The organism is Parasutterella excrementihominis YIT 11859 (assembly GCF_000205025.1).
GTDB classification, from domain to species: Bacteria; Pseudomonadota; Gammaproteobacteria; order Burkholderiales; family Burkholderiaceae_F; genus Parasutterella; species Parasutterella excrementihominis.
Genome location: NZ_GL883730.1, coordinates 17,251 through 60,407, shown reverse-complemented (window position 1 = coordinate 60,407; position 43,157 = coordinate 17,251). Strand labels below are relative to the sequence as shown.

The window sequence follows — 43,157 nt, the reverse complement described above, 5'->3', positions numbered from 1 at the left end:
TCGTAACTGCGTCTAATTAAGGCTGGGCCGAAGCGGGTGCTTGAGCCGGGGCAGGCGCAGCAGCCGGAGCCTGATTCTTCAGGCTGTCGATTGCCTGCTGCTGGCGAACCTTGTTCAGGTCGATTTCGGTCTGAACTTTGGAGCGCTTGGCTTCTAAGTCGAGGCGTTTGCTTTCCAAATCCATCTGCATCATCTGATCCTGATAGTTTTGGAGTTTCTGTTTCTGAGCAGCGGCTTCCGCTTCAGCTGCCTGCTGTTTAGCCTGCTGAGCAGCTTTAGCTTCGGCTTTTGCCTTGGCCTGACGAGCCTGAGCAGCAGCACGCTGGCGAGCGGCTTTCTCAGCAGCGCGAGCCTTTTCCAAAGCGACTGCTTGTTCGTTTGCCTGAATCTGACGTTCAGCCTGCTGGACGTTAAGAATCTGTTGGTCCGACGGAGAAAGAGGGACCAGCGGAGTCACGGTCTCGGTGATCTGAGCCGAAGCGGCCGAGCCGATCGCAAATGCGCATACAGCGGCGAGAAGTTTAAGTTTCATATTCGTTGAACCTCACCAAAACACGGGAACAAAGGTTATCGCTTGCAGCCGTACGGGTTGTTCGGCTGAATACGAGTGCTTGTGGGGCCTGTGGATGTCATGATGGCAGGGCCGTACTTGAATTCGCACATCTGACCGACCTGAGCGGAGTTGAAGATTCTGCCGTTCATCTTGAAGGTCAGCTGGACGCCGTCAACCAAAGAATTTTGCGGAGAGGCCGCGCTGGATCCGGCTGCGCCCAAGGCAGCACCGGCGATAGCGCCGATAGCAGTGCCGCTGTCTCTATGATGTGTTACCTGGTTGCCGATCACAGCACCGAGAATACCGCCGAGGGCGGTACCGACCATCTGAGAAACGTTGCGGTCGGACTGATTATTCACGGCAACGCGGGCAGGCTGAATTGCAATAATTTCAACTGTCTGCACCTGCTGGGCCTGGTTGACCTGGTTGCTCCCGTAAACATCGGAACGATACATGTCGCCGTTAGTCTGACATCCGGCAAGAGCGAAAAGAGCAACTGCAGGAACCAGCAATTTTGTTTTGATCATGGCTGACAAACCCCTTTGTCTGTAAAAGTAAATTCTGATCTCTCAATGATAATGAACAATCCTCGGGGTCGGATACTTCCTTTGCGCCTAACTGAGCCATAAGGCCGGCGGAAGGCTAAAAATTGTAAAGATTAGTGTTGGCGTCGGTGGGGAAGGAAAAAATTCACACATGCAAAAAGCTTATCGATTGTGCAAGATTTGGGGATCGGGCCATTTCTTCGTTCGCAACGCTTTTATACTAGGCGCAGTACTTCGAAGCGACACTAAATTGATATGCTGTTCTCTCAGATTCTTTCCCAGGTGAAAGTGCATACCGGCAGGCTGTCCCGTTGGTTAACGAATAACTGTTCGGGAAAATGGAGCTACCGAATTAATATGTTTTGTTTCGGTTTGGCTTGGCTGATCTTTCCGATTGAGAACAGGTTCTATCAAAAGATTGTTAAAAACCGAACCTATTATTTTCCGCAGATCGACTTTCATAATCTGCGGCCGCTTGATCCCATTCGAGGCCTCATTCAGCTCAGCTTTCTGATGTTTGTTGCCGGCAGCAAAGAAGATGCCGCCAAACGTCTGTCGCATTCGACGTATGCCAGCCGCTTCTTTCTGTTCCGCTGGGTCAATCACATTTTCAAGAGGATTAACCGCGGGACACGAATGATCGCTGAGCGAGTTTCTAAAAAACTGGCTTCGGAAGGCAAGGAGAAGACCGGACAGCATAAGCCTCAGCACCAGAAACTGTCGCTTTTTAAGAAGATCTTCGTGGGCTTTTTGCTCGCGATCGGCTTCGTGCTCTACGTGCTCTGTATCACTCAGCCCTTCAGTTTGGAAGAACAAGTCATCTTCCTGCTGATCTTAGGTGTGATCGCGCTTACACTCTTTCAGGCGCAAACCCGCTTTACGCTGCTGATGCTGATCGTGATTTCGGTCATCGTGTCGTCCCGCTACGTTTGGTGGCGTTATTCGGAAACACTGAATCCCAACAGCTACACCTCTGTGATCTTTACATGGCTGCTGATCATCGCTGAAACCTATGCCTTCATCGTGATGCTGCTCGGCTACTTCCAGGTCTGCTGGGTGCTTGACCGTAAACCCGCCTCTTTGCCGAAGGATAAGGAGCGCTGGTCGAGTGTCGATATTTTCATTCCGACTTACAACGAACCGCTGGACGTTGTGAAACCGACGGTGTACGCAGCGCTCACCGTAGACTGGCCCAAAGAAAAACTCAATGTTTATATCTTGGACGACGGCAGTCGTAAGGAATTTAAAGACTTTGCCTGTGAAGTCGGCGCCGGCTATATCGAGCGCGAAGAACACAAGCACGCCAAGGCCGGCAACATTAACCACGCAATGGGCATCACTAAGGGCGACTTCATTGCCATCTTTGACTGCGACCACGTACCGGTAAAAACGTTCCTGCAAAAGACGATGGGCTGGTTCTTAAAGGACGAGAAAATCGCTCTGGTGCAGACGCCTCATCACTTTTACTCGCAGGACCCGTTTGAAAAGAACCTGCATCTCAAAGAGAATGTTCCAAATGAGAACTCGCTCTTTCATGACTTCATTCAGAAGGGCAATGACACATGGAACGCAACGATGTTCTGCGGCTCCTGCGCCATCATGCGCCGTAAAGCATTGGAAGAAGTCGGCGGCATTGCTGTGGAAACGGTGACCGAGGACGCGCATACCTCTTTGAAGCTCAACCGCAGAGGCTGGTCTTCGGCTTTCTTAAGTACGCCCCTTTCTGCCGGTCTGAGTACGGAAACTTTGGCGGCGCATATCGGACAGCGAATCCGCTGGGCCCGAGGCATGGTGCAGATTTTCCGCTTGGATAATCCGCTTTTCGGCAAGGGCCTGACGATTCCGCAGCGCCTGTGCTTCTTAAATGCGATGATCCACTTCCTGCACGGACTGCCGCGGATCATCTTCTTAATCGCTCCGCTACCGTTCCTCTTTGCCAATATCTACGTGATTTACGCCAGTGCGATCGCTATTTTCGTGTACCTGATCCCGCATATGGTTCACTCCACGATGACGACGTACATGATTCACCGCGGCTATCGATTCCCGTTTATCAGCGCGCTCTATGAAACGATTTTATCCTGGTACATCTTCGTGCCGACACTCGTTGCACTTATCGCGCCTCACAAGGGTAAATTCAACGTGACGGCTAAGGGTGGCGTAATTGATAAAGAATATTTGGACTGGGCTGTCGCTCGTCCGTACTTCTATTTGTTGCTCCTAAACCTGGCCGGCTTCTTTATCGGCCTCTACAGAATGGTCGGAGCCAGCGCCTACGAAGTTCTGATGCTTTTGATCAACCTCGGCTGGATTATCTACAACCTGATCATTCTGTTTGCCGCGATGGCCGTGACGGTCGAAAGTGTCCAGAAACGCAAATTCCCGCGTGTGTCCTTCACCGCACCGGTACACCTTCAGGTCGGAGAGACTTCGATTCCGGCCGTTATGTCCGCTTTCTCTCAGAAAGACTGCGTCGTAGACTTGAAAAACGCTTCAGACCTAAGCAAGGTTTCGCTCGAAGAGCCTGTAAAGCTGGTTTTTGGCCCTAAGAAAAAGCCTTCGACAACGTTTGACTGCACAGTGACGGCCGCTTTTGAAAACGGCGTTGTCGAGCTTTTGGTCTCTCAGCCGACGCGTACCAAAGAAATGGAATATGTCGAGTGCACGTTCGGAACGCCGGATATTTGGATCCAGAGACAAGCGAAGGTTAGAGACTATGGCATGTTTGACGGCTTCTTTGCGCTGCTGCACATGGCGCGCATGGGCGCTGAGGCATTTGCGCATTTTTCGAATCCTCAGGCCGGCTGGTTCCTGAAGGCCTCGGTTTGGACATTTAAGTGGGTCATCAGTTTTATTCCTCGAGTCCCGTCACTTAGGCGCGAAAACAAGAATTCTCCTTTTGAGGAAACCCATCCGCTCTACTTGCCTAAAACAATTTGCCTAAAACAATTTCATCGGCTCATAGCGCGTAATAACGAACTAAAATCTTACGCAGTTAGAAATAATACGGATTAATGAGTAATTCGGAAGATCTCGGTCAGATATGTTTAAGAATAAAAGATTCTCTCTTCTTCTATCCGGTACAGTGCTCTGCGCACTGAGTGTAGCTCTTGCGAGCGTTGCGTCCGCCGCCCCTGAACCCGCCACATTTATGCGGGATGTTCAGCCGGCCTTCCGGACAGACGAAATCCCGGTGATCCGCAAAGACAGCCCCTTGTTTAATTACTCCACGGAAGGAGCGATTGAACAGATCAAGATGACAGGCATCTACAACGAAAGATCTTTCCGTTTTTATTCTGCAAAGAACGAGCTGATTTCCAAGGCTTCGGTCACGCTCCGCTACACGCCGTCTCCGGCCCTGATTCCTCAGCAGAGCCAGCTCAATGTTTACTTAAACGGCCAGCTGCAGAAGAGTCTTCCGATTACCAAAGATCAGCTCGGCAATCAGGTTTCCGCCACAGTCGATCTCAATGCGAAGCAGTTTGACAGCTCCAACCGCCTGACGCTGGAGTTTGTCGGTCAGTACACGCAGATTTGCGGCTCTCCCGCAAATCCTGCTTTATGGCTGACGGTCGACTCTTCGAGCTACCTGTCTTTGAATACTCAGAAGCTGCGTTTGGCCAATGATCTTTCGATCCTGCCGGCGCCTTTTGTCAACACCATCAGTCCGTCTGCAACGACGCTGCCGATGGTTTTTGCTTCTACACCTGATAATCGCTTCAAAGAAGCTGCCGCGGTACTTGCTTCATGGGCTGGTGTGCGCTCCGAGTGGCGCGGAATTGAATTCCCGGTCTACTACAACGAACAGCCGGCCGAGCAGAACTATGTCGCTTTTGTCACCAACGACAGCCGTCCCGACTTCCTGAAGTTCCTGCCCAGAGTCGAAGCGCCAACGATTTCGATCGTTAATGCGCCGAACAGCTTATACGCCAAGGTTTTGGTGATTGCCGGGCGCAACGCCGATGATCTGCTGACAGCTGCCCGTTATCTGGCGGCTGCTGACGCAGGAATTGCCGGCGGTATGGTCACGATTGAAAACTTCAAAGGCGAACCGGATCGCAAGGCTTATGACGCGCCGTCTTGGGTCAACACCGATCAAAAGATTCCGTTCGAGAAGCTTTCCAAGTATCGCGGCCAGCTCACCAGCACCGGTCTGCATCCGGCTCCGATCAAGCTCGACGTACGTCTCCCGCCGGACCTTTTCATGGTCAATCGCAGCAATGTGAATCTAGACCTACGCTATCGCTACACGCGTCCGATGGGCGGAGAACCGGCCCAGATGCGTTTCCTGCTGAATGACCAGTTGGTCGAGTCCTATGACCTGAGCCCGACAAAAACGAGCAACTCGTTTATGTCGCAGTTTTCGTTCATTAATGGCTTGGCAAATCTGTGGAACAACACATCGATTCCGAGCCGCCTGCTGTCCGCGGAAAATCAGCTGACGTTTGACTTCCAATACGGTTTGGCGGTTGACGGCGGAACTCAGGCCAACTGCAAGTCCGTGACCTTGATTCCGAACCAGGTGGAAATCGATCCGAACTCCACGATCGACTTCTCCGGTTTCTATCACTTTGCACGCCTGCCGGATCTGAAGCTCTTTACCGTGAGCGGCTATCCGTTTACGAAGTATGCCGACTTGTCTCAGACCTTGGTGCTGATGAAGAAAGATGCGCCGGCTAACGTCATGACGACGATGCTCAATACAATGGGCCGCTTCGGTGCGCAGACGGGTGCTCCCGTCACGAAAGTTACGTTCGACTCTGCCATCCAGAATGATAACGCTCAGCACCGCGACATTCTGGTCTTTGCTGAAAACAGCGCCGATATCGATAATCTCGGCAAACTTGAGCCCGAGATTATTCTTGAAAAAGTTAAAGGCAACTTGAAGTCTAATTTCGAAGCAAAGTCTAAAGACGCTGCTCCTCAGTCCACTGTCACGGAAGACACCGGCATTGCCACGATTGCTCAGTATGAATCTCCGTACGGCAGCGGCCGCTCGGTCGTCGCAATCTTAGGTGACGGTCAGGACGGAAGCTACCTCCTGAACAAACGCCTGATGAACCCTGGAGACCTGAAGATGGTCGGTGGCGGTGTGGCGATATTCAAACCGAATGCTCAGCCTGCGAGCTACATGGTGGGCCCTGACTACTACACAGGATCCCTGCCGTGGCACCAGAGAGTTTGGTATTCGCTCTTAGACCAGCCGCTTCTTCTTGTGCTCTTCACATTGGTGTGCGCACTGCTCTTTGCAGGTGGCATCTACTACCTGATGCATTCTTTAATCCGCTTCCGCAACCGCCGCAACTAAGAGGAAGGAGACCACAACATGAAAAAGAACTTTCTTCTTGCCTGCCTGATCTCTGCCGTGTTCGCAGCTCCTGCGGGTGCCTGGGAACTTTGGGATCAATTTAAAGCAACGAATCTTACGCCCGAAGGCCGCGTCGTTGACTACAGCGAAGCCAAGCTGATTACGACTTCTGAAGGACAGTCCTACGGGATGTTCTTCGCTCTGGTTGCCAATGACAAAAAGGCTTTTGACGAGATGTTTGCCTGGACGGAAAAGAATCTCGGCGAAAATCAGCCTGCTTGGCTTTGGGGTATTCCGGACGGCAAGCCCAATGGAACAGGCAAGATCTTGGATACCAACAACGCCACCGACTCGGACATGTGGATTGCCTACTGCCTGATCGAAGCGGCCCGCATCTGGAATGATCCTTCCTACCTTCCGAAGGCTGACGGTTACCTTGCCAAGCTTAAAGAGCTCGTTCGTGACGTGCCGACCGTCGGCAAGATCATCCTTCCGGGCCGCGTCGGATTTGAAGAGAAGGGCGTGATCACCATCAACCCAAGCTACTATCCGCCGCACATCCTGCGCCGCTTTGCCGATTACGATCCGTATTGGCTCCCGGTGCTGGAAGGTTCCATCAACGCCATGGTGCGCTGCTCTCCGAGCGGTGTGGCGCCGGACTGGGCTAAATTTGACGCTCAGGGACGCCTTGTCGATCCTCAGCAGATGGAAGGCAGCTACAACGCCATCCGAACCTACCTGTGGTCCGGCATTCTGTCGCCTAAAGATCAGAACTATGAAGTGCTGATGCGCCAGTACGAACCGATGATTAATCTCGTCAAGGCAACCAATATTCCGCCTGAAAAAGTCAACATCGGCGACATGACTGTCAACAATCGTCAGGTCAATGCTTTCGGCGCCTGCTTTCTGCCCTATGTGGCTGCAGATAAGGCCGGTGCGGTGATTCGTACGGTGCTCACCTCGACGGAAATGAAGGGCGATAATTATTACCGCAACGTGCTGACTGTTTTCGGTCTGGGCTTTGATAACCGCACCTATGCCTTCGACGAGAAGGGGCGCCTGATTCTGCCTACCGACAACGTGGCCGTTAAAACAATGACACCTAAAAACAACTAATAAAGTTAAGTTCTGAGCATGGCTGCGACTGAAAAAAACAAGCAGACGAAAGTGAAATGGACCGGCCTCGGTCTGTGGAATGTATTTTTTATCGGAGAATTTTTACTCGGAGGGTTCGGATATCTCTCGCTGAACCTTCTGCAGAATGTTCTGCTCTTGGTTTTTGTCCTCTTCCCGATCGGCAACCGCTATCTGCGCTGGTTTCGTACTTTAGTTGCCGTGGTCTGTGCAGCCGCATTGGTTTACTCCGAAAGCTGGCTGCCGGGGTTGGACAGCATTCGAGGCAACTTCCATAACCTTGCGGCGATGGAAAGCGGCTATCTCCTCGACTCAGCTCTGAACTTTTTGAACTTTGAGATGATCGGCGCCGGAATCGCGCTCATCATCATCTATTACGCAATCCGTGACTATATCCGCGTGACGACGTTTACTGTCGGCTATTTGTTTATTCTTCTTTGCGCACCGCTTTGGCAGCCCTTTGTGGCCCAGCTCAGAGCACCGGCGCCGGCAACTGAGGTTGTCGCTTCAGTTGACAACGCCAAGAAACTGGCAGAAGAAGAAAAGAAGAGCGACCTCATTCCTCAGACTGCTGAACCTACCTCAAAGAATCTCGATGAATGGCTGAAGCGTTTCCACGACACGGAAAAAGACCGCAGAGCCGAGTGGCCGGACAAGCTGGCGAAAGATTCAACGCCGTTCGATATTCTTCTGCTGAATATCTGCTCACTTTCCAACGACGACTTGAAGGCCGTGGGTCTGGAAAATCACGAAGTTCTCAAGCAGTTTAATATCCGCTTCGAGAACTTTAACTCCGCGACGTCTTATTCCGGTCCGGCTGCGCTGCGTCTGCTGAAGTCGGTCTGCGGACAGCCTTCTCATGAAGATCTGTACGAAGGCCGCAATCCCGACTGCGAAATCATGAACCGTCTGGCTCGTTTGGGCTACAACCAGCACGTTTTCATGGACCACAGCGGTAAGTACGACAACTTCTATCAAAGTCTGCGTCATCTGGCCGGGCTTTCACCGCAGCTTGCGGAAATGAAGTATCCGAAGCGCTATGACTCTTTTGACGAAGAGCCGATCGGGGACGCCCGCGCCGTCTTTAAGGATTACGAAAACACCATTGCTGCGGACAAGGGCGGCAGAAGTGCAACCTTTATCAACATGATCGCGCTGCATGACGGCAACCGTTTTGCCAACAAGCGCCGTTTAGCTCCGTTCAAACCCAGAGCTCAGGCCATGCTCGATGACTTAGGCAGCCTGATTACCGATCTGGAAAAGAGCGGACGCAAGGTCATGCTGGTTGTTGTGCCGGAGCATGGCGCAGCGGAAAAGGGCGACAAGGTTCAGGTCGCGCACTTGCGTGATATTCCGAGCCCGGCCATTACACATGTGCCTGCTTTGGTGAAATTCATCGGCGTAACGCCCGCAGACAGCCCGGTTACCGTAGATACTAAGACGAGCTATCTTGCCGTGAGCTCTCTGATCGGCCGTGTTCTAGAGACTAACTACTTCGGAAAACCGGAAGGGGAAGTTCCTCTGAAAGACCTTGTGAAAGACCTGCCGCAGACGCATTCTGTTTCTGAGAATGCCAATGCCAAGGTCGTGAACTATAAAGGCAAGGACTACGTCAAGATGGATAACAAAGATTGGCGCGAATACGCTAAGTAAAAATCTAAAAATCATTGCCGTGATCTTGGTTAAACTCGAGATCACGCTTTAAACTCATTTTGTCCATAAATTAAGAGAGTTAACGCGGAGGTTAACGCTCAAGACGCTGATTCGATTGGAGTTGTTCAGTGCAAAAATTAGTTATCACCGGCGGTGTCGCGCTTGAAGGTGAGATCAAAGCTTCCGGAGCTAAGAATGCGGCTCTTCCCCTTTTGGCTTGCGCACTTCTTACAGATGAGCCGATGACTTTTGTGAACGTGCCGGATCTGGCTGACGTTCATACCATGCTTAAGCTTTTAGAGGAACTCGGCTGCAAGGTCACGCAGGAAGGTCATAAAGTGACGATCGATGCCTCGCATATTACTTCAACCGAAGCTCCTTATGATTTAGTTAAAACGATGCGTGCTTCCATTCTGGTGCTCGGCCCGCTGCTCGCACGCTTCGGAAAGGCCCAAGTGTCGCTGCCCGGCGGATGCTCGATCGGAGCTCGTCCTGTAGATCAGCACATCAAAGGTCTCAAAGCACTCGGGGCCGATATTTCTATTGAACACGGCTACGTCACGGCGCATGCTGACAAGCTTATCGGCACCAATATCGTGACCGACATGGTGACTGTGACCGGCACGGAAAATCTGTTAATGGCCGCCGTTCTGGCCGAAGGCACAACCGTGCTCGCCAACGCTGCCCGTGAACCCGAAGTCGCTGACTTGGCGAACTGTCTGGTGAAGATGGGTGCCAAGATCAAGGGCATCGGATCTCCTCAGATGGAAATCGAAGGCGTCAAAAAACTTCACGGAACGACTTACCGCGTGATTTCCGACCGTATCGAAGTCGGAAGCTTCCTGGTTGCCGCCGTGATGACTAAAGGCAAAGTTCGAGTGACAGACTGCGATCCCCATACGCTGACCGCAGTGATCGAGAAGCTCGAAGAAGCCGGCGCCAAAGTAACCGTCGGAGATGATTGGATCGAGGTTGACGGCACAGGGGAACATCAGGCTGTGGATATCCGCACGGCTCCGTATCCCGGATTCCCGACCGACATGCAGGCCCAGTTCATGGCGCTCAATACGACAGCCAAGGGTGCTTCGCACGTTGCCGAAACGATTTTTGAGAACCGCTTTATGCACGTACCCGAACTGCAACGTTTGGGGGCCGATATCACCATTGACGGCAACAATGCCGTGGTGCGCGGCGTCGATCTTCTTTCCGGAGCCCCGTTGATGGCAACCGACCTGCGCGCCAGTGCTGCGCTCGTGATTGCCGCTTTAGCAGCCGACGGCGAATCGACGGTGGATCGTATTTATCACTTGGATCGCGGCTACGAAAAAATGGAGCAGAAACTTTCGTCCCTCGGCGCCAAGATTAAGAGAGTAAAAGCATGATTACGTTGGCATTATCAAAGGGAAGAATCTTTACTGAGACGCTTCCGTTTTTGGCCGCAGCCGGAATTTATCCGTTAGAAGATCCGGAAACTTCCCGCAAGCTCATTATCGGAACCAATAATCCGGATCTGAGAATCGTGGTTGTCCGCGCGAGCGACGTCCCGACCTACGTCCAGTACGGCGCAGCCGACATGGGCGTTGCCGGCAAGGACTCCTTGTACGAACACGGCGGCGCCGGTCTTTATGTACCTTTGGACCTCAATATCGCCAAATGCCGCATGTGCGTAGCCTGTCCCCGCGATTTTGACTACGCCGCCCGCGTCAAACGCGGTGCACGCTTAAGAATCGCGACCAAGTACATGAAGTACTCGAGAGACTACTATGCGCGCGTCGGTGTGCATGTTGATCTCATCAAACTCTACGGCTCGATGGAGTTAGCTCCGATTTCCGGTTTGTCGGACGCCATTGTTGACTTGGTGAGTACCGGAGCAACACTTAAAGCAAACAACTTAGTTGAGGTGGAGACGATTGACTACATCTCCTCCCGCCTCATCGTCGGCAGTACCGCAATGAAGTTGAAGCGCCAGGAACTGCTGCCCTTAATCGAAATTTTTGCAAACACGGTGAAAAAAGAATGAGCATTAGAAGATTGAATACACAGCAGCCCGATTTCGCGGCCAAATTCTCTGAGCTTGTTGCAGTCGACAGCTCTGTTGATCCCGAAATCACACGCCGCGCCGAAGCCATCGTTCAGGATGTCCGCGCCAGAGGGGACGAGGCCGTCCTTGAGTACACCAATCGTTTCGACCATATGGACGCCAAGAGCGTTGCCGAATTCCGTCTGACCGAAGACGACCTGAAAGAAGCTCTTGAAACGCTTCCGAAAGACCAGAAAGACGCCCTGACTCAGGCTGCTCAACGTATCCGCGAGTTCCACGAACACGAACTCGGACAGAGCTGGTCCATTACGGAAGAAGACGGAACAAAGCTCGGCATCCGCTACATTCCGCTCGATTCCGTCGGTCTCTATGTTCCTGGCGGTAAAGCCGCGTACCCGTCTTCCGTTCTGATGAACGCCATGCCTGCTCACGTTGCCGGCTGCAAGAAGATTGTGATGGTTGTTCCGACTCCGGGCGGCAAACCCAATCAGCTCGTTCTTGCCGCGGCCTGCCTGGCCGGCGTTAAAGAGTGCTACACCATCGGCGGCGCGCAAGCCATTGCCGCTTTGGCTTACGGCACGGAAACTATTCCTGCCGTTGACAAGATCGTCGGACCGGGCAACGCCTACGTGGCTGCTGCCAAGCGCTATGTGTTCGGTACCGTCGGCATTGATATGATCGCCGGTCCTTCTGAAATTCTGGTGATTTGCGACGGTAAGACCAATCCTGACTGGATTGCTATGGATCTTTTCAGCCAGGCAGAACATGACGAATTGGCTCAGGCAATTTTGCTGACCGATGACGCCGAATTTGCCGACAAAGTGGCCGAATCCATTGATCGTCAGATCAAAGGCATGTCCCGCAAAGACATCATTTCCGCTTCGCTCAATAACCGCGGTGCCATCATCGTGACGCGTTCCATTGAAGAAGCCTGCAAGGTTGCCGATACGATCGCTCCCGAACACTTGGAACTCTCTGTTCAGGACGCCGACAAATACATTGACCAGATTCACCACGCCGGTGCGCTCTTCGTCGGCCCTTACACTTGCGAAGCTTTAGGCGACTACTGTGCCGGCCCGAACCATGTTCTTCCGACCTCCCGCACCGCCCGCTATTCTTCCCCGCTCGGTGTTTGGGACTTCCAGAAACGCATGAGCGTTTTGAAGGTCAGCAAACACGGCGCAGAAAAACTCGGCCGTATTGCCGACGTGCTTGCCCGCGGCGAATTCCTGACGGCCCACGCTGCCAGCGCCATGTACCGCGTTCACGATCTGGAAAAGAAATAAGGATTTCATCATGACGAGACGAGCCGATGTAAAGCGTCAGACGGCAGAAACATCGATCCTGGTATCGATGGATCTTGACGGCACCGGTAAAGCTGATATTCGTACGGGTATCGGATTCTTCGACCACATGCTGCACCAGATTGCACGCCACGGCCAAATCGATTTAACCGTGATGTGCGACGGTGATCTTCATATCGACGGACACCACTCCGTTGAAGATATTGGAATCGCGATGGGCCAGTGTCTGGCCAAAGCATTAGGAGACAAAGCCGGAATCACACGTTTCGGCTCTGCCTACGTGCCGCTTGATGAAGCGCTCTCACGCACGGTTTTGGATATCTCGGGCCGTCCTTATTTGGTCTGGAATGTCGATTTCACTGCCGCGATGATCGGCGAATTTGATACCCAGTTGCCGAGAGAGTTCTTCCTGGCGCTCGCGGACAATGCCCGCATCACGCTCCACATTGACAATCTGCGCGGCATCAACGCTCATCATCAGTGCGAGTCCGTCTTTAAGTCCTTCGGCCGCGCGCTGCGCATGGCCTGCGAGTACGATCCCCGCGCCCGCAACGTTATCCCGTCCACAAAAGGTGTGTTATGAAAATAGCCATCGTTGACTACGGCTCCGGCAATCTGCGCAGCGTCAGCAAAGCCATTGAAAAAATTGCACCGATCAGCACGCAGGTGCTGGTCACCGGTGACCCCGAAGAGGTTCTGAAAGCAGACCGTGTGGTCTTCCCCGGACAGGGCGCGATGCCCGACTGCATGAAGAATCTTCGCACGACCGGTATGGAAGAAGCGGTGCGTGACGCGATCCGAAACAAACCGTTCTTTGCCGTTTGTGTGGGCGAGCAGATGCTCTTCGAACACAGTGAAGAAGGCGATACGCCGGGCCTGGGCATTTTCCCGGGCGACGTCGTTCGCTTTGCTTCCGACCGTGTGGATCAAACTGGCGCACGCCTCAAAGTTCCTCAGATGGGCTGGAACCAGGTGACGCAGACCCGCGAACATCCCATGTGGAACGGTATCACCAACGGTGCTTGGTTTTATTTTGTTCACAGCTATTACGCCAAACCGACAGAAGCAGACTTGACCGTCGGAACGACGTTCTACGGCGAGGAAGTCACCGTGGCTGTCGCCCGCGACAACGTTTTTGCAACGCAGTTCCATCCTGAAAAAAGCGCTGCAGCCGGTTTAGCTCTCTACCAAAACTTTTTGACTTGGAATCCTTAACGAGTATTTATCATGTTGTTAATTCCCGCTATTGACATTAAAGACGGGCACTGTGTTCGTCTTCGCCAGGGAGATTTAACTTCCAACATTACTGTCTTCAATACCGACCCCGTTGCTCAGGCCCGTCATTGGGTTGAACTCGGCGCCGAACGTCTGCATCTGGTTGACTTGGATGCGGCCAGAAGCGGAAAGCCCGTGAACCTTTCCGTGATCCGCAAGATCTGCAGTGAATTCGCAGAAGACGTTGAAATTGAAGTCGGCGGCGGTATGCGCACGCTGGAACGCGTCGGCGAAGTGCTCGACCTCGGCGTGGACTGTGTCGTGATCGGAACGGCTGCCGTGAAAGCTCCGGGATTCCTGCATGACGTCTGCAGTGAGTACGGCGGCAGCGTCATTGTTTCCTTGGATGCCAAAGACGGTATGGTTATGACCGACGGCTGGACAAAGAACACTGGACACTCTGCCACTGACTTAGCTAAGAAATTCGAAGGCTACGGTGTGGATGCCATTCTTTACACCGACATCAGCCGTGACGGCATGCTTACCGGCTGCAACGTTGAAGCCACGGCCGAATTAGCCAGCCAGCTGTCTATTCCCGTTATTGCTTCCGGCGGTATCCGAGACCTGGATGACATCCGCAAGCTGCTTGCCGTTGAAGACGACGGCGTGACGATGGCGATTTTGGGCCGCTCTCTTTACGAAGGTACCTTGGACTTCACACAGGCGCTTGATTTAGTCGAGGCGACAGAAGCCGCAAAAGACAATCAGGCCAATAACGAAGGATAAATTCATGCTCGCAAAACGCATCATTCCGTGCTTAGACGTGACCGGCGGCCGCGTGGTCAAGGGAACGAATTTCGTCGACCTGAGAGACGCCGGAGATCCGGTGGAAATTGCTCGCCGATACGATGAGCAGGGCGCCGATGAACTGACCTTTCTGGATATCACGGCGACTTCGGACGAAAGAGATCTGATCCTCAAAGTGATTGAAGACGTTGCGGCTCAGGTCTTTATTCCGTTGACCGTCGGCGGAGGGGTGCGTAAAGCGGAAGATGTTCGCCGTTTATTAAATGCCGGTGCGGATAAAGTCTCGATTAACTCCGCGGGCGTCAATAATCCCGATTTGATTGCCGAGGCCTCTTCGATTTACGGCAGTCAGGCCATTGTGGTTGCCATTGATGCTAAGCGCAGAAGCGACGGCACGTGGGAGGTTTATACCCGCGGCGGCAGAACGCCGACAGGCATTGATGCGGTTGAGTGGGCAAAGAAAGTTGAAAAGCTCGGCGCCGGCGAAATTCTTCTCACCAGCATGGACGGCGACGGAACGAAAGCCGGATTTGATCTGGAACTGACACGCGCTGTGAGCGACTCGGTTTCGATCCCGGTGATTGCCTCCGGCGGCGTCGGAAATCTCCAGCATTTGGTTGACGGCATTGTTGAAGGTCATGCCGATGCGGTACTCGCCGCTTCGATTTTCCACTTTGGCGAATACACCATCGAAGAAGCCAAGCGCTATATGCAGGAGCGCGGTATTCCTGTCCGTCTTGACTAAGGATCGTTTCGAGAATGATTGAAGAAGTCCGCTTTAACTTAGACGGTCTGGTTCCCGTGATAGCACAGGACGCCCATGACGGTACGATTCTGATGCTTGCCTGGGCGAATAAAGAAGCCTTGGAAGAGACGCTCAGGACCGGATTCGGTACTTATTTTTCTCGCTCTCGCCAAAAGCTTTGGCGTAAAGGCGAAGAGAGCGGCAATCGTCAGAAAATTTTTGAGATTTTGCTCGACTGTGACGGTGATTCCGTTATCTACAAGGTCGAACAAAAAGGAAATATTGCCTGTCACACCGGCCATAGAAGCTGCTTTTACCGCAGCTGGGACGGTAAAGACTGGAAAGAGAATGCTCCTGTCCTGAAGTCTCCGGAAGAGATGTACGGCAAGGGACATCACTAAAGGAATAAAAAATGGAACGAGTTCCTGTAATCAGCGAAATTGCCGATGTCATCGATAGCCGCAAAGGCGGAGATCCTAAGGTTAGTTACGTTGCTAAATTATTTTCGAAAGCACCCGATGCCGCATTAAAGAAGGTCGGTGAGGAAGCTACCGAGGTCGTGATGGCCGCAAAAGACGGCGATCGCGACCATCTGATCTACGAAACGGCCGATCTCTGGTTTCATTCCATGGTTGTGCTCTCCCAGGCCGGAATCCGTCCTGAAGAAGTGCTGCAGGAGCTCGCCCGCAGAGAAGGAACCTCAGGTTTGGTCGAAAAAGCGAATCGAAAAGAATCGTGAGAAAGCGTTAATGAGAACCCTATGGTAGGGTTATCCATATTGAGCCGACGGCTGAATTCTTTAAAAATATAAAAGTAACTTGGAGAATGGTATGCAAAAGGAAGATTGCCTTTTTTGCAAAATCGCAAGGGGAGAGATCCCTTCCCAGAAAGTTTATGAAGATGACGAAGTGATTGCCTTTAAAGACATTCACCCTGCTGCGCCTGTTCATCTCCTGATTATCCCCAAACAGCATTACGACTCTTTGGCTGTCATGGGCAAAGCAGAAGAGCCGCTTTTAGGTAAAATGCTGGCTTTAGCGCCTGTGTTGGCAAAAGAAGCGGGTGCAAATAACGGCTTCCGCGTTGTGATCAACACCGGACATGACGGTGGTCAGGAAGTAAATCATATTCACGTACATGTCTTGGGCGGCCCGCGTCCTTGGACAAAACTCTAGGAGTAAAAAATGGGTTCTCTTTCCATCTGGCATTGGTTAGTTGTGCTGGTTATCGTTGTTCTGATTTTCGGTACCAGCAAACTTAAGAACATGGGCAAAGACCTCGGCGGCGCCGTTAAGGGCTTCAAAGAAGGTATGAAGGAAGCTCAGGACGAACCGGCTAAACCGGCTCAAGTTGCCGACCAGAAACCGGCTGAAGCACCTGTTGCTAAAGAAGAAGCTAAACCTGAAGAAAAGAAACAGGCTTAATTCAAACACGATTGAGTACATATGCTTGATTTAAGCATGGGCGAAATCGGGGTCATCGCGGCCATCGCGTTGGTCGTCCTCGGCCCCGACAAACTCCCTCAGGTAGCAAAGACTGCGGGCTCTCTTATGGGGAAAGCCCAGAGATTCGTCTCGCAGGTTAAAAACGATATCGACAAAGAGGTCGAACTTTCTGAACTGAAAAAGATTCAGGAGGACGCCAAGAAGATGGCGAGCGACCTTCAGTCGAGTCTGAAGAACACAACCGACTCTATTGAAAAACAGGTCAGCGATGTGCGGGACTCCGTCACTTCCGCCGGCCAGGAAGTCAAGTCCACGATGGACAACGCTTCCAAGGAGCTTAAGGATCAGTGGATGGAATCCACCGCTCCGAAAGCCGAGCTTTCAATGGAGAACATCGTAGACGGTACTGCTAAGACCGAAACTGCTTCGACCTCTGTCGCTGCCGGTCAGGGCAAGAACGCCGCCTGGGAAAATCTCGACAAGTCGGTCGACACCTCTATGCTGGAAAAGGCATTTGACTGGGGTGCATCCGACATCAAACCGACGTTGCCTCAGGAACTGAGCGGCCCGGCTCCTACTGTCGACTCCTACAATTTCGGACAAGCGCCGGCCAATGCGCCGATGGCCGACCCCAACGCTCCTACGCTTGCCGACTTAATGCGTGAAATCAATGCGCTCAAGCAGCAGGTTGAGGCTCAGAAGGTCGCTTCTGTTTCCAAGACCGGCGCCGGACGCTTTGCGCCGCGCAGTCATGTTAACAAAACCCGTATTTCACGCGTTTAAATAATGAGTGATAAAGATTTGGTAGAACGCCCGGAAGACGGGCCGGAAGATGACCGCGAGCAGACACTCGTCGCTCATTTAATTGAGCTTCGCTCCCGTATTGTCCGTATGGCTGTGTCGGTTCTGCTGGTTTTTGCCTGCTTGTCGCCGTTCATGAAGCAGATTTTCGACTACCTGAGTAAGCCGCTGATGGTGGCTTTGCCTCAGGGCGCAAAACTGCTGGCCACCGGTGTGATCGCACCGTTTATGGTGCCTTTGAAAGTGACGCTGTTCGTCGCTTTCGTGATTGCACTGCCTTATGTGCTGTGGCAGCTCTGGGGCTTTATCGCTCCGGGACTTTATCGAAAAGAGAAGAAACTTGCCGCTCCGATCATTATTTCGAGTTTGGTGATGTTCTTCCTCGGAATGGCTTACTGCTATTTCATTGTGTTCCGTATGGTGTTCCAGTTCATTGCCGGATTCTCCCCGAACTCTGTGAACTTCGCACCAGACATTGATTCGTACTTTAGCTTTGTGCTGGCGCTCTTCTTAGCGTTTGGTTTAACGTTTGAAGTGCCGATCATTGTGGTTGTCTTGAACCGCATGGGCATTACTTCGATTTCAAAGTTAAAGAAGGCTCGCCCTTATATGGTCGTCGGCGCTTTCGTTCTAGCCGCTATTGTGACGCCGCCGGATGTTCTTTCCCAGTGCTTGCTGGCATTGCCGCTGGTGATTCTGTACCAGGTCGGCATTTGGCTGTGTGCAGTATTCGGCAAGAAGGATGAGCCTGAGGAAGAAAGCGCAGAGTCATCTTAAAGAAATTTAAGTAAAGAAAAATCCCGCTCTCACCGAGGCGGGATTTTTCTTTGAGTGCTTTATCGCGAAACCGGTCTAAAGTCTCGTTTTCCTGTGATCACAGAAAAAAATGAGAAGGAGGCCAGCTAATAAGAAGACGAAGCTCCAGCTAAACGAAGCAAGCTTGATGTCGCCGATTCCAACCAGCGGGGCGGCTAAACCTCCCGCGAGATAGCCGAGGCCTCCGACAACGGAGGAAGCAATACCTGCGTATTTTCTGCCTTTCTCCATGGCCAAGGTGGTTGAGCTAGGAAACACGAAACCGAGTCCGAAGAGCATCAGGGCGACAGGAACTAGGTAAGCGAGGAGCGACTGACTAAGGAAATATAAAAGCAGACAACAGCCCGCCCCGAAAAATGCAAGAAGTGCTCCGAACTTTAAAGATTTTTCAACAGAACTGAATTTGACGGACAGGATCGAGCCGCAAGCGATGACCAACGCGTTGAAAGCAAAGATGAGGGAGAACTGTACGCCGCTCAAGTTATATTCCTGTTGAATGATGAACGGAGCTGCTGAGATATAGCAAAAAATGGCGGACATTGAGCATGCATAGGCAAGGGAGGCGGGAATGAAACCTTTTTCTCTGAGAATATCGCCGAAACCCTTTAAAACATTTTTCCAGCCAGCACCGCTTCTTCTATCCGGAGGCAGACTTTCTCGAAAAAACAAAGACCCTAACGTCAAACAAATTCCTAAGGACAAAAGGATCAAAAAAATTCCCCGCCAGCCGACAATTTGGGCAACGAGGCCTCCGCTCAGTGGGGCGGCGATGGGCGCTAATCCGTTGATGGCACTAATGAATGCAATTATTTTGGCGAGTTGTCTCCCATGATAGAGGTCGGTTGCAACGGAGCGGGAGAGGACGATACCTCCGGCAGCTCCAATCCCTTCAAGAAAGCGGAAAAAAGTAAAAACCCAGATTGATTCGCTGCAGAGACAGCCGACAGTGGCGGATAGATACAAAAACAGAGAAAAAAGAAGAACCGCTTTTCTTCCGAACCTATCACTGACCGGACCGAGTAAGACTTGGCCGACGGCTAAGCCGCCCATGCAGAAAGTTAGACCAAGCTGGATGACGGAAGCAGATGTTTTAAAGACATGTGTCATCTCAGGCAAAGCCGGAAGATACATGTCGATCACGAACGGGCCAAAACCGTTTAGAAGACCTAAAAATAGGACGAGGTAAAGGAAATAGCCTTGAGAGCTTTCTTTTTCCATTATCAGAAATTGAAGATATTATTTTCTTTTGAGACAAAGCCTGTCGACGCCGAAGCACCGAACCATTCTGTAAGCAGTGAGGCGAATTCATCACGAGCTTTGATAACGTCGTCATCGTTGGTTCCGATGAAACCATCAAGCGGAATCAGGTATTCCGTGGTGAGGTTGGTGATTTTTCCGTCATCGCTTTGTCGCCAAATGAATCGACGCGTTTTCACCTGATGTCCAGAAACGTAAACAAGTTCTCCCTCCGGAACGGCTTCATCCGTCAGAGTTCCCATCGGTCTGAAAAGGTCCCCCGCTTCAGAAAATCTGACTGCGATTGAGTTCTCTTGTGCGTTTGCTAAATCATGGGCACCGACGGCCAGCAGATACTTCAAAGAGATGGCATTTCCAAGATCAACGATTGGGTCGATCTCGGGGAGCACACCGCTTTTCTGTACTCTTCTAGACAGAGCCTCGATAGAACACATAAATTTATTTGGATTTATTCCAGCCTTTTGTAGGGCGGAACGGTAGGCAGAAATGTTTTTGGTTTCTCTTAACGCAACACCTTGAGACTGATGAAAGAACCGTTGAAGTTCTTTTCTGAATAGTTCGCTTACTGCGTTGGCCGCGCCCTCTTTGTTTGGAATGGAGGCGCGGATGACGCCGACGCAATAATCGGGGAGAACCTCAAAAACTTTTTTTTCCACACTGAAAGAATTATTCATTTTTTTGCCTCACTGGTATCTGAATTTCTGTCACGTAAAGGTTTTGATCGGAAGTGAACCCTGAATCGATCAAGGTTATTTCTCGGGAAAAATCGGTAATTTCTAAGTTATTTGCGGAGATGAATTCCAATAACTTCGTGTAGGCAGCAGGAGCTTCTTTGTGGAGGCCCTTAAAGCGTGTGACGACGCCGAGCTGAGGAGGTGTAGTGAGAACTTTCCCTGAGAAGGAATCTTCCTTATCAAGCATCAAAAAAACGAAGTCGTATGTCTCCAGGCTGCCTTCTTTGAGATGATTTTTCGAAATGCCGAGACCGACTTTGCCTAGAAAAACCAATGAGTCTTTTTGATTTTTCTCTAATTCTTGTACGGCCATTTCGAGATCGTCATTATCAGGGTTGACGAGTTTCGTTTCCAAAAGCAAGAACTTTTGTTTGTCGAGCGTCACGAGCTGTATTTCATCGATCGGACTACCGAGTGCGTCCTTGATGCTCTGGATTCTTCTTTCTAACTTTCTTTTTGTTATTTTCAGCTCTCTTTGTTTGGCGGCAATTTCCATCTTTTGAGCTTCGAGAAGTTCAAGTATCCCTGAAACGTTGCGATCCCTTAGAAATTCTCCGATTGCTTCGAGTGTCATGCCCAATGATCTGAGATACCTTATGGTGTGCAGGACTTCAAGCCGTGAGAACTCATAGAATCGATAATTTGTTTCCGGGTCAACAAATGAAGGTTTAAGTAGACCTAGGCTCTCGTAATGACGTATTGTTCCCGGCGTTACATGAAAAACTGTCGCAAGCTCTCCAATGGAAAATAAGCCTTTTCTTTTTACTTGAAATTTCATGCCGGATTCTCTTGATGCAAACTATTGAAAAATTATTAACCTTACAATTATTGTAGAGTCAAACTAACTTATTTATTAATTAATTCATTGATTTAAAACATTATTATCTATTACTCTATATTGTTTTTCTTTGTGCCGTAAAAAAATTGCTCTATTGATAAAACAGAAGAGAAGAATGGATGGGATGTAATAAAAGGAGGTATCAGATCTCAAAGATCTAGATACGAACACGGCCTTGTTTGGCCGACAAAATTTTGGCATGGTCGGTCATAACTAAAAACATCTTAGGGGGCACACGTACGTTACGGTTTTTTCACTATTAATCTATAATTTTTTCACGAATAGACAGTGAGATAACACTGTTAGGTGAATTTAGAATAACGTGGGTGCTCATAAAGACCGATGACTCAGACGGATATCAAACCGTTTACTAAAGAAGATCTCGAGAAGGCAGATGTGCAGCTGCTTCGTGACGGTCGGTGGGGAAATGCCCGGGTGTCAGTGGCTAACATCAATGGTAAGCGCTGGACAATCAAAGACTTTTCCGATCGCCGTTGGCTTGTAAAAAACAGTTTTGCTAAGTTTGTGCTTTGGCGTGAACTGAAGGCGGTCCGCAAGCTTCACGGCCTCGAAGGCGTTCCGACAGAAGCCTTCATGGTGACGCCGCATATGCTTGCGATTGAATATATTCCCGGCCGCGTTTTAAACCGTGTTCCGAAGGAAGAGGTTTCTCCGACTTTCTTGGAAGAATGCGAGGAGATTATTCGGTCGATCCATGCCCGGCATCTGGTTCATTTGGATACCCGCGGGACCAGCAACTGGGTCATGCAGGTCAACGGAAAGCCCGCGTTGATTGATTTTCAGGCAAGCGTAGATACGCAAGGTCTTCCTCAAAAGATTCGTTCCTTTATGGAAGACATGGATATCGGCGGTGTTTATAAGAAGTGGAAGAAGTATTGCCCGGATGAGATGGGCGAGTTCCGTGAGAAGGAAAATGAACGCATTGCCAAGCTCAGAAAACTCTGGGTTCTTCGCGGGTACTTCGGCGTGAAAAAGCGCAATGCCAAACACGGCAAGCCGATTGACAACTAATTAACGAACACTATAACCAGCTTATTTTTATGGCTCAATTTGTATACACAATGAACCGCGTGGGCAAAATTGTTCCGCCCAAGCGACAAATTCTTAAGGACATTTCTCTGTCTTTCTTCCCGGGCGCCAAAATCGGCGTCTTAGGTTTAAACGGCGCCGGTAAATCCACGCTGCTCAAGATTATGGCCGGTGTGGATACTGAGATTGAAGGCGAAGCCATTCCGATGCCCGGCATCAAGATCGGTTACCTGCCGCAGGAGCCGGTTCTTGATCCTGAAAAAACCGTTCGCGAAACGGTTGCCGAAGGCCTAGGCGACATTTTCGATGCCCAGGAAAAGCTCAACAAAGTCTATGAGGCTTATGCCGATCCCGACGCTGATTTTGACGCCTTAGCTGCCGAGCAGGCTCGGCTTGAAGCCATCATCGCTACCGGCGGTACGAACGCCGATACGCAGATGGAAATTGCTGCTGACGCGCTTCGTCTTCCGCCTTGGGATGCCAAGATCGGTAATCTCTCCGGCGGTGAAAAACGCCGTGTGGCTCTCTGCCGTCTGCTGCTCTCCAAGCCGGACATGCTCCTCTTGGACGAACCGACCAACCACCTGGACGCAGAAAGTGTGGATTGGCTTGAACAGTTCCTGCAGCACTTCCCCGGAACCGTGGTTGCCGTGACCCACGACCGTTACTTCCTGGACAACGCTGCCGAGTGGATTCTCGAATTGGACCGCGGACACGGTATTCCCTGGAAGGGCAACTATTCCTCCTGGCTTGATCAGAAGGAACAGCGCTTAGAGCTCGAGCAGAAGAAAGAAGACGCCCGCATCAAGGCAATGAAGCACGAGCTTGAATGGGTTCGTCAGAATGCCAAGGGCAGACAGGCCAAGAGCAAGGCTCGTCTGAACCGCTTCGAAGAAATGTCTAGCTACGAATACCAGAAGCGCAACGAAACCAACGAAATCTTCATCCCGGTGGCTGACCGCCTCGGCGATAAAGTCATCGAATTCAAGAATGTTTCTAAGGGTTTCGGCGATCGTCTCCTGATCGATGATCTGAGCTTCTCCATTCCTCCCGGAGCCATCGTCGGCGTGATCGGTCCGAACGGCGCCGGTAAGTCCACGCTCTTCAAGATGATCACCGGTAAAGAAACTCCGGATTCCGGTGAAATCGATATCGGACCGACCGTCAAACTCAGCGCGGTTTCTCAGACCAGAGAATCTCTCCCGAACGACAAGACCGTTTGGGAAGCGGTTTCCGACGGTTTGGACATTCTGAAAGTCGGTAAGTTTGAGATGCCGAGCCGTGCTTATCTCGGCCGCTTCAACTTCAAGGGCGGAGATCAGCAGAAGATCGTCGGAACGCTCTCTGGCGGTGAACGCGGACGTCTCCACATGGCCAAAACGCTTCTTGCCGGCGGCAACGTTCTTCTCCTTGACGAACCGTCTAACGACTTGGACGTTGAAACACTGCGTGCTCTGGAAGAAGCGCTGCTGGAATTTGCCGGCTGCGCTATGGTCATTTCTCATGACCGCTGGTTCTTAGACCGCATCGCTACACACATTCTGGCTTTTGAAGGCGATTCCAAGGTCGAATTCTTCGCCGGCAACTATACGGAATACGAAGCAGACAAGAAACGCAGACTCGGAGATGCGGCAATACCGCACAGACTGCGCTTCAAACCGCTCAAGAGCTAAGGGTCAAAATGACCATTGTTCAAGGGAAAATTTCTCTTGACGACCGGGGCTGTGCATACAGCCCCGAGTTCGGCGATGTTTATGCATCCAAAGACGGGGCTTATGAACAGTCCCGTTTTGTTTTTTTAGGCGGAACCCAGCTGCCTGAAAGATGGCAGGGCAGAGATCAGTTCACGATTGTTGAGAACGGGTTTGGACTCGGCACAAACTTCTTGACGACGCTTAAGGCATGGCGGGAAGATCCGCAGAGAAGCGGCAAGCTGTTTTATTTGGCGATAGAAGGCTTTCCGCTCCAAGCGTCGGACATTAAAACATTCGCCTCTTTAAGCCTTAAGGCTGAAGCTGAAGAGCTGGCAGCTAAATGGCCGACCCTGACGCCGGGTGTACATCGTCTGACATTCGATGAAGGGCGCGTCGTCTTAGATCTTTACTTCATGCCGTCTTCTGCAGCCGTCAAGAAGCTTTCCGGCGCTTTTGATGCTTTCTATCCGGACGGTTTCTCGCCGAAGAAAAATCCCGAGATGTGGGAGCCGAGACTTCTCAAAGCAATCTGTTCGCACGCTCGAGAAGGTGCCACACTTGCGACTTGGTGTGTAGCTTCGGCCGTCAGAAAAGCTTTTACGGAAGCAGGATTCACGATCCAAAAGGTTCCGGGTTTCGGGCATAAGTCAGAAATGACCGTCGGCCGCTTTGAACCTAAGTTCAAGCATCGCCGCTCAACGACATTTTTAAATTCAGCCGAAAAACCTCAGTCAGCTATTGTCATCGGGGCCGGACTTGCCGGTTCGGCGGTGGCTTGCGAGCTGGCACGCCGCGGCGTCCAAGTTCAGGTCGTCGATGCCGGTCCCGTCGGTGCTTCCGGCGCCTCAGCGCTTCGCTGGGGCGTGGTGCATGCTCAGCCTTCAGGTGACGATAATCAGCTGTTCAGGCTGACAAGGTCGGGTTTGGAGATGCTGCGGGAAGAGTTGCTCTGCTATCCGGAGTTGGTCCGGACTGAGGGGCTTTACCAGATGGCCAGAGATGGAGCCGAACTTCAAAAATGGCAGCAGCAGTTTGCTCAGTTAAAGCCGTTCAGTTTTCCGAAAGATTTCCTCCGACTGATGTCAGCAGAGGAAGCCGAATCAAAAATCGGTCTTAAGCCTCGATTAGGCGGTCTCTGGCACGAAGGCGCCGGTATCGTTGCTGTGGCTGAATGGGTTAGAGCGCGTCTGAACCGCTCGGGTGCTTCCTTGCTGTTTAACACTCGGGTCGGCTCTCTGTCGAAGCAAGGAAAAAATTGTCAGGCCAAAGATGCCTTCGGACAAATCATTGCTGAAGCAGATGCGGTCGTTGTGTGCTGTGCGGCTGAAACCGCTAATCTTCTTCCCGGAATCGAACTTCCGTTAACCCGATGGAAAGGCAGATTATCTCTTCTCTGCGAGGGCGCCTTAACGGATTTAAAAGGCGCGGTAACAGGTCCGGGTTATGCCATTCACAGTCCTGATGATTGGATCGGTGTCGGTGCAACCTATGAAAGCGCTGACAAACAGATGTCTTCAGAAGAAGCACACGGCAAAAATCTTTCTCATTTGACGGATCTATTTCCGCAGCTAACTGAAGCTGACGCGGCTGGATTTTATGAAGGGTTTCGATGTGTTGCACCGGATCGACTGCCGGTTGTCGGACAAGTTCCGGCAGCGGAAGGCTTTCCGAATGCGACAGGTATTTACGTGAGCTGTGCTATGGGGTCTCGAGGTACCGTGTTCAATGAACTTGCCGCTAAAGTCATCGCAGCGCAAATGTTTAATGAGCCGATTCCGTTGGAGGCCGATCTTCTGTGTGCGATTGATCCAGGCAGATTTTTCAAAAAGCCTCGGTAAACGGAGCATTGTTGAGCCTGCGGTCGGCTCGTAGAATATCAGCCACAACAAACCTCAAAAACTACAATCTATGACCGCTCAAACCAAGGGACTTCTTGCCGCTGTCGGCGCATACCTCTGCTGGGGCTTTATGCCTTTGTACTGGGCTTTATTCGGAGGTGTGCGAGGTTGGGAAGTCATCGGTCACCGAGTACTTTGGTCTCTGATTTTGATCTCGGCATTTTTGATGCTAATCGGGCGGTTTTCTGAGATTTTCAGTACGCTTCGTACTTTCAAAAAGCAACCGATTCAGTATTTCAATTTATTTGCTGCGGCTGCGATTGCGGCGATCAACTGGTGGATCAATGTCTACGCGGCAACATCTAACCAAGTTGTCGAACTTGGCATCGGCATGTTCCTAACGCCTTTGTTTACTGTCGCGCTGGGCGTAGTGTTTTTTAGAGAGCGGCTGAGCCGATTAAAGCAGCTGAGTGTATTCCTGCCATTCCTCGGCGTGTGCATCATGATCTACACACTCGGCCGCATGCCTTGGATCGCATTGGGTGTTTCTTCTTCATGGGCGCTTTATGGGGTCTTTAAAAAGCGCCTCGGGATTGACCCTTGGGTGAGCAATGCCTTAGAAGCCTCTCTCATGCTTCCCTTTGCCATTGCCTACCTGTTTTATCTTGATGCGAACGGCGTCGGCGCATTCCTTGCCGGCGGAACCTACATCACGATTCTTCTCATCAGCGTGGGGCTTGTGACGTCCGTGCCGATGATTGCTTTCTCGGCTGCGGCCAATGTTCTTCCGCTGACGATCCTTGGATTCATCCAGTACATGAATCCGATCCTTACGCTAATTGTCGGATTGGTTTTCTTCCATGAGCCGTTCAATCACCAGCAACTCATTCCTTTGCTGTTTATTTGGGCTGGAATTCTGACTTTCATCTATAGCGAATTTAAAGAAAAGGCGGCGAGGAAGGTTCAGGCTGCGCGGGCTTAAATTCGGATTCGAGCCAGAAAAAGAATGCGCAACTAGGTATCAAAACTTCCCGTGAAAAGACTATAGATTGCACGCTAACTGCCTGAAGGAACGTCAAAAATCACTTATCATTACGCCTTGCTTTTTTGTTTTGGTCGGTGTTTTCTATGTTTATCGTCTCTCGTTATCGAGCTCCGTGGGTCGCTTTTGCTTTTATCGCAGTGGTGTCGATCGGTGCCTTCATGCGCTTTCAGCAAAGTGCGGAAACCGACGCGAAAAACTTAGAACTCGACCGAGCAGAGTTTCAGCTTTTTAAAAAAGATTTAGCTCCGATTAATTTGCCCGAGAAGATGATGAATTCGACAGTTCTTTTCGAGCTGTTCCGCTGCGGTGTTCGTTCTATTAACGAAGCCGGCTACTGCAATAAGATCGGAGAGGATTTTTTCAGCCAGCTGTCTGACGAACAAAAGAAAGCCATTCGTCCGATTTTCAATAAATATTTCAGTAACCGTCCCGTCAGGTAGGCAGTATTCTCATGGATTGGATTCTTTATTTAAAAGCCGTCATTCTCGGTATCGTTGAGGGTTTGACGGAGTTTTTGCCGGTCTCTTCCACCGGTCACTTGATTGTTGCCGGCAGCTTACTTGACTACACAGGACAGGAAGCAGATACCTTTTACATCGCGATTCAGGCCGGCGCTATCTTTGCGGTGTGCTGGCACTATCGTCAGCGCCTGATTGATATCTGTTTGGGCCTTTTCTCCGATAAAGTTCAGCAGCGTCTGGCAATCAACACTATTGTTGCCTTCCTGCCCGCAGCGGTGATTGGCGTATTGGTAGCAAGCTATATTAAGAAATGGCTGTTTAACCCGATTGCGGTCGCAACGGCCTTAGTTGTAGGCGGCGTGATCATCCTCATCGTTGAATACTTCCAAGATAAGAAGACTTACAAGCCGCGCGTAGAGACGATGGACGATATGAGCTGGAAAGACGCTCTGAGGGTCGGTTTTCTGCAGTGCTTGGCCATGATCCCGGGCACCAGCCGTTCCGGCGCAACCATCATCGGCGGTCTTTGCATTGGCTTGTCCAGAAAGGCAGCGACGGAATTTTCTTTCTTCCTGGCAATCCCGACGATTTTCGGCGCTACAGTTTATGACCTTTGGAAGTCCAGAGACGTACTGACAGCAACAGCGCTTCCGATGATTTCCGTGGGTTTCGTCGTGTCATTCTTCTCCGCACTCGTCGTGGTCCGCTGGCTGCTTCATTACGTTTCTAAGCATGACTTCTCCGCATTCGGCTGGTACCGAATCTTTTTTGGCGGCGTCATTCTTCTGACGTGGTGGACCGGACTGGTTCAGTGGTAACGAGTCAAAAGAAACGATCCAAACCAAACGGCGCCGAGGCGCCGTTTGGTGTTCCTGAGGCCTTAAATCTTGCGGAAAACGAAATCCCAACAGCCGTGACCCAAACGGTTGCCGCGTTCATTGAATTTTGTCGTCGGACGCTTAATAAGCGGATTTTCCGGCTGGGGAGCGGCTCCTTCGTGGAGGTTTTCTAATGTCGGCTCTGCAGATAAGACTTCCAGCATCTGTTCGGCATAGTTTTCCCAGTCGGTGGCGCAGTGGAAATAGGCGCCTTTTTTCATTTTCGGAACGAGAAGTTTTAAGAAGCTCTCGTTGATCAGACGGCGCTTATGATGACGGGCTTTTCTCCAAGGATCCGGGAAGAAGATATGCAGGCCGTCTAAGGAATTGTCTTCGAGCATGTCTCTGACGACTTCCACTGCGTCATGACGGAAAATACGGACGTTTTTGAGGTTCATGTCATGAAGACGTTTGCTTAGGGCGCCGACGCCGGCAGCAAATACCTCGCAGCCGATGAAATTGATTTCAGGATGAGCCTGTGCAATCGCAGCAGTGGTTTCGCCCATGCCGCAGCCGATTTCCAGGACCAGCGGATTGTTGTTTCCGAATGTCTTGACCGCATCGAACATTTGATTGGCGTCATAGGGAATTTCATACAGTGGAAGCAGTTCTTCCAGCGCTTTTTCCTGGGCGTTGCTGATGTGCCCGCGGCGCATGCAGAAGCTGCGGATATGACGTTTTTTCAGTTCTTCGATTTGTTCGGGAGTCAGCGGTTCTGTTGACATGTGAAAGGGTCCTTAATAAAAGCGAGGCTCAATTTTAGAAAATTAAGACGTGATTGTCTGCGATATTTTCTTGAAGTTACAGGCGGTTATAGATTAAGTATTGTTTGTTCAAGAGTTAACTGCGTGAAGTCAAAGTAGGAATGAGAAGGATTTTTCGATATGCCTAGGCATGCCTAAGAACACACGTTGTATGCCGTTTAGTGGTGGTGGAGATACTGATGGGTGACGTGCAGTCGGCTCTTGTAGAATGTCCGCAAAGGATCGAGCCTATGACAACCTACAGCAAGAGAGAAAAACTCAAGCCGCTTATAAGAATCGTGGATGATAACCAGGCGATTCTCAACTCATTGACCTTCATGCTTACTTGTGAAGGATATGAAGTTGCGTCATTTAGCTCGGCAGAAGCTTTTTTGGCCGGAGATACACCCAGCCGAGAGGGTCTGCTGATTTTAGATGTTCAAATGCCGGGGTTGTCGGGATTGGAGCTGTTTAAGGTTCTCAATATGAGGGCTTATAAACTGCCGATTATTTTTCTGACGGCCCACGCAGATGTTGACATGGCTGTTGCGGCAATGCGGGAAGGCGCCTGCGATTTTCATCAAAAACCGATCAATCCTGAGACATTGCTTCCTGCGATTGCCAGAGGTTTAGAAAAAGCTCGCATCAGCAAGAGCGGCTTAGGCGATATCAAAGAGGAAGTTGAACGTTTTAAAGCACTGACCGAGCGGGAAGAGCAAATTTGCCGCTTAGTCGCAAAAGGCCTTGTTAGCCGTGAGATTGCAGAGCGTTTAGTGATTTCTCAGAGAACCGTTGATCACCACAGAACGGCGGCACTTTCCAAATTGAACATCCGAGAGCCCGCAGAGCTTGCTTTGTTTTTCGAAAGAATCGACGCATGGCGCAAGAGCGCCGGCCACGCGGGTCAGAACTTATTCTGAAGAACCGGGATTCTCATCGGCTTCCGGCAGAAAAATAACTGCCTTCAGACCATTCTCCGGACCTCTGAAAAATTCCAACTGACCTCCGTGATTCTCGACAATCAGCCGCACGATAGATAAGCCGAGCCCTAAACCGTCGATCTTTGAACTGGATAAGACGGAGCTGAGTTTTTCAAAAGCCTCATCGCTCAGGCGCGGACCGTTGTCGCTGACGCTAATGGCAATTCGTGGCGAACCGCCGGAGGACTTTTCCTTATGAACGGAGACGCTAACAGACGGATTCTTTTCAGAAGAAACGGCGTGGAGGGCGTTTTTCAATAAATTTTGAACCGCAAGTTCGAGCTCCGTCTTGTCGCTCCAGATCTTGTCGTCTCTGCCCTTAAGCCCTGAAAAAGTTACTTTAGTAGGAGACAGCATGGCCTCATTGAGCGTGTTGACGGCTTCAAGAACAATCTCATTGGCATTTAACAAAGAACGAGGCTGACCTTTTTTGCGCGCATAGGAGCGAACTTTTTCAAGGATAGACTCTGCAGTTTTAGCCTGAGATTTAATGGCACCTATGCCGGAACTCAGCATTGCGGAATTTGCCGGATTGTTTTGGTCTAGAAGCCTTTCAATTCCGTGGAGGTACCCGCTAATCGCTGAGAGCGGCTGCCTGAGTTCATGAGCGACGATCAAAGACATTTGACCGACAACACCAGTCTTTTGCAGGGAGGCCATTTTTTCCTGCGCGCGTCTGGCCTTTTCTTCCAATCTCCTTTGGTTTTGAAAAGATTCTCTGAGCTGGCGTGTCCGTTTTTCAACTAAATAACCGGTTCGAATATTGTGCGCAATGCCCGTGGCCAAGAGAACTAGACCTAAGAGACACCAGGGCCAATACATATCCCAGAAACGTTTCAGGTTCCACTCTCGAAGATAGGCATAAGGTCCTCTGCGAATTTGCTTGTACATAGCATCCGCCCCTGAGTAGTCACTGGCCACGGTCCAATGGAGTCCGCCTGGGTTAGACGGAAGTGAAAACAGCTTGAGAACTACTCGGCGGGAAAGCTCAGGCGAGAGGCGCGGTGTTGCAGCGATTGTCCAGTTGGGATAAAGATCGGTTGAAGTTAGACAGCGCTCAGACTCTCCGACATCTTTAACTAGGAGCGGCTTGATATCGTCAACGTTGTCTCCTTGTTTCTTCAAGTTTTCCAACAGGCAATTTCGAATAATGCCGATATCTGCCTGATTATTCCGAAGTTTGGTCAGGACGGCCGGCATGTCGTAGTGCGTATAGATTTCAGAGCTGAAGAAATGATCTGGGTCTTGGCCTCTCTGAGCCAACTCTCCCAGAGCTAAGTCGTGGCCGGCAAATCCATTCGGGCCTGTGGCTGCAAGCCGTTTTCCTTTCATGTCTTCCAGCGTGTTGATATCGTTCCGGCTTTTTAGTGTGACAAAAAGACTGCCTTCCGCTTTGTTGGGGTCGGGATGCAGATCTGAAGCGACAGTCGCTAAATCTCGAAGACCTTTGTTCGGCATGCGAAGATATGTTCCTGTTGAGCCAAGGACGAGATCGGCATCTTTGATGTCTTCCGGGTTTCCGGAAAACAGCACCGCACGGAAGTTGTTCGGGCCGAAAACTTCTTGGAGGGCACGGAAAGTCTGAGGAATGATGTCTTCTTGACCGTTCGGACGTGCCAGCGGGGACACCAGCATCGTGATGAAGGGGCTGTTCGGATCCGGTCTCCCGAATGGCTTAACGAGTACTTCCGAGGGCGAAACTGATTCTTCCGATAAAGCGGACAGAGATAAAACGCACAGACAAAGAAGAGTAAGAGTTCTCAGAAAAGTCTTCATATGACCATCAAACCGAAGCGTCGGATGTTTTCAATTTAAAAGAGAACGAAGCTCATGAAAATTGGCAAAAGCGACTAATTGACGATAGTTTGACAATAGACAATATGCCTAGGCATGTCTCAAAAACATAATGCATTCAATCGGACAAGAAAATAGTTCGTTACTTCCTCTAAACAAACAGGAATACATTATGGTCTCAAGAAGAAACATGCTGAAAACAGGTCTGACCGCCGTGTTCGGAGCCTGTGCCGTCCAGACAGCCTCTGCTTCCGAAGTACAGCAGAAGTCTCAGAACAATTTTGATGTCGTTATTCTCGGTGCCGGTACCGGTGGCTTAGTCACTGCCATTGAAGCGGCCGATCTCGGACTGAAGCCCGTCGTCTTAGAAAAAATGGAATGCAGCGCTGGAAACTCCCTGTATGCATCTGGTGGTATTGCAGCCTGGGGCACCTCTCAGCAAAAAGAAGAAGGCAGGAACGAAACGAAAGAGTCTTTCAGAGAAGACATGATGAAGGTCTCCGAATATCGTGCCGACCCGGCCCTTGTTGGCGCCTATGTCAACCATATTCCGGAAGACTTCGAATGGCTCAAAAAGCAGGGTGTTAAGTTCTCGAAGATCGGCAAGAAGCCCTGGCCACTTAATTATCGAATGCACAATGTGGACGGACAGGGTTTGACGGGCGGTGCTCGTCTCGTCCGCTATCTGCTCGAAGCCTGTGAAAAGCGCAATATTCCGATTATCTACAACACTAAGGCCATCGAACTTTTAACGAACGACGCAGGCCGCGTAATCGGTGTCAGAGCCCAGGGAGATCTTCACAAGACGGACTATTTTGCTAAGGACGGTGTAGTGATTGCGACCGGCGGTTTCTCCGCAAATCGTGAACTGCTTTGCCGTTATATGGGCGGTCCGCTTTCTCGCCTGGTTCTTCGCGGATCCCCGTATGTAACCGGGGACAACCTTATGCTCACCGCACCGGTCGGAGCGCAGCTTGTTCATATCGACCAGTTCCACTGCGGCCCGATCGTTGAGGAAACGCACGCTAATCCGAACTTTGTGATCGATGCCGGACAAGGTATTGATGTGGATGTGCGCGGTCATCGCTTCATGGACGAAATCTATACCTACACTCAGAAGTCTATGGCTACGGCAACCAAGACGCCGGAAAACATGGCTTATCACATCATCGATGCTCACTGGCCTAAAGCCGAAAGCGCTGCGAAGAAGTTCCTGGCAATGAACACCAAAGTCCTGGTTGCTCAAACGCCGGAAGAGCTCGCCAAGAGAATGGGCGTCGATCCGAAGGTTATTCTTTCGCTCTTCAAAGAGTACAACGACGCGCTTGCCGCCAATAAATTGAAAGAACTGAATCCTCCGTGTTCTTTGAAGGAACCTCAGCCGTTAAATAAGGCTCCTTACTACGCTTTCCCGTTCCAAGGCGGTATTACAGCAACATTCGGCGGTCCGAAGATTAACGCAAACGCTCAGGTGATCAATAACGAAGGACGAGTGATTCCGGGACTCTATGCTGTCGGAAACGCAGCCGGCGGTCTGTTCTACGGAAACTACATCGGCGGAACACAGTTGGGAGGCGCAACGGTCTTCGGAAGAATCGCCGCCCGAAAGATGGCCTCTCTCCATAAAAACAACTGATAAAGGAATCTGAAAATGAAACACCTCTTAGTGCTCGTGTTATCCGCGCTCACCGCCTCTGTTGTTTTTGCACAGCCTTACACAGCAGACCGCCATCTTGCTCGGAAGGTTCCCTGTCAGGCTTGCCACGTGACCGGCGACACTTCGGTTCCAGTCCGAAAACAAAACTGCTTAGCCTGTCATCAGAGTTATGAAGTGGTTGCGCAGAAAACTAAAGATCTGAAACCGAATCCTCACTTCAACCATTACGGCGAACGTGATTGCTCAACCTGCCATTCAGGACACAAACCAAGCGTGACATCCTGCAATCAATGCCATAAGTTTGATTTGAAGACGCCGTAAAGGTTTCTAAGTTTGAAATTTCGACGCCGGCACGTTCCGGCGTTCTGTTTAAGCTCGTGAAATTTAGAATTTGACAGCGTTGTCTCGATGTTATATTTGGTCTTATTGCGGAGAGAAAAAGATCGTTCTAATGTTAACGACCTATTGCCCGTCTCGAAGAGTGTCGTCTGCTCTTAATCATCGACGGTATTCCATAACGAAATTTGTAAGCAAAACGCCTCGCCTCTTTACTGTTTGTCTTTTTATGACTTTGTAGCCCCGCTTTTCAAAAAACGGTTTTGCGGTGATGGACGCGTGAGTAAAGACGTTTCCTTGGACCGCTCCTTCTAACTTATTACAAATAGCAGTTCCTATTCCCATTCTTTGATAATCAGGGCGGACGAATAGCCGATCAAGATAGCCGTTCTCTTCTATATCCCCGAACCCTACGATCGTCCGATCGTCAATTGCGACAAAACTAATGTGCTTTTCAAAGTCACGATTCCAGTCCTTTAGATTTCTGGACCTGGGCGCCCAAGCGTCCAATTGCTCCTTTGAATAATCCTTTGCATTTGCAGTGTGAACTGTAGAGTAAAAAAGTTCTGCAAGGTCAGCACAGTCAGAAGCTTGATATTTTCTAATAAGGAGCATTGATTGGGTTTTTTATGGTGGATTTGGACGGCGTGGCGACTCCCTAAACACGTACACTGTTGGAGAAAGGAAACCGGAGGGAGAACGGGAACTGGAGCGGGTGAGGGGAATCGAACCCCCGTCGTAAGCTTGGGAAGCTTCTGCTCTACCATTGAGCTACACCCGCATTCGATAGAGCAAGATTGTACTCGAAATTTCACAAATTATTTCAGGCTTCGAAAAGTTCTATTCACGTGCTTTCTCTCATATGGCGCCCACCGCTTATGTGCAAGAATTAAGCAAACTAACTTCAACATCAGATCTCATGTCCTCTATTGCTTTGGTTTATTTCTCTCCTACGGGAAACACTAAGAAAGCGGTTTCTTCGATCGGGGAGCTCCCGTGTGTCACTGTCAAGACCTTCGATATCACAGGCAACGTAGAAGTTCCGGAAACCGATCTCAGCGGTTTTGATTTTGTCGTTTTCGGGGCGCCGGTTTATGCAGGACGAATCCCAGCCTGCAGCGTAGATCGTTTTAAAAAGATGAAAGGAAGCGGTACTCCTTGTGCGTTAGTGCTTACTTACGGCAATCGAGCTTACGAAGATGCCCCAAGAGAGCTTGGTGACATTGCTGAGGCTAACGGTTTCAGGATCAAGGGAGTGGCTACAATGGCGTCCCAACATACTTATGGGCAGATCCAGTTAGGTCGTCCGAACAAAGACGACATTGCCGAGCTTCAGGAATTCTATTTTCATATGCTGGCCAAAGCTGAGGAGCCTGAGACAGTGATTCCTCCGGGAAATTATCCTTATAAGGTCGTTGAAACTAAAGCCAAATTTAAACCGACGACCAACGGTAATTGCTTGGCTTGCGGGATGTGTATCAGAGATTGTCCGGTCGGAGCGATCGAAGAAGATATCAAGACGGTAAACGACAACTGTATCGGTTGTATGCGCTGCGTTAAGAATTGTCCGATGAAAGCGAAGTCGGTTGTTGCAGATGCATTCTCAGATTTTGAAAAACTCCTCTCGGAACGCCTCAAGAACCGTAAAGAAAACGAATTCTTTGTGTGAGGATTGCGTACCTCAAGCGGCTGAACTTAAGGCCAATTGAGAAGCAACTCGGAGAAAAAACAAACCCGGCGTATCGAGAAGAACGCCGGGTTTGAAATTGTTGGGGATCGGTTAGCGGTGAGAAACTCTTCTGACCATCCAATCGCCGAAGCTCTGCAGACTTTGGACGAAGACAATCAAAATGATGACAACAGCTGCCATGACTTCAGGCATGAAGCGCTGATATCCGTAACGAATACCCATGTCGCCTAAACCGCCGCCGCCAACGGCACCGGCCATAGCGGAGCTGCCGACCAAAGCAACAAAGGCGATGGTGAGGCCGGCAAGGATGCCGGGCATCGCTTCCGGAATAAGCACTTTGCAAATGATCTGAGTGTTCGTAGCGCCCATAGACTGAGCAGCTTCAATCAGGCCCTTGTCGACTTCACGCAGACTGGTTTCGACCAGACGAGCGATGAGCGGAGCAGCGGCAATCGTCAGGGGAACGATGGCAGCAACGGTACCGATGGAAGAGCCGACGATTAAGCGCGTAAACGGAATGATGGCAACCAACAGAATGATGAACGGCGTCGAACGCACGGCATTCACAACAGTGCCGATGATGCGGTTGACGTACGGCTTGGGCATGATGCCTTTGGGAGACGTGACGAACAGGAAGACGCCCAAAGGAATACCGATCGCAGCGCCGAGTCCGCCGCTCACGCCGACCATTAGAATGGTTTCAAGGAAAGATTCCCAAAGAAGATTGATGATGTTAGATGACATTTGTGAGCTCCTCGACGCGAACGCCTCTTTCGGCGATGTAGTTCAATGCCTGACGGAAGTTTTCTGTGGTTCCTTCCATCACGATCGTGAGAGTTCCGTAACTTTCGCTTTGGATCTCATCCACCTGTCCTAAGAGGATGTTGAAGTCCAGATCGAATTTGGAGCAGGCGCGGGAGAGGACCGGTTCGGTCGTTGAGCTGCCGACGAACGTCAAACGAATGAGATGATTCTTGCGTCCGTTTTCGCCCGGTGTGTTCAGAACTTTCTTCACACGCTCGACCATGCTTGCCGGAATTGTGCGGGCAGCAAGAGCCGTGCCGAGCATCGCCTGAGTAACTTCGTTCTTCGGGTCGCGGAAGACCTCGAGCACGGCGCCTTCTTCGACAACGACGCCTTTATTCATCACGACGACGCGATTGCAGATCTGTTTCACTACGTCCATTTCGTGCGTGATCATGACGATCGTCAGACCGAGCTCCTTGTTAATCTTCTTGAGGAGCTGAAGCGTTGCCTGAGTGGTTTCCGGGTCAAGAGCAGAAGTGGCTTCGTCGGAAAGAAGAATCTTCGGATCGGAAGAAAGCGCACGAGCAATACCGACGCGCTGTTTCTGACCGCCGGAGAGCTGAGACGGATACTTGTTGACGTGTTCGCTTAAGCCGACAAGTTCAATCAGCGGCATTACTTTTTCGCGAATCTTATCCTTCGGCATTCCTGCAAGTTCCAGAGGAAGCGCAACATTGCCGTAGACGGTACGGGAGGAGAGCAGATTAAAGTGCTGGAAGATCATACCGATCGAGCGTCTTTCCTCACGCAGTTCGGATTCCGACATCTTGGTCAGATCCTTGCCGTCGACGATGACGGACCCGGAAGTCGGGCGGTTGAGAAGGTTGATGCAGCGAACCAGCGTGCTCTTACCGGCGCCGCTTCGGCCGATGATGCCGAAGATATCGCCGGGTTTGACGTGGACGTTTACATCCTTACAGGCAAAGAATTTTCCTTTACCGTCAGCAGTATCGTATTCCTGCGTTATGTGTTTTAACTCAATCATTTAATTTATATCCCAGGGCGAGGTTCTGACACCTCGAGGTCCTGCCCTTTCAGCAGGACAAATCATTTCTACGCGGACTTTGCAGTCAATGGGCACAAAGTAATGTCCACGGGAAATTATCCTTGATTCTTTTTAAAGAATTCTTATTTTTCGGAAAATATTTCATTAGTTTTGTTAAAAAGGAAAAGTTTCAATCTTCGGATTTCTTCTCAGAGCCAGCGGGCCCGGCGCTTATACGTTTACGAAAGGTTAAACAGTTGTGCCCAAGAGCAAGAAAAAATTGTGTGCAGAAAAGGAGAACCGATGTGCTCTCGATCGGTATCCGAAGGAGAGACAGCATCGGTTCTGCTGAGGTTGCTTTATGGCCGGTACTTTTCGCCGACCCTTAAACTAAAGTGGTCTGAGCAGGTTATTTCGAAAGAATATGTTCGGCTGCGCGACGTCCGCTCCAAACACCATGAGGCGTGCCGGAGTCGTATGTAAGCTCGCCAACCGCATAGAGATTCGGAATTACCTTACCGTCTGCCTTGACGCACTGCATGAAGTCGTTGACGTCAACACCTCCTACGCTTACCTGTGTACCCGGAAGAATGGCCGAGGCATAGTAAGGAGGTGTAGAGAAGTCGGTCTTCATGTTGATGCTGCGGCCGAAATCTAGATCTTTGCCGTTGCGAACAAATTCCGCATAACGTTTGATCGTCTTTTCTAAGTTTTCCGGCGGAATGCCGATTTTTTGAGCGAGCTCAGGGATTGTTTGGGCTTCTACGAAATAGCCGCTCTTCAAGAAACTTTGAAGGCGTTTGGACGCTTTCATAGACTTACCGTCAATGATGACGAAGCTCTTTCCTTCCGGCTGCTCCAGCATTGCTTTGGCCATCTTTGTGTAATCCGGCCAATAGTCATTGCAGAAGCGGTCTCCTTTCAAGTTGACCATGATGCCGCCTTCCAGCCGAGCAGCACTCATGGAAATGTTTTTTCCGCCCTGAGAGTGAATAGAAGGGTTAAGGCCGACTTCTCCTGCATTTTTGATGTTCACGCCGTACTTCTCTGTGAGGATGAGACCGTCACCGGTTGAGCTCACGGCAGTTGTGGTAGGCAAACCTTTCCACTGAGGAGCGTATTTGGAAATCAATTTTTGGTTCTGATTGAAACCGCCTGTTGCCAGAACTATGTTATCGGCAAATACCTTGTATTTTTCTTTGCCATTTTCTACAACAACACCTACCGCTTTCCCATCTCTAATTATTAAGTCAAGAACTTTACTGTTCATCTTCACTGGGATAGAAAGTTCTTTGGCCCTTGCGCTTAATACCTTCATTAACCGCACGCCTAGAGAACTTCCGTCGGAAATGCCCATTTGATAATCGCTGACCGGACGAGTTAGGCCGGCGCCTAAGCTGTTCAACCAATCAATAGATTTTTGCGAGTCGAACATTCTTTGTGCTGTACGCGGGAGCATTTCGGAATTTCGGCCGGTTTTCGCTGTTCTTTGGATGTAGTCAGGCACAGATAGCTCTTTACCGTTAGCAACTTGATCCTTCGTTCCCACGGAAACAAAGTATTGCGCAGCCAAGTTCGTGGTGCCTCCCATGAAAGGCATTTTTTCAAGAACTAAGACATTTTGTTTGTGCTCTTTGAGCAGGATCGCAGTAGTGAGACCTGAAACACCGCTTCCGACAATGACTGTCCCTGTATGAATGTCTTCAAGCGCAACGGCGTATCCGGGAATAAGAACAGAGGTCAAAACTGCAGCAATAATCGTTTTATGCATGTGATTTCTCCTTGGAAGTTACAGGGATATTCTTGTTGAGGAGAAATAGATTGGAAACTTAGAATAATTAGAACGAATCGATCGAAGAATTAGAGCTATGAATATCAAACAACTTCAGATCCTAGACGCGGTTGTGCGCCTTGGTTCATACCGTAAAGCAGCCGCTCAGCTGCGCTGCTCTCAATCGACAATCACGTTTCAACTAAAAAACTCGAAGATTCTTTGGGATGTTTTCTTTTCGAGAAAACCGGCCGTCACATGGTTTTGACACCTGCCGGGCAGGCAGCCCTCAAAGAAGCACAGAAGATATTGGCCAGTCATTCGGTGCTAATGAATCTCAAAGGCTCAAAAGCTTCTCTTACCGGAAGACTTAAGGTCGGAGTGAATGAAACACTTCTCGAATTCATGCTGATCGACGTGATTAAGGAGTTTCGACTTTTGGCGCCGGAAGTATTCTTTGAAGTAGAGATTCTGGATGCCTACCGGTTAAAGACGAAAGTGAAGGATTCGGAGGTAGACATCGGGATTACTTTTAATACAGGAGACTATCCGGCTCCATTGATTGCTCTGCCTTTGACGGCAAGTCCGCTCGGTCTCTTTGCCTCACCGACATTATCAATAAGCGAAAGTTGTTTCTTCCTTCCCGGTTTAGCGCCGGAACTGCCCCTCATCACAGGGAGTGTTAAAAGCGGTCCGTATAAATTTTTTAAGCGGTTTTTGGATGGACGCGGTATTCGTTTAGGAAAAACTATGCAAGTGGGTAATGTGCATATCGTTAAAGCGCTTCTTGAAGGAGGATTGGGCGTCTCCTATCTCCCTAAAATCTGTGTGGAGAAAGAACTTGCTAGAGGATCGCTTGTTGAGGTACTGACCGGGCTGGGTGAAATCGACTTAGGCGTACTTCTTCTCAAAAATGCCAACAAAGAGGAATCGGCGGCTGCCAGCCTACTGTCGAAAATGATTCGGACGAAACTTTTGGATCCGAATTTAAGAACGAAGGATTTTTTCGAACGAACCTGCCTGATGAAGCGGAAGTTCGAATAAAAGAAAATGCCCGGAAGTCTTTCGACTACCGGGCTGAATTCTGGTGGGGGCACAGGGATTCGAACTCTGGACCTACGGATTAAGAGTCCGCTGCTCTACCAGCTGAGCTATACCCCCATAATTGGTGGGCTGTGCAGGACTCGAACCTGCGACCAATGGATTAAAAGTCCACTGCTCTACCAACTGAGCTAACAACCCTTTATTTCGATCTCTGTTTCGCTCCGAAGCGCGTCTCATCAATCGAGAAATCGAATACTACACAGGTTTTTTCGGTTCGTCAAACCAAAACTAAAAACAGTGAATCTATGAGACATAAATTGACGTATACGCCTTTACTATGACTACAACAGAAAAATGAGTGAAGAGATTTGATTCGGCCTTGTTAAATTAAATTTTTTCGCTAGTATTAGACAACCTAGGTCAGTTTCGTCTGATCGGAAAATGATTAGGAAATAAAGATGGCAGAAAAGAAAAAAGTTAAACCGCCCGTTGAACAGCTCGTGGATGCGGATGCTCGTAAAAAAGCCCTAAAGATGGCCTTGGATCAGATTTCCAAGCAATTCGGCAAGGATGCGATTCTGAGCATGGGCAGCCAGCCTGACCAAAATCTGGATGTTGTTTCTACCGGCTCCTTTACTTTGGACTTAGCACTCGGCGTCGGCGGTCTTCCCCGCGGACGTATCGTTGAAATTTACGGACCGGAGTCTTCCGGTAAAACGACCCTGACGCTTCACATTCTTGCTGAAATGCAGAAGCTCGGCGGAACCTGCGCTTTCATCGACGCAGAACACGCATTAGACGTTAAGTACGCCAAAGCCCTCGGCGTTAAAGTGGACGACTTGCTCCTGTCTCAGCCGGACAGCGGTGAACAGGCTCTTGAAATTACGGACGCTTTGGTTCGTTCCGGTGCCGTTGACCTCGTCGTTATCGACTCCGTGGCGGCTTTGGTGCCTCGTTCTGAAATTGAAGGCGACATGGGCGAAGCCCTACCCGGTCTCCAAGCTCGTTTGATGAGTCAGGCACTCCGCAAGCTTACTTCCAGCATTAAGAAGTCCAACACACTGGTAGTTTTCATTAACCAGGTTCGTCAGAAGATCGGTGTGGTTTATGGTTCTCCGGAAACGACCACCGGCGGTAATGCACTTAAGTTTTACGCCACGATCCGTATGGATATCCGCCGTACCGGCGGTATCAAACAGGGTGATGAAATCCTTGGCAACGAAACTCGTGTGAAGGTTGTTAAGAACAAAGTCGCGCCTCCTTTCAAACAAGCTGAATTCGAGATCATTTACGGCCAGGGCATCTCCCGCGAAGGCGAGATTATCGACATCGGTACCGATATGGATATCTTCAATAAGTCCGGTGCTTGGTACTCTTATCAGGGCAACAAGATCGGTCAGGGTAAAGCGGCAGCCAGAGAATGGCTGAAGTCCCATCCTGAAGAAATGAAGATGATCGAAGAACAGATCAAGGCCGCGATCAAGGGCAAGGATCACGAAGAAGATTCGGCCGAAGAAGTCGTGACCAAAGAAACTGAAGAAACTTACGAAGACGCTCAATAATGTTTGATCCTGCTGACCGCAGAAAGCAGATCTTATACAAGGCGGTAGCTGCTCTTGCTCGTCGAGAGCGCTCCCGCCTCGGCCTTTATAAGAAGCTGTCGGAAACTTTTAATGAAGAAGGCGATAAGGAGTTGATTAACTCCGTCCTTGACGAGCTCGTCAATAAAAAATACTTGTCTGATGAGCGGTACGCTCGTATTCAGGTTTTGACGCGCAGCGCCAGATACGGTGACCGCAAGCTCTTCTGGAACCTTCAGAGGGATGGCGTGTCTCGTGAAATTGCTGAAGAGGCATTGAAGCAGAACGAAGAGTCGGAATACGACCGAGCACTCGTGCTTTGGAAACGAAAATTCGGGATGCCGCCCGGGGACTACAAAGAACGCGCTAAACAAATCCGCTTCCTTGCAAGTAGGGGGTTTACCTTTAAAACTATTGAAAAAGTCTTGAATTGCGAACTTCCTGGTCAATTACCTCGGCCTAAAGGCCGAGGCTTGAAAAAGCCTCTAGTTGACTAGCCTCAGGCCGTCGTTTGGCGGATTACGTTGGTCGGGAATCTATATATAGGCACCGCGGGATGCAGATCCTAGTCTCGCGCTCTGCGGCCGATGGTTAAAAGCTCTGAGAGGTAGGAGCGGTGCTGTCGGCTTGAAACCCCTTCCAACATTGGCGAAGGATCACAACCGGTCGAAAGACCGTGGAGCAAAACTTGAGAGTATTTGTGTTAAACAAACGCGGAAAGCCGCTGATGCCTTGTTCACCGGCAAAAGCGCGCCATCTGCTTAAAGAGAAGAAAGCTATTGTGAAGAGGCGAACGCCTTTCACTATTCAGCTGACGATTGCAACGGGTGAGTCCAAACAGCCGGTGAGTCTAGGTGTTGACGCCGGGTACAAACATGTCGGACTGTCCGCATCAACGGAAAAGGCTGAACTTTATGCATCCGAAGTCGAGCTCCGTCAGGACATCACCGATCTGCTCTCTGCTCGTCTTGCATTACGGCGATCTCGTCGAAATCGTAAAATGCGCTACCGCGCACCGAGGTTCGACAACCGCATCCGCACCAAGCGCAAAGGCTGGCTTGCTCCGTCGGTTGAAAACCGAATCAACGCGCACTTGTCGCGCATAGAAGCGGTTCTTTGACTGCTGCCCGTCACGAAGATCACCGTGGAAACGGCGTCCTTCGACATGCAGCTGTTGAAGAATCCTGACATTGCGGGGAAAGAGTACCAAGAGGGCGAACAGCTCGGCTTCTGGAACGTCCGCGAGTATGTTCTTTTCCGAGACGGACACGTTTGTCATCATTGTTACGGCAGATCGAAAGACCCTGTGCTCAATGTTCATCACTTGGAAAGCAGACGTACGGGCGGAGATTCACCCGGCAACCTGATTACGCTTTGTGAGACGTGCCATAAGGCGCTTCATCGTGGCGAAATTACACTGAAGGCTAAGCGCGGACAATCGTTCCGTGCAGAAGCCTTCATGGGAATTATGCGCTGGGAGGTTTTGAACCGCCTAAAGGCGTCGCATCCTGAGCTGGAAGTGAACAACACCTACGGCTATTGGACTAAGCACGCACGGATCGCGAACGGCATCGCTAAGTCGCATTGTGCGGATGCTTTCTGCATCGC

At 50.4% G+C, this 43,157-nt stretch carries 43 protein-coding genes, 3 tRNA genes and 1 pseudogene; 33 read left to right on the top strand and 14 right to left on the bottom strand.

Features of this window, described 5'->3' with window-relative positions:
- Positions 1-16: 16 nt before the first annotated feature.
- Both HMPREF9439_RS08635 and HMPREF9439_RS08630 read right to left on the bottom strand, forming a co-directional pair.
- On the bottom strand, positions 17-532 hold the full coding sequence (locus HMPREF9439_RS08635; protein WP_008810499.1) for a hypothetical protein: 516 nt from the start codon (positions 530-532) through the stop codon (positions 17-19).
- 35 nt (positions 533-567) lie between these two features.
- Positions 568-1,080: a glycine zipper 2TM domain-containing protein gene (locus HMPREF9439_RS08630; RefSeq protein ID WP_008810500.1), complete on the bottom strand. Its 513-nt coding sequence runs from the start codon at positions 1,078-1,080 to the stop codon at positions 568-570.
- A gap of 273 nt (positions 1,081-1,353) precedes the next feature.
- On the opposite strand from HMPREF9439_RS08630, the gene bcsA reads away from it, so the two are divergent.
- The 17 genes from bcsA to tatC all read left to right on the top strand — a co-directional run bounded on the left by bcsA (position 1,354) and on the right by tatC (position 18,328).
- On the top strand, positions 1,354-4,113 hold the full coding sequence (bcsA, locus tag HMPREF9439_RS08625) for a UDP-forming cellulose synthase catalytic subunit (RefSeq protein ID WP_040603542.1): 2,760 nt from the start codon (positions 1,354-1,356) through the stop codon (positions 4,111-4,113).
- A 28-nt stretch (positions 4,114-4,141) separates the two neighbouring features.
- Positions 4,142-6,406: a cellulose biosynthesis cyclic di-GMP-binding regulatory protein BcsB gene (gene bcsB, locus HMPREF9439_RS08620; RefSeq protein WP_008810502.1), complete on the top strand. Its 2,265-nt coding sequence runs from the start codon at positions 4,142-4,144 to the stop codon at positions 6,404-6,406.
- Positions 6,407-6,424: 18 nt separating this feature from the next.
- The gene (gene bcsZ / locus HMPREF9439_RS08615; protein WP_008810503.1) at positions 6,425-7,522 is read left to right on the top strand and encodes a cellulose synthase complex periplasmic endoglucanase BcsZ; all 1,098 of its coding nucleotides are present in this window, start codon (positions 6,425-6,427) and stop codon (positions 7,520-7,522) included.
- 18 nt (positions 7,523-7,540) lie between these two features.
- On the top strand, positions 7,541-9,193 hold the full coding sequence (gene bcsG / locus HMPREF9439_RS08610) for a cellulose biosynthesis protein BcsG (protein WP_008864553.1): 1,653 nt from the start codon (positions 7,541-7,543) through the stop codon (positions 9,191-9,193).
- 128 nt (positions 9,194-9,321) lie between these two features.
- The gene (gene murA, locus HMPREF9439_RS08605; protein WP_008810505.1) at positions 9,322-10,575 is read left to right on the top strand and encodes a UDP-N-acetylglucosamine 1-carboxyvinyltransferase; all 1,254 of its coding nucleotides are present in this window, start codon (positions 9,322-9,324) and stop codon (positions 10,573-10,575) included.
- Positions 10,572-11,213, top strand: a complete 642-nt coding sequence (hisG, locus tag HMPREF9439_RS08600; protein WP_008810506.1) for an ATP phosphoribosyltransferase — start codon at positions 10,572-10,574, stop codon at positions 11,211-11,213. Before murA ends, hisG begins: the two co-directional genes overlap by 4 nt.
- Positions 11,210-12,520, top strand: coding sequence for a histidinol dehydrogenase (gene hisD, locus HMPREF9439_RS08595; protein WP_008810507.1), 1,311 nt, complete (start codon positions 11,210-11,212; stop codon positions 12,518-12,520). The genes hisG and hisD overlap by 4 nt, the downstream gene beginning before the upstream one ends.
- Positions 12,521-12,530: 10 nt before the next feature.
- The gene (gene hisB / locus HMPREF9439_RS08590; RefSeq protein WP_008864552.1) at positions 12,531-13,121 is read left to right on the top strand and encodes an imidazoleglycerol-phosphate dehydratase HisB; all 591 of its coding nucleotides are present in this window, start codon (positions 12,531-12,533) and stop codon (positions 13,119-13,121) included.
- The gene (gene hisH, locus HMPREF9439_RS08585; protein WP_008810509.1) at positions 13,118-13,753 is read left to right on the top strand and encodes an imidazole glycerol phosphate synthase subunit HisH; all 636 of its coding nucleotides are present in this window, start codon (positions 13,118-13,120) and stop codon (positions 13,751-13,753) included. The genes hisB and hisH overlap by 4 nt, the downstream gene beginning before the upstream one ends.
- A gap of 12 nt (positions 13,754-13,765) precedes the next feature.
- Entirely contained in the window at positions 13,766-14,539 is a 774-nt protein-coding gene (gene hisA / locus HMPREF9439_RS08580; protein ID WP_008864551.1) for a 1-(5-phosphoribosyl)-5-[(5-phosphoribosylamino)methylideneamino]imidazole-4-carboxamide isomerase, read from the top strand.
- Between the two features lie 4 nt (positions 14,540-14,543).
- A complete protein-coding gene (hisF, locus tag HMPREF9439_RS08575; protein WP_008810511.1) occupies positions 14,544-15,305 on the top strand; it encodes an imidazole glycerol phosphate synthase subunit HisF in 762 nt (253 codons plus the stop codon).
- Between the two features lie 14 nt (positions 15,306-15,319).
- Positions 15,320-15,706 (top strand): phosphoribosyl-AMP cyclohydrolase, encoded by a 387-nt coding sequence (hisI, locus tag HMPREF9439_RS08570; protein WP_008810512.1) that lies wholly within the window; start codon positions 15,320-15,322, stop codon positions 15,704-15,706.
- 11 nt (positions 15,707-15,717) lie between these two features.
- A complete protein-coding gene (locus HMPREF9439_RS08565) occupies positions 15,718-16,044 on the top strand; it encodes a phosphoribosyl-ATP diphosphatase (RefSeq protein WP_008810513.1) in 327 nt (108 codons plus the stop codon).
- A 91-nt stretch (positions 16,045-16,135) separates the two neighbouring features.
- Complete coding sequence (locus HMPREF9439_RS08560) at positions 16,136-16,480, top strand: histidine triad nucleotide-binding protein (protein ID WP_008810514.1); 345 nt, start codon at positions 16,136-16,138, stop codon at positions 16,478-16,480.
- A gap of 9 nt (positions 16,481-16,489) precedes the next feature.
- On the top strand, positions 16,490-16,729 hold the full coding sequence (gene tatA / locus HMPREF9439_RS08555; protein ID WP_008864550.1) for a Sec-independent protein translocase subunit TatA: 240 nt from the start codon (positions 16,490-16,492) through the stop codon (positions 16,727-16,729).
- A gap of 21 nt (positions 16,730-16,750) precedes the next feature.
- Positions 16,751-17,533, top strand: a complete 783-nt coding sequence (gene tatB / locus HMPREF9439_RS08550; RefSeq protein ID WP_008864549.1) for a Sec-independent protein translocase protein TatB — start codon at positions 16,751-16,753, stop codon at positions 17,531-17,533.
- Positions 17,534-17,536: 3 nt separating this feature from the next.
- Positions 17,537-18,328, top strand: coding sequence for a twin-arginine translocase subunit TatC (tatC, locus tag HMPREF9439_RS08545; protein WP_008810517.1), 792 nt, complete (start codon positions 17,537-17,539; stop codon positions 18,326-18,328).
- 75 nt (positions 18,329-18,403) lie between these two features.
- On the opposite strand, the gene HMPREF9439_RS08540 is transcribed toward tatC, so the two are convergent.
- From HMPREF9439_RS08540 to HMPREF9439_RS08530, 3 genes are read right to left on the bottom strand one after another with little or no spacing between them, the layout of a single operon-like run.
- Complete coding sequence (locus HMPREF9439_RS08540) at positions 18,404-19,585, bottom strand: multidrug effflux MFS transporter (RefSeq protein ID WP_008864548.1); 1,182 nt, start codon at positions 19,583-19,585, stop codon at positions 18,404-18,406.
- Positions 19,586-19,587: 2 nt separating this feature from the next.
- Positions 19,588-20,298, bottom strand: coding sequence for a B3/B4 domain-containing protein (locus tag HMPREF9439_RS08535; RefSeq protein ID WP_008864547.1), 711 nt, complete (start codon positions 20,296-20,298; stop codon positions 19,588-19,590).
- On the bottom strand, positions 20,291-21,136 hold the full coding sequence (locus HMPREF9439_RS08530; protein WP_008810520.1) for a MerR family transcriptional regulator: 846 nt from the start codon (positions 21,134-21,136) through the stop codon (positions 20,291-20,293). Before HMPREF9439_RS08530 ends, HMPREF9439_RS08535 begins: the two co-directional genes overlap by 8 nt.
- 402 nt (positions 21,137-21,538) lie before the next feature.
- Here HMPREF9439_RS08530 and HMPREF9439_RS08525 point away from each other — a divergent pair, with 402 nt between their 5' ends.
- The 6 genes from HMPREF9439_RS08525 (at position 21,539) to HMPREF9439_RS08500 (ending at position 28,102) form a co-directional block, all read left to right on the top strand.
- Positions 21,539-22,228: a BUD32 family EKC/KEOPS complex subunit gene (locus HMPREF9439_RS08525; protein WP_008810521.1), complete on the top strand. Its 690-nt coding sequence runs from the start codon at positions 21,539-21,541 to the stop codon at positions 22,226-22,228.
- A 29-nt stretch (positions 22,229-22,257) separates the two neighbouring features.
- Positions 22,258-23,919: an energy-dependent translational throttle protein EttA gene (gene ettA / locus HMPREF9439_RS08520; RefSeq protein ID WP_008810522.1), complete on the top strand. Its 1,662-nt coding sequence runs from the start codon at positions 22,258-22,260 to the stop codon at positions 23,917-23,919.
- Between the two features lie 8 nt (positions 23,920-23,927).
- Positions 23,928-25,778, top strand: a complete 1,851-nt coding sequence (mnmC, locus tag HMPREF9439_RS08515) for a bifunctional tRNA (5-methylaminomethyl-2-thiouridine)(34)-methyltransferase MnmC2/FAD-dependent 5-carboxymethylaminomethyl-2-thiouridine(34) oxidoreductase MnmC1 (protein ID WP_008810523.1) — start codon at positions 23,928-23,930, stop codon at positions 25,776-25,778.
- A 70-nt stretch (positions 25,779-25,848) separates the two neighbouring features.
- Positions 25,849-26,760, top strand: a complete 912-nt coding sequence (gene rarD / locus HMPREF9439_RS08510) for an EamA family transporter RarD (RefSeq protein WP_008810524.1) — start codon at positions 25,849-25,851, stop codon at positions 26,758-26,760.
- Between the two features lie 146 nt (positions 26,761-26,906).
- On the top strand, positions 26,907-27,263 hold the full coding sequence (locus HMPREF9439_RS08505) for a hypothetical protein (protein ID WP_008864546.1): 357 nt from the start codon (positions 26,907-26,909) through the stop codon (positions 27,261-27,263).
- An 11-nt stretch (positions 27,264-27,274) separates the two neighbouring features.
- Positions 27,275-28,102: an undecaprenyl-diphosphate phosphatase gene (locus HMPREF9439_RS08500; RefSeq protein ID WP_008810526.1), complete on the top strand. Its 828-nt coding sequence runs from the start codon at positions 27,275-27,277 to the stop codon at positions 28,100-28,102.
- Between the two features lie 62 nt (positions 28,103-28,164).
- On the opposite strand, the gene trmB is transcribed toward HMPREF9439_RS08500, so the two are convergent.
- Positions 28,165-28,887: a tRNA (guanosine(46)-N7)-methyltransferase TrmB gene (gene trmB, locus HMPREF9439_RS08495; RefSeq protein WP_008864545.1), complete on the bottom strand. Its 723-nt coding sequence runs from the start codon at positions 28,885-28,887 to the stop codon at positions 28,165-28,167.
- A 269-nt stretch (positions 28,888-29,156) separates the two neighbouring features.
- Here trmB and HMPREF9439_RS08490 point away from each other — a divergent pair, with 269 nt between their 5' ends.
- Positions 29,157-29,825 carry a response regulator transcription factor gene (locus HMPREF9439_RS08490; protein ID WP_008810528.1) on the top strand — a complete coding sequence of 223 codons (669 nt, stop codon included), beginning with the start codon at positions 29,157-29,159 and terminating at the stop codon, positions 29,823-29,825.
- On the opposite strand, the gene HMPREF9439_RS08485 is transcribed toward HMPREF9439_RS08490, so the two are convergent.
- A complete protein-coding gene (locus tag HMPREF9439_RS08485) occupies positions 29,817-31,661 on the bottom strand; it encodes a sensor histidine kinase (RefSeq protein WP_118631612.1) in 1,845 nt (614 codons plus the stop codon). The two genes, HMPREF9439_RS08490 and HMPREF9439_RS08485, sit on opposite strands and share 9 nt — an antisense overlap.
- Before the next feature lie 190 nt (positions 31,662-31,851).
- On the opposite strand from HMPREF9439_RS08485, the gene HMPREF9439_RS08480 reads away from it, so the two are divergent.
- Both HMPREF9439_RS08480 and HMPREF9439_RS08475 read left to right on the top strand, forming a co-directional pair.
- On the top strand, positions 31,852-33,315 hold the full coding sequence (locus HMPREF9439_RS08480; protein ID WP_008810530.1) for an FAD-dependent oxidoreductase: 1,464 nt from the start codon (positions 31,852-31,854) through the stop codon (positions 33,313-33,315).
- A gap of 15 nt (positions 33,316-33,330) precedes the next feature.
- Positions 33,331-33,657 (top strand): cytochrome c3 family protein, encoded by a 327-nt coding sequence (locus HMPREF9439_RS08475; protein ID WP_008864541.1) that lies wholly within the window; start codon positions 33,331-33,333, stop codon positions 33,655-33,657.
- A gap of 177 nt (positions 33,658-33,834) precedes the next feature.
- On the opposite strand, the gene HMPREF9439_RS08470 is transcribed toward HMPREF9439_RS08475, so the two are convergent.
- Positions 33,835-34,287 carry a GNAT family N-acetyltransferase gene (locus HMPREF9439_RS08470; protein ID WP_008810532.1) on the bottom strand — a complete coding sequence of 151 codons (453 nt, stop codon included), beginning with the start codon at positions 34,285-34,287 and terminating at the stop codon, positions 33,835-33,837.
- A 92-nt stretch (positions 34,288-34,379) separates the two neighbouring features.
- Positions 34,380-34,453 (bottom strand) — tRNA-Gly (locus HMPREF9439_RS08465).
- Between the two features lie 138 nt (positions 34,454-34,591).
- On the opposite strand from HMPREF9439_RS08465, the gene HMPREF9439_RS08460 reads away from it, so the two are divergent.
- Positions 34,592-35,341: a 4Fe-4S binding protein gene (locus tag HMPREF9439_RS08460; protein WP_021867480.1), complete on the top strand. Its 750-nt coding sequence runs from the start codon at positions 34,592-34,594 to the stop codon at positions 35,339-35,341.
- A gap of 111 nt (positions 35,342-35,452) precedes the next feature.
- Here HMPREF9439_RS08460 and HMPREF9439_RS08455 read toward each other — a convergent pair whose 3' ends face one another.
- From HMPREF9439_RS08455 to HMPREF9439_RS08440, 3 genes are all read right to left on the bottom strand, one after another.
- Positions 35,453-36,106, bottom strand: coding sequence for a methionine ABC transporter permease (locus HMPREF9439_RS08455; RefSeq protein ID WP_008864539.1), 654 nt, complete (start codon positions 36,104-36,106; stop codon positions 35,453-35,455).
- Positions 36,096-37,154, bottom strand: a complete 1,059-nt coding sequence (locus tag HMPREF9439_RS08450; protein ID WP_008864538.1) for a methionine ABC transporter ATP-binding protein — start codon at positions 37,152-37,154, stop codon at positions 36,096-36,098. The genes HMPREF9439_RS08455 and HMPREF9439_RS08450 overlap by 11 nt, the downstream gene beginning before the upstream one ends.
- A 409-nt stretch (positions 37,155-37,563) precedes the next feature.
- Positions 37,564-38,925 carry an FAD-dependent oxidoreductase gene (locus tag HMPREF9439_RS08440; protein ID WP_008864536.1) on the bottom strand — a complete coding sequence of 454 codons (1,362 nt, stop codon included), beginning with the start codon at positions 38,923-38,925 and terminating at the stop codon, positions 37,564-37,566.
- A gap of 97 nt (positions 38,926-39,022) precedes the next feature.
- Between HMPREF9439_RS08440 and HMPREF9439_RS13115 the strand changes: the two genes are divergently transcribed.
- The gene (locus HMPREF9439_RS13115; protein ID WP_008864535.1) at positions 39,023-39,193 is read left to right on the top strand and encodes a LysR family transcriptional regulator; all 171 of its coding nucleotides are present in this window, start codon (positions 39,023-39,025) and stop codon (positions 39,191-39,193) included.
- Between the two features lie 137 nt (positions 39,194-39,330).
- A complete protein-coding gene (locus tag HMPREF9439_RS08435; RefSeq protein ID WP_244862419.1) occupies positions 39,331-39,969 on the top strand; it encodes a substrate-binding domain-containing protein in 639 nt (212 codons plus the stop codon).
- Positions 39,970-40,010: 41 nt separating this feature from the next.
- Here the strand turns inward: HMPREF9439_RS08435 and HMPREF9439_RS08430 are convergent.
- Together HMPREF9439_RS08430 and HMPREF9439_RS08425 are read right to left on the bottom strand one after the other, a co-directional pair.
- Positions 40,011-40,086: transfer RNA gene (locus tag HMPREF9439_RS08430), tRNA-Lys, on the bottom strand.
- Positions 40,087-40,091: 5 nt separating this feature from the next.
- Positions 40,092-40,167, bottom strand: a tRNA-Lys gene (locus tag HMPREF9439_RS08425).
- A 260-nt stretch (positions 40,168-40,427) separates the two neighbouring features.
- Between HMPREF9439_RS08425 and recA the strand changes: the two genes are divergently transcribed.
- The 4 genes and pseudogenes from recA to HMPREF9439_RS13500 form a co-directional block, all read left to right on the top strand.
- Positions 40,428-41,531: a recombinase RecA gene (recA, locus tag HMPREF9439_RS08420; protein ID WP_008864533.1), complete on the top strand. Its 1,104-nt coding sequence runs from the start codon at positions 40,428-40,430 to the stop codon at positions 41,529-41,531.
- On the top strand, positions 41,531-42,046 hold the full coding sequence (locus HMPREF9439_RS08415) for a regulatory protein RecX (protein WP_008864532.1): 516 nt from the start codon (positions 41,531-41,533) through the stop codon (positions 42,044-42,046). The genes recA and HMPREF9439_RS08415 overlap by 1 nt, the downstream gene beginning before the upstream one ends.
- A 179-nt stretch (positions 42,047-42,225) precedes the next feature.
- A pseudogene (iscB, locus tag HMPREF9439_RS13505) lies at positions 42,226-42,705 on the top strand (RNA-guided endonuclease IscB); the annotation flags it as partial.
- Positions 42,706-42,714: 9 nt separating this feature from the next.
- A partial coding sequence (locus HMPREF9439_RS13500) for an HNH endonuclease (protein ID WP_008864530.1) occupies positions 42,715-43,157 on the top strand: 443 nt, incomplete at its 3' end.

Bases quoted from the DNA above. Each gene is read 5' to 3' on its own strand.
- HMPREF9439_RS08635 (WP_008810499.1), bottom strand. From the start codon at position 532: ATGAAACTTAAACTTCTCGCCGCTGTATGCGCATTTGCGATCGGCTCG.
- HMPREF9439_RS08630 (WP_008810500.1), bottom strand. From the start codon at position 1,080: ATGATCAAAACAAAATTGCTGGTTCCTGCAGTTGCTCTTTTCGCTCTT.
- bcsA (WP_040603542.1), top strand. From the start codon at position 1,354: ATGCTGTTCTCTCAGATTCTTTCCCAGGTGAAAGTGCATACCGGCAGG.
- bcsB (WP_008810502.1), top strand. From the start codon at position 4,142: ATGTTTAAGAATAAAAGATTCTCTCTTCTTCTATCCGGTACAGTGCTC.
- bcsZ (WP_008810503.1), top strand. From the start codon at position 6,425: ATGAAAAAGAACTTTCTTCTTGCCTGCCTGATCTCTGCCGTGTTCGCA.
- bcsG (WP_008864553.1), top strand. From the start codon at position 7,541: ATGGCTGCGACTGAAAAAAACAAGCAGACGAAAGTGAAATGGACCGGC.
- hisG (WP_008810506.1), top strand. From the start codon at position 10,572: ATGATTACGTTGGCATTATCAAAGGGAAGAATCTTTACTGAGACGCTT.
- hisD (WP_008810507.1), top strand. From the start codon at position 11,210: ATGAGCATTAGAAGATTGAATACACAGCAGCCCGATTTCGCGGCCAAA.
- hisB (WP_008864552.1), top strand. From the start codon at position 12,531: ATGACGAGACGAGCCGATGTAAAGCGTCAGACGGCAGAAACATCGATC.
- hisH (WP_008810509.1), top strand. From the start codon at position 13,118: ATGAAAATAGCCATCGTTGACTACGGCTCCGGCAATCTGCGCAGCGTC.
- hisA (WP_008864551.1), top strand. From the start codon at position 13,766: ATGTTGTTAATTCCCGCTATTGACATTAAAGACGGGCACTGTGTTCGT.
- hisF (WP_008810511.1), top strand. From the start codon at position 14,544: ATGCTCGCAAAACGCATCATTCCGTGCTTAGACGTGACCGGCGGCCGC.
- hisI (WP_008810512.1), top strand. From the start codon at position 15,320: ATGATTGAAGAAGTCCGCTTTAACTTAGACGGTCTGGTTCCCGTGATA.
- HMPREF9439_RS08565 (WP_008810513.1), top strand. From the start codon at position 15,718: ATGGAACGAGTTCCTGTAATCAGCGAAATTGCCGATGTCATCGATAGC.
- HMPREF9439_RS08560 (WP_008810514.1), top strand. From the start codon at position 16,136: ATGCAAAAGGAAGATTGCCTTTTTTGCAAAATCGCAAGGGGAGAGATC.
- tatA (WP_008864550.1), top strand. From the start codon at position 16,490: ATGGGTTCTCTTTCCATCTGGCATTGGTTAGTTGTGCTGGTTATCGTT.
- tatB (WP_008864549.1), top strand. From the start codon at position 16,751: ATGCTTGATTTAAGCATGGGCGAAATCGGGGTCATCGCGGCCATCGCG.
- tatC (WP_008810517.1), top strand. From the start codon at position 17,537: ATGAGTGATAAAGATTTGGTAGAACGCCCGGAAGACGGGCCGGAAGAT.
- HMPREF9439_RS08540 (WP_008864548.1), bottom strand. From the start codon at position 19,585: ATGGAAAAAGAAAGCTCTCAAGGCTATTTCCTTTACCTCGTCCTATTT.
- HMPREF9439_RS08535 (WP_008864547.1), bottom strand. From the start codon at position 20,298: ATGAATAATTCTTTCAGTGTGGAAAAAAAAGTTTTTGAGGTTCTCCCC.
- HMPREF9439_RS08530 (WP_008810520.1), bottom strand. From the start codon at position 21,136: ATGAAATTTCAAGTAAAAAGAAAAGGCTTATTTTCCATTGGAGAGCTT.
- HMPREF9439_RS08525 (WP_008810521.1), top strand. From the start codon at position 21,539: ATGACTCAGACGGATATCAAACCGTTTACTAAAGAAGATCTCGAGAAG.
- ettA (WP_008810522.1), top strand. From the start codon at position 22,258: ATGGCTCAATTTGTATACACAATGAACCGCGTGGGCAAAATTGTTCCG.
- mnmC (WP_008810523.1), top strand. From the start codon at position 23,928: ATGACCATTGTTCAAGGGAAAATTTCTCTTGACGACCGGGGCTGTGCA.
- rarD (WP_008810524.1), top strand. From the start codon at position 25,849: ATGACCGCTCAAACCAAGGGACTTCTTGCCGCTGTCGGCGCATACCTC.
- HMPREF9439_RS08505 (WP_008864546.1), top strand. From the start codon at position 26,907: ATGTTTATCGTCTCTCGTTATCGAGCTCCGTGGGTCGCTTTTGCTTTT.
- HMPREF9439_RS08500 (WP_008810526.1), top strand. From the start codon at position 27,275: ATGGATTGGATTCTTTATTTAAAAGCCGTCATTCTCGGTATCGTTGAG.
- trmB (WP_008864545.1), bottom strand. From the start codon at position 28,887: ATGTCAACAGAACCGCTGACTCCCGAACAAATCGAAGAACTGAAAAAA.
- HMPREF9439_RS08490 (WP_008810528.1), top strand. From the start codon at position 29,157: ATGACAACCTACAGCAAGAGAGAAAAACTCAAGCCGCTTATAAGAATC.
- HMPREF9439_RS08485 (WP_118631612.1), bottom strand. From the start codon at position 31,661: ATGAAGACTTTTCTGAGAACTCTTACTCTTCTTTGTCTGTGCGTTTTA.
- HMPREF9439_RS08480 (WP_008810530.1), top strand. From the start codon at position 31,852: ATGGTCTCAAGAAGAAACATGCTGAAAACAGGTCTGACCGCCGTGTTC.
- HMPREF9439_RS08475 (WP_008864541.1), top strand. From the start codon at position 33,331: ATGAAACACCTCTTAGTGCTCGTGTTATCCGCGCTCACCGCCTCTGTT.
- HMPREF9439_RS08470 (WP_008810532.1), bottom strand. From the start codon at position 34,287: ATGCTCCTTATTAGAAAATATCAAGCTTCTGACTGTGCTGACCTTGCA.
- HMPREF9439_RS08460 (WP_021867480.1), top strand. From the start codon at position 34,592: ATGTCCTCTATTGCTTTGGTTTATTTCTCTCCTACGGGAAACACTAAG.
- HMPREF9439_RS08455 (WP_008864539.1), bottom strand. From the start codon at position 36,106: ATGTCATCTAACATCATCAATCTTCTTTGGGAATCTTTCCTTGAAACC.
- HMPREF9439_RS08450 (WP_008864538.1), bottom strand. From the start codon at position 37,154: ATGATTGAGTTAAAACACATAACGCAGGAATACGATACTGCTGACGGT.
- HMPREF9439_RS08440 (WP_008864536.1), bottom strand. From the start codon at position 38,925: ATGCATAAAACGATTATTGCTGCAGTTTTGACCTCTGTTCTTATTCCC.
- HMPREF9439_RS13115 (WP_008864535.1), top strand. From the start codon at position 39,023: ATGAATATCAAACAACTTCAGATCCTAGACGCGGTTGTGCGCCTTGGT.
- HMPREF9439_RS08435 (WP_244862419.1), top strand. From the start codon at position 39,331: ATGCTGATCGACGTGATTAAGGAGTTTCGACTTTTGGCGCCGGAAGTA.
- recA (WP_008864533.1), top strand. From the start codon at position 40,428: ATGGCAGAAAAGAAAAAAGTTAAACCGCCCGTTGAACAGCTCGTGGAT.
- HMPREF9439_RS08415 (WP_008864532.1), top strand. From the start codon at position 41,531: ATGTTTGATCCTGCTGACCGCAGAAAGCAGATCTTATACAAGGCGGTA.